Origin of the sequence: Streptomyces sp. 71268 (assembly GCF_029392895.1) — a bacterium.
Classification (GTDB): domain Bacteria; phylum Actinomycetota; class Actinomycetes; order Streptomycetales; family Streptomycetaceae; genus Streptomyces.
In genome coordinates this window covers 760,514-816,464 of the sequence record NZ_CP114200.1, presented here as the reverse complement: position 1 = coordinate 816,464, position 55,951 = coordinate 760,514, and the positions used below count along the sequence as shown (strand labels likewise).

Annotated in this window: 51 protein-coding genes and 1 pseudogene (1 of these 52 only partly in view); 23 read left to right on the top strand and 29 right to left on the bottom strand. The window is 72.6% G+C overall.

Annotation, left to right across the window (positions count from 1 at the left end):
* Window positions 1–329 precede the first annotated feature (329 nt).
* Genes OYE22_RS02865 through OYE22_RS02855 form a run of 3 tightly spaced genes read right to left on the bottom strand, consistent with a single transcriptional unit; the run spans window position 330 to window position 3,197 of the window.
* Window positions 330–1,925: an MFS transporter gene (locus OYE22_RS02865; RefSeq protein WP_277318919.1), complete on the bottom strand. Its 1,596-nt coding sequence runs from the start codon at window positions 1,923–1,925 to the stop codon at window positions 330–332.
* 27 nt (window positions 1,926–1,952) lie between these two features.
* On the bottom strand, window positions 1,953–2,387 hold the full coding sequence (locus tag OYE22_RS02860; RefSeq protein WP_277318918.1) for an SRPBCC domain-containing protein: 435 nt from the start codon (window positions 2,385–2,387) through the stop codon (window positions 1,953–1,955).
* A gap of 36 nt (window positions 2,388–2,423) precedes the next feature.
* On the bottom strand, window positions 2,424–3,197 hold the full coding sequence (locus tag OYE22_RS02855) for an SDR family oxidoreductase (RefSeq protein WP_277318917.1): 774 nt from the start codon (window positions 3,195–3,197) through the stop codon (window positions 2,424–2,426).
* A gap of 234 nt (window positions 3,198–3,431) precedes the next feature.
* On the opposite strand from OYE22_RS02855, the gene OYE22_RS02850 reads away from it, so the two are divergent.
* From OYE22_RS02850 to OYE22_RS02830, 5 genes are all read left to right on the top strand, one after another.
* The gene (locus tag OYE22_RS02850) at window positions 3,432–4,340 is read left to right on the top strand and encodes a helix-turn-helix transcriptional regulator (protein ID WP_277318916.1); all 909 of its coding nucleotides are present in this window, start codon (window positions 3,432–3,434) and stop codon (window positions 4,338–4,340) included.
* A 903-nt stretch (window positions 4,341–5,243) separates the two neighbouring features.
* Window positions 5,244–5,576 (top strand): MerR family transcriptional regulator, encoded by a 333-nt coding sequence (locus OYE22_RS02845; protein ID WP_277318915.1) that lies wholly within the window; start codon window positions 5,244–5,246, stop codon window positions 5,574–5,576.
* A 57-nt stretch (window positions 5,577–5,633) separates the two neighbouring features.
* Window positions 5,634–6,416: a hemolysin III family protein gene (locus OYE22_RS02840; RefSeq protein ID WP_277318914.1), complete on the top strand. Its 783-nt coding sequence runs from the start codon at window positions 5,634–5,636 to the stop codon at window positions 6,414–6,416.
* Between the two features lie 331 nt (window positions 6,417–6,747).
* Window positions 6,748–6,951, top strand: coding sequence for a cold-shock protein (locus OYE22_RS02835; protein WP_277318913.1), 204 nt, complete (start codon window positions 6,748–6,750; stop codon window positions 6,949–6,951).
* 340 nt (window positions 6,952–7,291) lie between these two features.
* Entirely contained in the window at window positions 7,292–8,797 is a 1,506-nt protein-coding gene (locus OYE22_RS02830; protein ID WP_277318912.1) for a DEAD/DEAH box helicase, read from the top strand.
* A gap of 322 nt (window positions 8,798–9,119) precedes the next feature.
* Here the strand turns inward: OYE22_RS02830 and OYE22_RS02825 are convergent, their stop codons facing one another.
* The 5 genes from OYE22_RS02825 to OYE22_RS02805 all read right to left on the bottom strand — a co-directional run bounded on the left by OYE22_RS02825 (window position 9,120) and on the right by OYE22_RS02805 (window position 14,634).
* Window positions 9,120–9,479 (bottom strand): hypothetical protein, encoded by a 360-nt coding sequence (locus OYE22_RS02825; RefSeq protein WP_277318911.1) that lies wholly within the window; start codon window positions 9,477–9,479, stop codon window positions 9,120–9,122.
* A 74-nt stretch (window positions 9,480–9,553) separates the two neighbouring features.
* Complete coding sequence (locus OYE22_RS02820) at window positions 9,554–9,922, bottom strand: YciI family protein (protein ID WP_277318910.1); 369 nt, start codon at window positions 9,920–9,922, stop codon at window positions 9,554–9,556.
* Between the two features lie 128 nt (window positions 9,923–10,050).
* Window positions 10,051–12,777 carry a helix-turn-helix transcriptional regulator gene (locus OYE22_RS02815; protein WP_277318909.1) on the bottom strand — a complete coding sequence of 909 codons (2,727 nt, stop codon included), beginning with the start codon at window positions 12,775–12,777 and terminating at the stop codon, window positions 10,051–10,053.
* 197 nt (window positions 12,778–12,974) lie between these two features.
* A complete protein-coding gene (locus tag OYE22_RS02810; RefSeq protein ID WP_277318908.1) occupies window positions 12,975–13,526 on the bottom strand; it encodes a DUF2199 domain-containing protein in 552 nt (183 codons plus the stop codon).
* A 247-nt stretch (window positions 13,527–13,773) separates the two neighbouring features.
* On the bottom strand, window positions 13,774–14,634 hold the full coding sequence (locus tag OYE22_RS02805) for an aminoglycoside phosphotransferase family protein (protein ID WP_277323958.1): 861 nt from the start codon (window positions 14,632–14,634) through the stop codon (window positions 13,774–13,776).
* Between the two features lie 266 nt (window positions 14,635–14,900).
* On the opposite strand from OYE22_RS02805, the gene OYE22_RS02800 reads away from it, so the two are divergent.
* The gene (locus tag OYE22_RS02800) at window positions 14,901–15,440 is read left to right on the top strand and encodes a hypothetical protein (protein WP_277318907.1); all 540 of its coding nucleotides are present in this window, start codon (window positions 14,901–14,903) and stop codon (window positions 15,438–15,440) included.
* A 79-nt stretch (window positions 15,441–15,519) separates the two neighbouring features.
* Here the strand turns inward: OYE22_RS02800 and OYE22_RS02795 are convergent, their stop codons facing one another.
* The 4 genes from OYE22_RS02795 to OYE22_RS02780 form a co-directional block, all read right to left on the bottom strand.
* A complete protein-coding gene (locus OYE22_RS02795; protein ID WP_277318906.1) occupies window positions 15,520–16,287 on the bottom strand; it encodes a maleate cis-trans isomerase in 768 nt (255 codons plus the stop codon).
* Between the two features lie 36 nt (window positions 16,288–16,323).
* A complete protein-coding gene (locus OYE22_RS02790) occupies window positions 16,324–17,190 on the bottom strand; it encodes an amidohydrolase family protein (protein ID WP_277318905.1) in 867 nt (288 codons plus the stop codon).
* A complete protein-coding gene (locus tag OYE22_RS02785) occupies window positions 17,187–18,146 on the bottom strand; it encodes a hypothetical protein (RefSeq protein WP_277318904.1) in 960 nt (319 codons plus the stop codon). The genes OYE22_RS02790 and OYE22_RS02785 overlap by 4 nt, the downstream gene beginning before the upstream one ends.
* Window positions 18,147–18,624: 478 nt before the next feature.
* Complete coding sequence (locus OYE22_RS02780; protein WP_277318903.1) at window positions 18,625–20,241, bottom strand: MFS transporter; 1,617 nt, start codon at window positions 20,239–20,241, stop codon at window positions 18,625–18,627.
* A 129-nt stretch (window positions 20,242–20,370) separates the two neighbouring features.
* On the opposite strand from OYE22_RS02780, the pseudogene OYE22_RS02775 reads away from it, so the two are divergent.
* A pseudogene (locus OYE22_RS02775) lies at window positions 20,371–20,522 on the top strand (IS5/IS1182 family transposase); the annotation flags it as partial.
* Here the strand turns inward: OYE22_RS02775 and OYE22_RS02770 are convergent.
* The 7 genes from OYE22_RS02770 to OYE22_RS02740 form a co-directional block, all read right to left on the bottom strand.
* Window positions 20,523–21,263, bottom strand: coding sequence for a 3-keto-5-aminohexanoate cleavage protein (locus tag OYE22_RS02770; protein ID WP_277318902.1), 741 nt, complete (start codon window positions 21,261–21,263; stop codon window positions 20,523–20,525).
* A gap of 251 nt (window positions 21,264–21,514) precedes the next feature.
* Window positions 21,515–22,483 (bottom strand): pirin family protein, encoded by a 969-nt coding sequence (locus OYE22_RS02765; protein WP_277318901.1) that lies wholly within the window; start codon window positions 22,481–22,483, stop codon window positions 21,515–21,517.
* Between the two features lie 32 nt (window positions 22,484–22,515).
* Entirely contained in the window at window positions 22,516–23,256 is a 741-nt protein-coding gene (locus OYE22_RS02760) for a phosphatase PAP2 family protein (RefSeq protein ID WP_277318900.1), read from the bottom strand.
* Window positions 23,257–23,456: 200 nt separating this feature from the next.
* A complete protein-coding gene (locus tag OYE22_RS02755) occupies window positions 23,457–24,389 on the bottom strand; it encodes a M56 family metallopeptidase (RefSeq protein ID WP_277318899.1) in 933 nt (310 codons plus the stop codon).
* Window positions 24,390–24,558: 169 nt separating this feature from the next.
* Window positions 24,559–24,732 carry a DUF6191 domain-containing protein gene (locus tag OYE22_RS02750; protein WP_277318898.1) on the bottom strand — a complete coding sequence of 58 codons (174 nt, stop codon included), beginning with the start codon at window positions 24,730–24,732 and terminating at the stop codon, window positions 24,559–24,561.
* Window positions 24,733–24,897: 165 nt separating this feature from the next.
* A complete protein-coding gene (locus OYE22_RS02745; RefSeq protein WP_277318897.1) occupies window positions 24,898–25,290 on the bottom strand; it encodes a VOC family protein in 393 nt (130 codons plus the stop codon).
* Between the two features lie 188 nt (window positions 25,291–25,478).
* Window positions 25,479–26,162: a glycerophosphodiester phosphodiesterase family protein gene (locus OYE22_RS02740; RefSeq protein ID WP_277318896.1), complete on the bottom strand. Its 684-nt coding sequence runs from the start codon at window positions 26,160–26,162 to the stop codon at window positions 25,479–25,481.
* A gap of 388 nt (window positions 26,163–26,550) precedes the next feature.
* Here OYE22_RS02740 and OYE22_RS02735 point away from each other — a divergent pair, with 388 nt between their 5' ends.
* From OYE22_RS02735 to OYE22_RS02725, 3 genes are read left to right on the top strand one after another with little or no spacing between them, the layout of a single operon-like run.
* Complete coding sequence (locus tag OYE22_RS02735) at window positions 26,551–27,948, top strand: DUF6421 family protein (RefSeq protein ID WP_277318895.1); 1,398 nt, start codon at window positions 26,551–26,553, stop codon at window positions 27,946–27,948.
* Window positions 27,949–27,983: 35 nt separating this feature from the next.
* The gene (locus OYE22_RS02730) at window positions 27,984–28,763 is read left to right on the top strand and encodes an SDR family NAD(P)-dependent oxidoreductase (protein WP_277323957.1); all 780 of its coding nucleotides are present in this window, start codon (window positions 27,984–27,986) and stop codon (window positions 28,761–28,763) included.
* Complete coding sequence (locus tag OYE22_RS02725) at window positions 28,742–29,830, top strand: low specificity L-threonine aldolase (RefSeq protein ID WP_277318894.1); 1,089 nt, start codon at window positions 28,742–28,744, stop codon at window positions 29,828–29,830. The genes OYE22_RS02730 and OYE22_RS02725 overlap by 22 nt, the downstream gene beginning before the upstream one ends.
* 88 nt (window positions 29,831–29,918) lie before the next feature.
* On the opposite strand, the gene OYE22_RS02720 is transcribed toward OYE22_RS02725, so the two are convergent.
* Window positions 29,919–30,638 carry a lysophospholipid acyltransferase family protein gene (locus tag OYE22_RS02720; protein WP_277318893.1) on the bottom strand — a complete coding sequence of 240 codons (720 nt, stop codon included), beginning with the start codon at window positions 30,636–30,638 and terminating at the stop codon, window positions 29,919–29,921.
* A 225-nt stretch (window positions 30,639–30,863) separates the two neighbouring features.
* Between OYE22_RS02720 and OYE22_RS02715 the strand changes: the two genes are divergently transcribed.
* The 6 genes from OYE22_RS02715 (at window position 30,864) to OYE22_RS02690 (ending at window position 37,240) form a co-directional block, all read left to right on the top strand.
* Window positions 30,864–31,178 (top strand): thioredoxin family protein, encoded by a 315-nt coding sequence (locus OYE22_RS02715; protein WP_277318892.1) that lies wholly within the window; start codon window positions 30,864–30,866, stop codon window positions 31,176–31,178.
* A gap of 242 nt (window positions 31,179–31,420) precedes the next feature.
* Window positions 31,421–31,927, top strand: coding sequence for a flavin reductase family protein (locus OYE22_RS02710; RefSeq protein WP_277318891.1), 507 nt, complete (start codon window positions 31,421–31,423; stop codon window positions 31,925–31,927).
* A 186-nt stretch (window positions 31,928–32,113) separates the two neighbouring features.
* Window positions 32,114–32,899, top strand: coding sequence for an electron transfer flavoprotein subunit beta/FixA family protein (locus tag OYE22_RS02705; protein WP_187062663.1), 786 nt, complete (start codon window positions 32,114–32,116; stop codon window positions 32,897–32,899).
* A gap of 156 nt (window positions 32,900–33,055) precedes the next feature.
* Entirely contained in the window at window positions 33,056–34,018 is a 963-nt protein-coding gene (locus OYE22_RS02700) for an electron transfer flavoprotein subunit alpha/FixB family protein (protein WP_277318890.1), read from the top strand.
* A gap of 210 nt (window positions 34,019–34,228) precedes the next feature.
* Complete coding sequence (locus OYE22_RS02695) at window positions 34,229–35,605, top strand: aldolase/citrate lyase family protein (RefSeq protein WP_277318889.1); 1,377 nt, start codon at window positions 34,229–34,231, stop codon at window positions 35,603–35,605.
* A 177-nt stretch (window positions 35,606–35,782) separates the two neighbouring features.
* Window positions 35,783–37,240: an ATP-binding protein gene (locus OYE22_RS02690; RefSeq protein ID WP_277318888.1), complete on the top strand. Its 1,458-nt coding sequence runs from the start codon at window positions 35,783–35,785 to the stop codon at window positions 37,238–37,240.
* 105 nt (window positions 37,241–37,345) lie between these two features.
* Here the strand turns inward: OYE22_RS02690 and OYE22_RS02685 are convergent, their stop codons facing one another.
* From OYE22_RS02685 to OYE22_RS02670, 4 genes are all read right to left on the bottom strand, one after another.
* On the bottom strand, window positions 37,346–38,929 hold the full coding sequence (locus tag OYE22_RS02685) for an MFS transporter (RefSeq protein ID WP_277318887.1): 1,584 nt from the start codon (window positions 38,927–38,929) through the stop codon (window positions 37,346–37,348).
* A gap of 164 nt (window positions 38,930–39,093) precedes the next feature.
* Window positions 39,094–39,564 (bottom strand): MarR family transcriptional regulator, encoded by a 471-nt coding sequence (locus OYE22_RS02680; protein WP_277318886.1) that lies wholly within the window; start codon window positions 39,562–39,564, stop codon window positions 39,094–39,096.
* 432 nt (window positions 39,565–39,996) lie between these two features.
* The gene (locus OYE22_RS02675; protein ID WP_277318885.1) at window positions 39,997–40,644 is read right to left on the bottom strand and encodes a maleylpyruvate isomerase N-terminal domain-containing protein; all 648 of its coding nucleotides are present in this window, start codon (window positions 40,642–40,644) and stop codon (window positions 39,997–39,999) included.
* Between the two features lie 82 nt (window positions 40,645–40,726).
* Entirely contained in the window at window positions 40,727–41,725 is a 999-nt protein-coding gene (locus tag OYE22_RS02670) for a LacI family DNA-binding transcriptional regulator (protein ID WP_277323956.1), read from the bottom strand.
* A gap of 288 nt (window positions 41,726–42,013) precedes the next feature.
* On the opposite strand from OYE22_RS02670, the gene OYE22_RS02665 reads away from it, so the two are divergent.
* The 3 genes from OYE22_RS02665 to OYE22_RS02655 all read left to right on the top strand — a co-directional run bounded on the left by OYE22_RS02665 (window position 42,014) and on the right by OYE22_RS02655 (window position 47,090).
* A complete protein-coding gene (locus tag OYE22_RS02665; protein WP_277318884.1) occupies window positions 42,014–42,997 on the top strand; it encodes an ROK family protein in 984 nt (327 codons plus the stop codon).
* A 128-nt stretch (window positions 42,998–43,125) separates the two neighbouring features.
* The gene (locus OYE22_RS02660; protein WP_277318883.1) at window positions 43,126–45,309 is read left to right on the top strand and encodes a protein kinase; all 2,184 of its coding nucleotides are present in this window, start codon (window positions 43,126–43,128) and stop codon (window positions 45,307–45,309) included.
* Window positions 45,310–46,055: 746 nt separating this feature from the next.
* Entirely contained in the window at window positions 46,056–47,090 is a 1,035-nt protein-coding gene (locus tag OYE22_RS02655; protein ID WP_277318882.1) for an NUDIX domain-containing protein, read from the top strand.
* 356 nt (window positions 47,091–47,446) lie between these two features.
* Here the strand turns inward: OYE22_RS02655 and OYE22_RS02650 are convergent, their stop codons facing one another.
* Entirely contained in the window at window positions 47,447–48,835 is a 1,389-nt protein-coding gene (locus tag OYE22_RS02650; protein ID WP_277318881.1) for a dipeptidase, read from the bottom strand.
* Between the two features lie 169 nt (window positions 48,836–49,004).
* On the opposite strand from OYE22_RS02650, the gene OYE22_RS02645 reads away from it, so the two are divergent.
* Window positions 49,005–50,219, top strand: a complete 1,215-nt coding sequence (locus OYE22_RS02645) for a geranylgeranyl reductase family protein (protein WP_277323955.1) — start codon at window positions 49,005–49,007, stop codon at window positions 50,217–50,219.
* Between the two features lie 371 nt (window positions 50,220–50,590).
* Here the strand turns inward: OYE22_RS02645 and OYE22_RS02640 are convergent, their stop codons facing one another.
* Window positions 50,591–51,175: a nitroreductase/quinone reductase family protein gene (locus OYE22_RS02640; RefSeq protein WP_348652177.1), complete on the bottom strand. Its 585-nt coding sequence runs from the start codon at window positions 51,173–51,175 to the stop codon at window positions 50,591–50,593.
* Between the two features lie 164 nt (window positions 51,176–51,339).
* On the opposite strand from OYE22_RS02640, the gene OYE22_RS02635 reads away from it, so the two are divergent.
* The 3 genes from OYE22_RS02635 to OYE22_RS02625 are packed head-to-tail and all read left to right on the top strand — an operon-like array spanning window position 51,340 to window position 54,014.
* A complete protein-coding gene (locus OYE22_RS02635; protein WP_277318880.1) occupies window positions 51,340–52,044 on the top strand; it encodes a TetR/AcrR family transcriptional regulator in 705 nt (234 codons plus the stop codon).
* A 57-nt stretch (window positions 52,045–52,101) separates the two neighbouring features.
* A complete protein-coding gene (locus OYE22_RS02630) occupies window positions 52,102–53,355 on the top strand; it encodes a sensor histidine kinase (RefSeq protein ID WP_277318879.1) in 1,254 nt (417 codons plus the stop codon).
* Window positions 53,352–54,014, top strand: coding sequence for a response regulator transcription factor (locus OYE22_RS02625; protein WP_277318878.1), 663 nt, complete (start codon window positions 53,352–53,354; stop codon window positions 54,012–54,014). Before OYE22_RS02630 ends, OYE22_RS02625 begins: the two co-directional genes overlap by 4 nt.
* 132 nt (window positions 54,015–54,146) lie before the next feature.
* On the opposite strand, the gene OYE22_RS02620 is transcribed toward OYE22_RS02625, so the two are convergent.
* The 3 genes from OYE22_RS02620 to OYE22_RS02610 all read right to left on the bottom strand — a co-directional run.
* The gene (locus tag OYE22_RS02620; RefSeq protein ID WP_277318877.1) at window positions 54,147–55,088 is read right to left on the bottom strand and encodes a DUF2797 domain-containing protein; all 942 of its coding nucleotides are present in this window, start codon (window positions 55,086–55,088) and stop codon (window positions 54,147–54,149) included.
* Window positions 55,078–55,323, bottom strand: a complete 246-nt coding sequence (locus tag OYE22_RS02615; RefSeq protein ID WP_277318876.1) for a hypothetical protein — start codon at window positions 55,321–55,323, stop codon at window positions 55,078–55,080. Before OYE22_RS02615 ends, OYE22_RS02620 begins: the two co-directional genes overlap by 11 nt.
* Window positions 55,324–55,410: 87 nt before the next feature.
* A protein-coding gene (locus OYE22_RS02610) for a GNAT family N-acetyltransferase (protein WP_277318875.1) crosses the window boundary here: on the bottom strand, window positions 55,411–55,951 show its 3' portion. 95 nt of this gene lie beyond the right edge of the window; 541 of the gene's 636 nt are visible here — the last part of the coding sequence; its start codon lies beyond the right edge, outside the window; it ends in the stop codon at window positions 55,411–55,413.

Below are 55,951 nucleotides of genomic sequence, written 5' to 3'. Positions count from 1 at the left end.
CTCAAAACGCTACTGTCGGAGGGGAGAGAGCGCGGTGCCAGTCAGAAATGCGTGGCGCGCTACCACGCTGCTCAAGACGGAACCCATCACCTGTTATGAGAAAGACCGTCTTGATCGAAAAGGTGGAGCCTTGCTGACTTCGCTACGGCCGGACGACGCATCCCTGGCTCCCATAGGCGGAGGTCGGGGCGTCCACGCACGCCTCAGGTGAGTTCGACCGCCGTCTCGCGAGGAACGCGAGCCGCTTGGCCGCCCGGACGGCATGCCAAACGGGGCGGGCGCCCAGTCAAGGGCACCCGCCCCGCCGTGTGTGCGCGACCAGTGTCGGGCTACGGCACGCTTTCCGCTGTGGCCGCGCCCTTGGTCGGCGTCGCTGCCCCCGCGCTGGCGGCGGGTCGCTCCTTCGGCTCGCCGAGCATGGCGTAGATCGCCACGGACAGCAGCGCGCAGATCACGGCGCTGACCCACAGCACCGCGTGCCAGGCGTCGGTGAACCCGTCGGCGACGAAGTCGAAGAGCCCGGACCGCGCGTCGGCCGGCAGCTCGGACAGCGCGTCGTCGAGGTCGCCCGCGTTCGCGTCGTTGGCCAGATCCTCCGGTTCGCCCCGATAGGTGGGGAAGCGGTCCAGTCCGTCCCGGAGCGAATTCTGCAACAGGTTGACGAGCGCCGAGCCGGCAGCGGCGATGACGACGGCCTCGCTGCCCAACCGGAGGGTGTTGAGGAAACCCGCGGCGGCGCCCGTCGCCTGGGACGGGACGACAGTGAGGACGGCACCGTCGACCAGCCCGAAGTTGAGCCCGAGCCCGATACCGAGTGTGATCAGGGGGCCCGCCAGAGCGCCGGCGCCTACCCCCGGCTCCAGGACCAGGGCGAGCCACGCCACCCCGAACGTCAGACACGCCAGGCTGGCGGTGAACACCGAGCGCGCTGACCAACCCCACTTGATGAGCTTCCCGGCCAGGATCGGCCCGACCAGGATTGGCACTGTCATGAGCAGCATCATGGCGCCAGCTGACTTGCTGCTCGACTCGTTGACCACCACCAGGTAGTTCGGCAACAGCGGCAGCAGGATCACGAAGGCGAACGTGACCACCACGGGGATCAGGCACAGTGCCATGAACCGACCGTTGCGCAACAGCGACAGGTCGAACATCGGGTGCTCCTGGCGCCGCTCCACCAGCACGAAGACCACCATCAGGACCACCGACCCGATCAACAGCGCGAGGACACCGGCACTGCCCCAGCCCCACTGAGGCCCCTCGACCATGCCGAGCATGAGGAGGAACAGGCTGCCGACGAAGGTCACCGTCCCCGTCCAGTCCACCCTGGCCGCCGACTCGTTCCGCGACTCCGGCATGAACGGCACGACCAACAGGACCAGAGCCATCAACAACGCGTGCGAACCGTAGAACGCGCGCCACCCCAGAGTGTCGGACAGCACACCCGCGATCATGGCTCCCAGGGCGAGACCGGCGCCGGTGGCGATGCCTACGGCGGCGAACGCCCTGGTCCGGGCGGCACCGTCGAACGTGGTGGCCAGGATGGAGCTGCCACTGGTCAGCAACGCGGCCGCGCCCACGCCCGCCAGCCCGCGCACGACGTCGAGCAGGATGATGTTGCTCGCCACCGCGCTGACCAGCGAGGCCCCGGTGAACAGCGCGGCGCCCACCGCGAACATGCGCCGACGCCCCACGAGATCGGCCAGCGAACCGCAGGCCAGCATGAAGCTCGCGAAGGTCAGGTTGTAACCGTGCACCACCCATTGCAACGCGTCCAAGGAGGCGTGCGTGTCATGGTCGATGTGCGGTAGCGCGACCCCCGACCCCGTCACGGAGGTCGGCAGGATCAACAGTGTCAACAGCACCGCGCCCAGCGTGAGCTGGGGGCTCGATCGGCGCTTGCCACCCGCCAAGAGGGCATTCACTTCGCGTGCTCCTTCATCACAAGCGCGTCAGCGCTGGGATTCGGCTCGTACTTTCAAGGCGGCGTTCATGAGCAGGAACCCCTCTTCGATGCGCCAGACCATCCCGCCGGCGAAAGGCATGGTCAGGCCGCCGAAGTCCTCCCGCTGGCGCAGCCGCACGCCTGTTTCGATTTCCTCCAGAAGGAATTCGTGGCGGGCGCGGAACACCGTCGCGTGACGAATGATCCCCGACCACTGGAGGTGGCGATTTCGCTCCACGACCGTAACCGTGGGGGAGTGGGTCTCCTGCTGTGACTTCTTGGGGCGCTGCATGCGCAGCCACAGTTCCTGGCCGACTTCGGCCTTTCCGCGGGCTTCCAGGATGAACGGGTTCCACTCCCCGTACCGGTCGAAGTCCACGATGACGTCCCAGACCACGTCCAGGGGCGCCGCTATGTTGACGTACGTTTCGATGGTGCGCATTTCCGGTCTCCTCTTCACGCGGTGGCCGACGACTGATCAGGCGGGGATCGCGTTCACGACGCCCCCGTCGACCAGGAGGTCGACGCCGTTGACGAACGCGGCGGCGTCGGAGGCCAGGAACGCGACCGTTCGGGCCACCTCTTCCGGTGTACCGACCCGCTGTTGCACCGACTGCCGGGCGCTGGCCTCCCGCTCCTCGGGGGTGGGGACCGACTCCTGGAACATGTCCGTGTCGATGTAGCCGGGGCTGATCGAGTTGACCCGGATGCGCCGGTCGGCCAGGTCGCTCGCCAGGGTCTTGGCGAGGTTGGCTGCGGCTGCCTTGGTCGCGGCGTACAGGGAGCCGATGGCCAGGCCTCGATGGTGGGTCCAGGAGGCGTTGATGACGATCGAGGCGCCGTCTCGCAGCAGCGGCAGCGCGCGCTGCACGGTGTAGAAGACGCCCTTGAAATTCGCGTCGACCACGAGGTCGACGTCCTCCGCGGTGAAGTCCTGAACACGCTTGAAAACGCCGACACCGGCGTTCGCGAAGACCACGTCGAGCTGCCCGAAGCGCTCACTCACCGCGCCCAGCAGACGGTCCAGGTCGGCCGGCCGGGAGACGTCAGCGGGTGCCGCGAACAGTTGGTCGCCACCATCCAGGCGCTCGGCCGCTGCCTTCAGGCGGTCCTCGCCGCGCCCGGTGATGACGACCTTCGCGCCTTCGGCGAGAAAGAGTTCGGCGGCGGAGAATCCCATGCCGGTGGCACCACCGGTGATCAGGACGACCCGGCCGTCGAATCGAGAGGGGGTCGGATTGTTCTGCGTCATGACATACCCAGTCAGTTAAGTAATCGGAAGAGGTGGCCGGATCGCCATCGCATTCGGCCGTGGTGACGCGTCAGTAAAGGTGCCGACGAGCGCCGGAACCTCCGTTTCCGCCCATGCCTGCCGGTGAGCGCGCAGGAAGAGACAGGGCCCATCGGGGTGGGCCCGGCATTCGTCACGTCGAGCATCTTCTGCGACATTGCCCGGACGTGAGTAGAGCCTGCTTATGGTGGTGTCATGACCACCACTCACACCTCAGCAGCCGACGGAGCGGACCAGTCCCGACCACGTAGAGAGGAACTCCGCGCCTTTCTGCGCTCGCGTCGTGCCCGGGTCAGGCCGGAGGACGTCGGGCTTCCCGGCCGGGGGCTGCGTCGGACACCCGGCCTGCGCCGCGAGGAGGTCGCGACGCTCGCCGGCATCGGGGTCTCCTGGTACACATGGCTGGAGCAGGGACGCGTCATCAACGTCTCGGACTCCGTCGTGGAGTCGATCAGCCGGGTGCTCACTCTCAACCGTGCCGAGCGGGCGTACCTGTACCAGTTGGTGGGTCTGCAGCCGCCAGAGGACAAGGTTGTCGAGGACGCAGCTCCCATGCCCGAGCTGCGGCGGTTGGTGGACGTGTGGTCGCCCTACCCGGCCTACGTACTGGACCGGTGGTGGAACTTCATCATCATCAACCGGTCGGCACAGGCGGTGTTCGGGCTCCGTGGCCACGGCCAGAACTGCTTGGTCTCCTTTTTCACTGACGAGAAGTACCGCTCCTTTTTCGCCAACTGGGACACCCTGGCCCCGCAGGTGGTCGCCGACTTCCGGGGAGCCGCCGCGGCCTACTCCGACGATCAGCGGTTCGCCGTGATCGCGTGCCGGCTCCGCCAGGAGAGCCCGGACTTCGCACGTCTCTGGGACCAGCACGACGTACGCAAGGAGTCCAACGGAACCAAGTCCGTACTGCACCCCGTCATGGGCGAGATGACCTTCGATCACCTGGTCCTGCACCCGTCGAGCCGCCACGATCTGCGTGTCACTGTTCACCTGCCCCGCGAGGGGTTCACCGCACGGCGCAGGCTGGAGCGGCTGCTGGAGAGCCATCCCGCCGTCGGCGACCCGGGGTCGGAGGCCACCGGAGGCGCCCTTACGGGCTAGCTGTACGACCCTGTGAGGTCGGGGACGCGGCTGGTGGGTGGCTGCCGTTTCAGGGAGGGCGGTGTCTCAGCGCTGGTGATCGTAGGGCGGCGACGGGTAAGCACATCCGGTCGCGGGCCTCGGCCGGAGCGAGACCGTCGCGCACTCACCCCGTGGCCAACGCCGACTATCCCCGCCCCCGAGCCGCGAAAATCTATGCCGGCCAGAGTAGACATTGGGCAGTGGCGTGGTTATGGTTTTTCTCGTAGCCAGAGAGACAAGCAGGGCCCGGCAGAGACGAACTGCCGGGCAGTAGTACCCGCAGTAGCAGCTCGCAAGACGGTGCGGCGGTGGAGTTTCGAAGCCGGAGTGATCGCAGGATGGCGACGGGACTGACGGCCGGACCGGGTGGCCCGCGGTGATCAGGGGCCGCCGTGAGCAGTACCGCAGTTCACGCGGGAGCAGTACCCAGCAGCGAAGGTGAGCAGCACCTCGGTGAAGGCGTCGGCTGCGGACGCGCGCACCGGGAGGTTCGGCAGTGGGGTTCCAAGCCAGAGCAGAGGCAGGACGGGCGACGGGGCTGGCTGCCGAAGAGTGGCGCTGGCACAGGCCACTGAGCAACACGCAGGACAGCAGTACCGGATGTAGGCAAGAGATCGATCCCAGAGGGAAGAACGGAGGGACCAGGCGCCATCAGGATCGCCCGGGCGTGAAGTCTGAGCCCGGGTACCGCAGGACATCGATAGTGAGGTGGTCTCCGGTCAAGCAACCGCGATCCCCGCGCCCCCGGCAGAGTTCAGGTCGGGTCAGCGGAAACAGAAGGCCGGCGTAGTACCAGGGCCGGCAGATGGTGTAGTTGTTCCTTCGGGGCCCGGGTGCCATGTGGCACTCGGGCCCCTCCACGCGTTCCGCAAAGAGGTGTATATGACAGCAAATGACTCGTTCGACCGTCTCGACGACGACGACTACCCCGCCTACACGATAGGCCGGGCCGCCGAACTGCTCGGCACCACGCAGGGCTTCCTTCGCGCCGTCGGAGAAGCCCGCCTCATCACCCCGCTCCGTTCCGAGGGCGGCCACCGGCGTTACTCCCGCTACCAACTGCGCATCGCCGCCCGGGCCCGGGAACTCGTCGACCAGGGCACGCCCGTCGAGGCCGCCTGCCGCATCGTCATCCTCGAAGACCAGCTCGAAGAGGCCCGACGTATCAACGCCGAGTACCGCCGCTCCGCGTCCCAGTCCGCGGCCGGCGACTGATCCGCGGTCGCGGTAACGCTCACGGTACCTTCCGCCCACTGATTTCCGGATGAGTACATGACTGCTGAAAACGCCCATCCGGTGGCGCGCAGCCGCCAACCCGAACACCCTGCCCGCGTCGGCCGCGTTCCAGCGGTCGACGCGCCGCCCGACCCGCCCGCCCAGCGGGCAGGTGCCGCCGCCCCGGAAGAGGCCCTGCGGCGCGCGGCGGCTGTGCTGAAGCCGAGGATGCGGGGCTGGCTGCACGCCGGGGTGTTCCCCCTCGCGCTGGCCGGCGGCATCGTCCTGATCGCCCTGGCCCGCTCGACGGCGGCGGTCGCCGCCTGCTCGGTGTACGCGCTGTCGGCCTGCCTGCTGTTCGGTACCAGTGGGCTCTACCACCGCGGGACCTGGGGCCCGCGTGGGGAGGCCGTCCTGCGGCGGCTGGACCACGCGAACATCTTCCTGATCATCGCCGGCACGTACACGCCCCTGGCGGTCTCGCTGCTGCCCGGGGATCAACAGCGGGTTCTGCTGTCCCTGGTCTGGGGCGGAGCCACGGCCGGCATCACCTTCCGCGTCTTCTGGATCAACGCCCCGCGATGGCTCTACACCCTGTGCTACATCGCCCTGGGCTGGGCCGCCGTCTTCTACCTCCCCGACTTCGCGCGTGCCGGCGGCGCCGCGGTGGTCGCGCTCATCATCGCCGGCGGCCTCCTCTACACCGCGGGCGCGGCCGTGTACGGCCTCAAGCGGCCCGACCCCTCACCGAACTGGTTCGGCTTTCACGAGGTCTTCCACACGCTCACCATCGCCGCGTTTTCCGCGCACTACACGGCCATCTTCCTGGGGGCTACCTGACCAGCGAGGGTCAAGCCCGCCGTGCGCCGTAAAAGAAGTTCACCGGCGCTCGTCTATCTGTTGCGGCCGAATGAGGTTTTGGCGGGCGGCGCGCGGAGTGTTTCTCTCGGTGCAGGCGAAGTGCGGTCAGCAATCAGACGAGCGCCTTTCCCGCGTGCTACTGTCGGTCTCAGTTGCAGTTGTGGTTCCCAAGACTTCGACGCTGGCCTCGGTTATTCGGCCGTGGGTAGCGTCTTGTATTTCCGGTTGTTCTCCGGGCGGGGCATCATCGCGGCGACCCGGTGTCCGTGAATCGCGGATTCCGGCGTACTGCCCCACAAGGAGATATGACATGGCGTCTGGCACTGTGAAGTGGTTCAACGCGGCCAAGGGTTTCGGCTTCATCGAGCAGGACGGTGGCGGTCCCGACGTGTTCGCCCACTTCTCGAACATCGCCGCCCAGGGCTTCCGTGAGCTGGTCGAGGGGCAGAAGGTCACCTTCGACATCGCTGCGGGCCAGAAGGGCCCGACGGCCGAGAACATCGTTCCCGCCTGACGCTGACGCGCACTTCGTAGCTGGGGCCCGCATCCCTCGGGGTGCGGGCCCCAGCTACGAGCATTTTCCTCGGTGCCGCCGCCCGAGGGGCAGCCCCTCCAGATCCTCTCCAGCGGCGCCCGCCTTTTCCGGGCCGCGCCCGTCGGCGTCCGTGATCTCGCGCCCCTGTGGCGTCCCTCTTTTGTCGCCCGCACCGCGCATCGAATTCCCCGCGCTGCGGTTGCGCTTTCGCTTTCGCTTTCATTCTCGCATTCCATTTCGGCCCGTTCTCGTGATTCCCGGCGCTGTGGTTCCGCTGCGGGAATGCCTTGATACGTGCCGTATCGAGGAAGGTTCTCCCATGAACCCCACACGTACGAGCCGCACCTCCCGGCCCCGTCGCTCCGGCGGCCCCGCTTTCGACGCCGGTTCGGGTCGGGGCGGTCGCTTCGGCTCACCCGCCCCGAGGCGCTCAGGCGGCCCGAGCCGGTCGGGCGGCCCCGGTCGGCGGTCCGCCGTGCCCACCGGCGAGTTCGCCCCGCCGAAGACGATCACTCCCGCACTGCCCGCGGTCGAGGCGTTCGCCGACCTCGACATGCCCGCCCCACTGCTGGCCGCGCTGACCGCGCAGGGCATGAGCGCCCCGTTTCCGATCCAGGGTGCGACCCTGCCCAACACCCTCGCGGGCCGCGACGCCCTGGGACGTGGGCGCACCGGCTCCGGAAAGACCCTCGCCTTCGGTCTGGCGCTGCTGGCCCGCACCGCCGGCCGGCGCGCCGAGTCCCGCCAGCCGCTGGCCCTGGTCCTCGTTCCGACGCGCGAGCTGGCCCAGCAGGTGACCGACGCGCTCACCCCCTACGCCCGCTCCGTGAAGCTGCGCCTGGCCACCGTCGTCGGCGGAATGCCGATCGGCCGGCAGGTCAACGCGCTGCGGGGCGGCGCCGAGGTCGTCGTCGCCACGCCGGGCCGGCTCAAGGACCTCGTCGACCGCGGTGACTGCCGGCTGAACCAGGTCGCGATCACCGTCCTGGACGAGGCCGACCAGATGGCCGACATGGGTTTCATGCCCCAGGTCACCGAACTCCTGAACCAGGTACGCCCCGAGGGTCAGCGGATGCTGTTCTCCGCCACCCTCGACCGCAACGTCGACCTCCTGGTGCGCCGGTATCTCACCGACCCGGTCGTCCACTCCGTCGACCCGTCCGCCGGTGCGGTCACCACCATGGAGCACCACGTGCTGCACGTGCACGGCGCGGACAAGAACCGTACGACCACCGAGATCGCGGCCCGCGACGGCCGGGTGATCATGTTCCTGGACACCAAGCGCGCCGTGGACAAGCTCACCGACCACCTGCTGGCCAATGGTGTACGGGCCGCCGCCCTGCACGGTGGGAAGGCGCAGTCGCAGCGCACCCGGACGCTGGCCCAGTTCAAGACCGGGCACGTCACCGTGCTCGTCGCCACGAACGTCGCCGCCCGCGGCATCCACGTCGACAACCTCGACCTCGTCGTCAACATCGACCCGCCGACCGACCACAAGGACTACCTCCACCGCGGCGGCCGTACCGCGCGGGCCGGCGCGTCGGGCAAGGTCGTCACCCTGGTCACCCCCGCTCAGCGTCGCGGCATGAGCCGCCTCATGGCCGCCGCCGGGATCGTGCCCCAGACCACCCAGGTCCGCCCCGGTGACGAGGCGCTGAGCCAGCTCACCGGTGCCCAGGCGCCCTCCGGCGTCCCCGTGACGATCACCGCGCCGGTGGCCGAGCGACGCAAGCGGAGCGCGGCCTCACGCGGGCGGCGCAGCCCCGCCTCGGCTGCCCTGCGCAGGACCACGCGGCAGACCTCCCACGACGCCGCAGCGGCCTAGAGACCTCGTGACCGGGAAACTGACCCACCACTGCTCACCCTGGGCCAGCTCACCGCGGTCCGTGACAGTCCCACGTACACGGACCGGGTCCAACTGCGCGACATCCTCGACGGCGGTAAGCCGCCCAGTCCCTCCGCCGTGTCCACGAGCGCCGAAGCCGAGCACGCGGTGCCGGGCCGCCGGCTGGCCGCACAGCCGGTCGTCGATGGCCAGGGCACCGCGCGGGACGCCCTCGCCCCGGCCCAACGGCGAGGGTCCGACCGGCGGATGCCGGTCGGACCCTCGTCCCGTTGCCGCGTGGTGCGTCAGCGCGGCGTTGTGTTCACTGGTCGGAGTAGCTGAAGTCGCCCACGGTCCAAGCGCTGACGTCTTCGATCGCCACGCGGTACATCCCACCCGTCTCCGGGATGCCCACCGTGCCCTGCAGAATCCGTGCCACATGGAAATGCAGGTGCGTGGGCGTCTTCTTCTCACCACCCGTAGCGGTGAAGGCGGTGGAGAACTCACTGAGCTGGGCCGAGTCCGCCAGGACCTCGGACACCCGCTGCCTCCAGACAGCTTCGGGAGCCAGTCGACCCGTGATGACAGCACCACCGGTGACCACGGTCAGAGTCATCTGGTTGCTGCGCTCGGACTCCACCAAGGCCGCGACATCGACAAGCAGTTCGTCAGGCTTCGACATGGGAAGCGATTCTAATCAACGCCGCTCGGTCCGCCTAAGCGCCGGGGCAGGTGGGTCACGCAGGTCGCGGAGGCTCAGGCGCCGGGTTCCTCCTGGAGGGCCCGCACCTCGACCCTGCTGCGCAGCGCCCGCGAGGCCTGCTTGGCCCATTCGATCGCGACATCGTCGTTCTCGGCCTCGATGATCCAGAAGCCACCGAGGTACTCATCGGCCTCGACGAACGGACCCGGTGTGAGGACGGGGCTGTCTCCGGAATAGTCCACCGTGGTCGCGCTCGACGGCGGCTGCAGCCCCCCGGCGGTCACGAACGCGCCCGCCTCCTCGATGGCGGTGTTGAACGCACCGACCGCGGCCATGATCTCCTGCAGCTCCGCCGGGTCCATGGACTCCATCGTCGGCTCCTCGGCGGAGTCGTGCGGGAGGCTCAGGAAGTACTTCGTCATGCTCGTCTCCTCGTCGTAGGGCCCACGGCCGACGGCCGCCGCCTTGATGACCGCAACGCTAGGCGGGGCGTACCGCTGACGTATCAGTCATCGTGACTGGTGTCCGGGGAACCGACGACCGGCGTCGGTCACCGGACGAGGTGGGCCAGCTCGGCACGCCCGGTGACGCCGAGCTTCGGGTACGCCTTGTAGAGGTGGTGGCCGACGGTTCGTGGGCTGAGGAAGAGCTGGGCGGCGATCTCCTTGTTGGTGTGACCGCTGGCGGCCAGCCGTACGACCTGCAGCTCCTGCGGGGTCAACAGCGTGAGCGGGCCGCCACCCCGAGGCTCCTCGCTCCGCTCGCCGAAGGCGGCCAGCTCGCCGCGCGCACGCTCGGCCCAGAGCCGCGCGCCGAGGCGCTCGAACGCGGAGACCGCCGCCGCGAGATGGCCGCGGGCCTCGGCACGACGGCGACGGCGCCGCAGCCACTCGCCGTAGACGAGCTGGGTACGGGCGTGCTCGTACGGGCCGCCGTGCCGCTCGTGGAGCCGCAGCGCCCCGGCGTACAGTGCCTCGGCGTCGCCGTCGTCGGCCAGCAGGGCCCGGCACCGCAGGACGAGCCCGGTGGCGACCGGACGGTCGACGTGCTCGGCCCAGTACCGGAAAGCCGCCAGCGGCCCGTGGGCGCGATCCGGCACGCCCCCGCGTACGGCCGCCTCCACCAGGTCCGGCACCGCCCGTACCAGGAGATCGCGGCTCGCCGGCCCCCGGCACACGAGGTCAAGCCTGTCGAACGCGTCCCCGAACCGCCGGGCGGAAAGGTCGAGCATCCCCAGGCCCCAGTCCCCGACCTCGGCGTTGACCCGGTGCCGGGCCCGGGCCCGGGGGAGCACCTCGTCGGCGAGAGCCCGGCAGCCCGCCTCGTCACCCGACACGGCGCGCAACCACACCTCCACCGACCGGTGGGCCAGGCGCTCGGTCGTGTTCCCGAGTTCGTCGCTCACGGCGACACCTTCGGCCACACACGCGCGGGCGTCCGCGAACTCGCCGCGCAGCAGCCGTGCCACGGCGAGCACGTTCAGGGTGTACGGGACCCACCCCAACGCCCCGGAAGCCCGCACCACGGCCAGCATGTCCTCGGTCTCGGCGACGACGTTGTCATCGTCGGCGATCATGAGCCCGCCGAAGCCGGCGGTGATACGACGCATCAGGTCGTGCCCGCCACCGGGTGTGGCGGTGTGGAGATCGCGCATCGGGCCGACGGCCAGCTCCGGACGGCCGGCGAAAAGCTCCGCCCACCCCTGGAGGGCGGCGACCACGGGTGCCCAGTGCTCGGGCGGGGTGAACCCGCGCATCAGGTCCGCCGCGCGCCGCACGAGGTCGTGCGCCGCCCCGTGCCGGGCGGCGTGCGCGGCCTCGTAGAGCGTGAGCGCGGCGCGCTCCGGATCGCTGTCACGTACCAGTGCGGCGGCCTCAAGCGTCAGCTCCGCGTCGGCCCGTGGCGAGGTGCGCTCGTACTCCACGGCGCCACGGGTGTAGATGGCATCGGTCCGGACGCCGGTGTCGGTGGTGAGCGCGAGCGCTTCGGCCGCCAGCCGGGCGGCGCGGTCGGCCTTGCCCGCGTCGAACGCTGCCTGGCTGGCCCGGGCGATACGCCGGGCCTTCAGCTCCCGGTCGGCACTGAGCCGACCGGCGCGTTCGTAGGCGGCGCACACCGCCATCGCGCCGCCCCGGTGCCAGGCCCGCTCCGCCACGCCCTGGAGTTCGGCGGCCACCGCCTCGTCGGGCCGGGTGGTGGCGGCGGCGAGGTGCCAGGCCCGACGGTCGGCATCGGCGTCCGCGCGCAGCGCCTCGGCGTACGCGCGATGGACCTCCATCCGCCGGTGCAGCGGCGCGTCCTGGTAGGCGGCAGCGCGTACCAGGGGGTGACGGAAGGTTATCCGGCTGTCGATCCGGACCAGCCGGTCATGTTCGGCGGGCGCCAGGTCGTCGGCGGCGCCACCGAGGGATTCGATCACGTGCAGGATCGTCGCCAGCGGCGCCGCCGTGTCGGCCGCCGCCACCAGGAGGGCGCGTTGGGTGGGGCCGGGGAGTTCCACGATCTGGTGGCGGAACGCCTCCTGTACGCGGCGGGTCACCGGCAATGGGCCGACCTGCTCGGCCGGGTCCAACTCGTCCACGTCGGGGGCCGCGAGCCGCGACGACCCGAGTTCGATGATCGCCAGGGGATTGCCGCCGGACTCCGCGAGAACCCTGCTCCGCACCCGTTCGGCGAGCTCCGGCGCGTGGCCGTCCAGCAGCCGGGCGGCCTCGGGCGCGGCGAGGCCGGACAGGTCCACGACCTCGACCCCCGCGACCACGGCCGGCACCGCCGTGTCGCGCACCGCGAACAGCACCGCGATCGGGTCGGCCACGAAGCGCCGGGCCGCGAACAACAGTGCCTCCACGGACCCCTGGTCGAGCCACTGCAGGTCGTCGACCACGCACAGCAGCGGGGAGTCCTCGGCCAGATCGGCGAGCAACGACAGGGTGCCGGCGGAGATCAGGAACCGGCTGGCGTCGTCTCCCTCAGCCAGGCCGAACGCGCGACGCAGCGCCGTCGCCTGGGGAGCGGGCAGGGCGTCCAACCGATCCAGGTGGGGAAACAGGAGTTGGTGCAGGCCGCCGTAGGCCAGCTCGTGATCGGACTCGACCCCGGCCCCGCGCACCACGCGCATGCCCTCGGCCTCGGCGATCGACACGGCGTGGTCGAGCAGAACCGACTTCCCGATCCCCGGCGCGCCCCGCAACCCCAGCGCCCCGCTACGCCCGTCACGCGCCTCCGCCAGCAGGCGCTGAACCCGCGCCTGCTCGACGTCCCTTCCCACCAGCAACATGCGGGCACCCTAGTCTGCGGTCGTGAACGCGGTCGCGGCTGGTGGTTCGGGCCAAGGCAGACGCTGGCGCCTCGGGCCGCAGTAGGTACGCATACTTGTTCGTCACGGGTCAGCCCCGTGGAGACTCCGTCTCGATGAACCGCTGGGCCCCGCGGCTCAGGCCGGCGGGTGCGACCAGGGCGGGCGATGCGGACTGGTCAGCCACTACTGCCGCCGGCCGTCAGCGGCGTGGGCACGGTTTCTCCGGTGTGGAGCACGGCCGAGGCGATCTCCCGCACACGCTCCAGGCTGATTCCTGCGCGCTGCTCTACGGCGAGGGGATGCTCGGTGGGCTCCAGCTCGACGAAGGGGCGTTCGCCGACCGGACGGGTATGGACGTGCGTCTTCAGGTTGAGCGTCGTCGTCGGGTAGACCGGAAGATCGGTGGTGAGCCAGCCGAAGTACGGCTTCTCGGCCTCTCGGCCGGGCCTGTCCCACAGCTCCGACACCCGGGAGAAGCTCTCCTGACTGAGGGAGACCCAGACGCCCCAGGAGAACACCTCGTCGCTGCCGATGATCGGTATCTCGATCAACCCCTTGACGAAGTAGTGCTCACCACGGATCACGCACTGATCCGTGGTGAGCAAGCAGTCGTCGGCGTCGGCGAAGGCTGGGTCCCACGCGCCGGGGGCCTCGGACGTGTAGTTCGTCGGCAGCTCAGGGTGGTGGGCCCCGCAGCACGCGCAGGTGAACCCGGGATCACTGGTCATGGTGCCGGAGCCTAGCGACGAACTCCTGCGGTGCCTCGGTCGGTGTGCCGACCCACGGCAGTCGTGGCGCCCGCCGGGTTGCGTGACTCGTCCTGGGCCGTCCAGCGGCCTGGCCGTGCTGGTTGGCACGGCCTGGTCAAGTCCCCTAAGAGTGCCACGAGTTGTCACGGCTGTTGGCGCCGGTTCCATGACGCGGGGTGGCGGTGGGGCGGGCGCCCATGGGGTGCGACGGTGTCAGCGGCGCCTCCTACAGACCACCCAGCCGCCTGGTCACCGTGTCGAGTGTCGGCCACGGAGGCCCCTCGCGCAGCACGCGCAGGCATGCCTCTCCGAATCGCCTCCCCTGCGGAAACTGGTCGCCAAGCTCCCAGCGCCACGCGGCGACCATCGCGATCACGAGCTGCCGGCACTCGTCCAGCAGCCCTTGGTCAACGCCTGGGTAGTGTGCGCAGACCGCCTCGGGAACATGGGCGAGGTCGAACTCGACGGGTCCTCGACAGCACGTCTCCAGGTCGATGAACAACGGGCCGTTCTCCGTGCTGAGCACATTGCCCGGGTGCGGCTCGCCGTGGAGTAGTTGTTCCACGGCGTTGCGTTCGTCGACCGCTCGTCGCAGGCTCGCCAGCCTGCCGCTGAGGAACGTACGGTCCACGTCGGTGAGTTCCGGCGAGCGTTCCCGGCTGGCGACCACCTCTGTGGCCTCCGCGATCCGGTCCGTGAACCTCGGGCTCGGCACGTCGACCCCGCGCATGCCGGCGTGTAACTGCTCCAGGGCCTTGGCGTAGTCGACTGGTGGGGTGTGGGGTGTCACGGGTTCGTAGTAGGTCCACAGGGTCACCGCGAAACCATCACGTGTGTAGACCCGCGCGCCCGCGCGCGGTTCCATGGGACACACCGGGCTCCCGACCTCGGTAAGCCGCTGGGCGAGATCGACTTCGAACTGTGCGACCTCTTGTCCCACCGGAGCGACCCGGGCAAGGACGTCGCATGGCGTCAGCCGCAGTGCCAGCTTGTTCGAGTTCTGGAGGACGACCGCGTCGTGGGCTGGCAGGTCGAGCGATACGGCGACCGACATCGCAGCCGTGATCGCGCGCGTGACGTCGGTCATCTCCACCCTTGAATCCTGGCACAGACGTCGGCACGAAGGCGGTGAGTATCAGGGTGCCTTGCCGGGTCGGCAACCGCCTCTGACAGGGTGGGTCCATGGTCGAGAGCGCAACCCCCGCCCCGGACGACGACTGACCGCTGCGCGCCCGCGAGGCGTTCCTCGACGCGCTGTGGGGCCTGGTCGTAGCCGAGGAGGGGCCTCCGGGTGGCGGCCCTCCGCCCTGGCTCGCGGAGGTGTGGCGTGGTGGGTCGCCCGCGGCGGGCTCCATGGCCGGCGACGGGCCATCGGCAAAGGTTCCCTCGCCGGGTGGCCCACCACGATCCGCGCACTCCGCCAACGACGCGGCGGAGACGACCGCCCTGCAGCGGGTGCTGGCCTGTGGCGTGGACCCCGACGACCTGACGGACGTGGTGCGCGAGATGCAGCACGAGGTCCTCTACAACCTGTGTCAACTCTTCGACGATCCCGGCCTGTTGGGGATTGGCCTGGACGGCGAGAACTCCCAGCCTCCGGAGTTCCGCTGGCACCTCGCGGCAACCCGCGCCATGGCCCCGGAGGTTCCCGCCCCCCTGCTCTCCCTGCACACCGCCCTGGACGCCCACGATCCCAGTGGCCGTGAAGGCGACCCCCGCGGCCGGCCCCTCCCCGCCCGCCTGCCGGGCCACCCCGGGTACGTACGCCACGCGGTGGCCCAGGCCCGGGCGGGCGACCGCATGCGGGCGATCAGGACCTGGCGCCAGGCAACGGGCCTACCGGCCCGGGAGGCGAAGGCGGTACTTGACCGAGTTCTCGCCGAGACGGAGTGAGGCACGGCGGGTGCGCCCGGGTGGCCGGCCCTGACTCGGGACTGTCTGGGCGGCGGGGTGCTGTCAGTCGTCTGTGCTGTCAGTCGTCTGTGGTGAACAGGCGGCCGTAGCCGGTGACGGTGGATTCGGCAGTGTCGGCGGAGCGCAGGGCCGCCCACAGCAGGACCTGGTTGGCCGTCAGTACCGGGCGGTGCAGCGTGGTTTCCAGTTGCTCGATGGTGCCGACCGCGCGGCGGAAGCCGTTGCCGTCGATGAGGACGGCGTCGGCGGCGTCGGGGGTGTGGGCGAGGGCCCAGCGGTGGATCTCCTCACGGGAGACCGTGGCCCATTCGTGCGCGGTGTGCAGGACGGAGGAGCCGGACACCTGGAATCCGGCGTCGCGGTAGTAGGTCTGGGCCATGCGGTCCATCTCGCTGTCGAACCACGGCGGGTGGATCAGGCAGGGGCGTTGTGCGCCCAGGGCGCGCAGGGCCTGGACGGCGGCGGTGACGGTCGCCACGACCGGCACTCCGTGGGCCCGCTCCCGCAGTCGTCGCAGCATCGCCTCGTCACCCTGTGCCCCCAGGAGGTAGGTGGTGCTGGTGAAGGCGAAGGCGATCGTGTCCAGCGGCGCCGCGGCGAGCTGCTCGACGGCCTCGTCAACGTGGGGCGGGGCGGCGAAGGCGCGCACCGCGGACAGCGGCATGGTCACGGTGGGGTGCGCCTCAACGGCGAAGCGGGCGCGGGCCGCGTGTAGGCCGATGTCGGCCGGGGCCATGGCTCGGATTTCCGATTCGGGGTTCAGGTCGACGTCGGGGGTGAGGATGCCGAGCCTGCGCTTGGTGTTCCAGCCGTCAGGTCGCCACATGCGGCCTCCTTCGGGTCAGTGGCTTCAGGGCAGTGGTCAACGGGCGGGCGACGGGGGCGGGGCCAGCCGTCGGTAGGCGTTCACCGCGGCCACCAGGTCGGGGCCCCGGGCGAAGGGGTGGTCGGTGCCCAGGTCGATGCGGTCGGCGCCGTAGGCGTCGGCGGCGTAGCGCAGGGCCGCGTGGTTGCCCTGCGTGTGGCTGTCGAATCTGACCGGTGTCGGCAGCGGCTGGGGCAGGAGCGAGGGCGGCAGCAGGCAGACCGCTCCGCCTGCTCGGGCGATGACCGCGGTGAGACGGGGGAAGCGGCGCGGGCGCTCGGTGACCAGCCAGCGCAGGAGACCGAAGGTCTGCTCGGCGAGCGCGCCCGCCGTCCACCGCAGACTTTCCGGTGTGCCGGGGGGCGCGGGCAGGGTGCCGCCGGGGTGGAGCAGGACGGTGGTGCCCTGGTCGGCGAGGTGGGCGAAGAGCGGGTCGAAGCGGTGCTCGGTGATCTGGCGGTCGCCCGTCTGCCAGGTCAGCGCCACGCCGTGCGCGCCGAGGACGTCCAGCGCGTGTCGTGCCTCGGCGATCGCCTCGTCGAGGTGCGGCAGGGGGAGTACGGCCAGGAAGCCCAGCCGGTCGGGGTGGCGTGCGACGGCCTGGGCGCACCGGTCGTTGGCCAGCCTGGCGGCATGGGCGGCGGCCGTGGCCTGGGGGAGGTCGGGCATCTGTGCGGCGGCGCTGACGAGTTGGCGGTCGATGCCGGCCGTGTCCAACTCGGCGATCCGGGTGGCCAGGTGGCTGGGTCGGTCGGTGGCGTTCATCGCACGTGTCTGGGACACCGGCCGGTGGTGTTCCTCCAGCAGGGTGAGGTAGTCCTCCGGCCACAGATGGGCGTGGACGTCGGTGAGCGGGCCGGTCATTCGGCGTCTTCGCGCAGAGGGTCGACGCGCAGGCGCGCGAAGTGTTCCGCACGTTGGACGCCGGTCTCCGAACTGCCTGGCTCCTCCACGTCCATCCGCAGACTGGGCGCCGTGTCGCCGCCGAAGCGGGAGCAGACGTGCACGTGCGCGCGGTAGACGCCCGCCAGGGCATCCAGCAGTTCGGTGTAGGCGGCGCTCCGGCGGGCGGCCCGGTCCACATGCTGGGGCAGTGTGTGCAACAGGCGTACGAGGCGGTCGTGGTCGCGGGTCTGAGCGCCACTGAACCCGGGCCTGACCCGGGGCGGTGTCATGGCTGGCCGTACCGACAACGCGTACAGCCCCTCGTCGAAGTCGGCGGCGAAGCGCATCGCCGCGGCGGTGGCGCTGCTGAGCCGGGCGGCGCGTGCCAGGTGTGCCTGTTGGGTGGCGCCGGTGGTACACGTCGCACAGCTCACGCTCACTGTGATCGATTGCAGCAGGGTGAAGAACAGGCGGTGTCCGGTTCGCCAGCGGTCGACGCACGCCGCGGGCGTCATCGCGCTCGAACCGGGCGGTGTCGCCCCGGCTGTGGCCGAACCGCCGAGGAAGAGGCGGTCCGCGGTGAGCAGCCGCGCCTGCTCGTCCTGGGAGAGGCTGGTGCCGTGGGTACGCAGGTCCTGCCAGGCGTCGTCCTCGGCGAGCAGCAACGACCGTAGGAAGAGGTCGGGCCCGCCGTGACCTCGGGTGACGCCGAAGAATCTGTCGTGCTCGGTGAACTCCTCCTCCGGCGCGCTCGCCGCCGGCGCGGGCGCGCCGCCCGGCGCCATGCCCTCGCCCAGCGCCGCCCGCACGCGGCTGCGCGGTCCCGGGAGGGCGAGTTCGGGGACGGCTTCCAGCAGCACGCGCTGGGCGTCCTCCAACTCCACTGGCGTCTTGGGAAGATCATCGGGGAAAGGCAGAAGAAGAACTGCGTCCATACCGAACCTCCGCACCGCTCGCACGGGCCCGCCCCGGCTGTCGACGTGGGCAGCGGGTTGTCAGCCAGAAGCGCCGTGCGCGGCGCACATAGTTCGTGGTATACGTCACTTATCGTGACATTGGCCCTGAGGGGGTGCAAATTGTCCGTTTCGGCGGGCGGTGCGCTTCTGTGGCCCAGCGCCGGGGGCGGTCGCTCCGCAGGGATGGCCAAGTGGCGGAGTCGCCCGTGGGGTCATCGGCGACGGACGGGTCCCCTCGGGCGGGGCGGCGCATCGGCTTGGCGACGAGGGCCCGGTCGAGCGCGTGGTCGGGTGTGACGCGCATCAGGCGCAGAACCAGGGCGGCCTCCCGGCCGGCGGCGTAGCGGGGCGGCGGAACGCTCTCGCGCGCCGGGGTCCATGACGACGGGCCCGACCGCCGGATGACAGCCGGGCCCGCGTGCGCGGATGTCAGTTCGTGGCGGTCACGCCGGTGGCGTCACCCGCCGCCCTCTCCGCTCTGGGCTCGCGCGGCCTCCTGGACTGTGGTCTCCGCTCCCGCCTCGGTCCCGTGCGCTTCCTCCGCGGCGGGGGAGTCCTGGGTGGCGGGCATTCCGCGGAGGAACAGGACCGACAACGACGCGGCCAGGGCCAGGCCCACCGCGCTCAGCGCGGCGGCGAGTTGCAGCCCACCGGCGAACGCGTGCCGCGCGGCCTCCCGCAGTGCCGTACCGAGTTCGTCCGGCAACCGGTCGACCACGTCCAGGGCGCCCCCCACCGTTTCGTGGGCCTCGTCGCGCGCGCTGGCGCTGAGTCGGTCGGGCATGTCCTCGGAGAGGCGGTCCTGGTAGACCACCATGGCCACGGTGCCGAAGAACGCCATCCCGCCGGCCAGGCCCAGTTCGGCGCCGCTCTGCGAGATTCCGGAGGCGAGACCCGCGCGTTCGGCGGGCGCCGATCCGACGATCGCTTCGGTGGTCAGTGCCAGCGTCGGGGTCACCCCCGTGTACAGAACCGTGAAGCTGATCACCGTCCAGGCCAGGCTCTCCCGGGTCACGGTCGAGGCGATCAGTGCCGCCCCCACCGCGGCCATGCCCAGGCCCGCGCTGATCACCAGGGCCGGGCGGACGCGGCGTACCAGGCGCGGGGCCAGGAGGGTCGCGCCGATCCCGCACAGCACCGAGGGGACGGTCCACAGCCCGGCAGCCAACGGTGACAGCCCGAGGACCGCTTGGAGGTACTGCAGTACCAGGAGTTGCGAGCCCGCCATCGCGGCGACGGCCAGGGTCTGGGTGGCCAGGCCCGCGCTGAACGCCCGATGGCGAAACAGTCCGACGTCCATCAACGGCTCTTCCACTCGGCGCTGTTGCCGTAGAAACACCACTCCTACCGCGAGTCCGCCGGCGATCCAGGCCGTCGCCGTAAGGCTCGGCCCCGAGACCGCCATCCGCTTCGCGCCGTAGACCACGGACAACACGGCCGCCAGCGAGAGCAGGGCGCCGACCAGGTCGAAGCGCCCGGTGGCCGGCTCCCGCTGTTCGGGCAGCAACAGCGGGCCGGTGACCAACAGGAGCATCATCACCGGTACGCCGATCAGGAACACCGATCCCCACCAGAAGTGCTGGAGCAGAGCGCCGCCCACCAGCGGGCCGATGGCCTCGCCCGCGGTGAAGCACGTCATCCAGAAGGCGAAGGCGAAGGTGCGCTGAGCCGGGTCGCGGAACATGCCGGACAGCAGGGCCAGGGTCGAGGGCATCACCGTGGAACCGGCGATGCCCAGCAACGCGCGTGCCAGGATGAGCAGTTCGGCGGTGGGAGCGCACGCCGCCACCGCGGAGGCGACGGCGAACGCTGCCGCACCGAAGAGCAGCAGCCTGCGCCGGCCGATCCGGTCGCCCAACGTGCCCATGGTCATGAGGAAGCCCGCGACGAGGAATCCGTAGACGTCCAGAATCCACAGCAACTGAGCCCCGCTAGGGGCGAGATCGGCGCTCAGGCTGGGCGCCGCCAAGTGCAGCACGGACAGGTCCATCGACAACACCATGGTCGGCAGGGCCAGCACCCCCAGCCCGATCCACTCGCGCCGTCCGGCCCGGGCCGGAGCTTCTCTGGACACGCGCGTTCCTCCCTGGACAGTCCGGATGCGAGGGAGCGCGGGTACGCCCGCGCGGCGGGGATCACCGCACCGTCGCCTCGTGTGACGAGGCAGCACGCTAAACGTTCACATCATGTGAGAGTCAAGCCGAAGGCAAGGAACACCGTCGAGCGCCTGATCAACAAGCTGAAAGCCTGGCGCGGCATTGCCAGCCGCTATGACAAGACCGCCGAGAGTCACCGGGCCGGCCTCACCTTCGCGCCTCCATGATCTGTGCCAAGGAGCTCACGCGGAGCGCGTGATCACGGCTGGCGAAGGACATCCCTGCGTGAGTGCGGGATGGTCTGGCGGGCCATGCGGACGAGGGCGGTGTTGTCCGGGGCGATACGGCCGTCGGGAAGGTGGAGGACGTCTTCCAGTCCGATTCGGGTGTCCAGGCCACGGGCGACCGCGAGGCGGAGGACGGGCCAGGCGGCTTCGTCTTCGCCGTGCAGGAGGACCGGCGAGGCGGCTGGTGCGAGTTCGTTCAGCAGGTCGGCAGCGGCATGGATCGCATCCTGCGGGGTGGTCGCGGTGATCTCGGCCAGGATGCGCAGGGTTCGGTGGGATTCGGACCAGCCCAGGAACCGCCGCGCCGCGGGAGTACCGGAGTAGATACCGGCTTCGATACCGACCTCCCGGTCCAGCAACGCCGCGGCCACGTCGTCGGCGCCGTCCTCATGCCAGTTGACGGAGGCGTGATCGGGGAGCACGGTCCAGGCCCGGACCTGCGCGGCGCGGGCCTGAGGGTCCTCCGTGGCCCACGCACCAGTGGTGACCCCGACGGGGACGCCCGGGACCGCCGCCCGGACCGCGTTGACGGCGGCGGCGACGGCGTCGGCATCCAGCGTGTCCCGGCCCTCGCGGTCCTTGGGATGCAGATGGATGTCCTCGGCGCCGGCGGCGACAGCCTCACGGGCCGCCGTCGCCAGTTCGTCGGGGGTCACCGGGAGATGAGGACACTCGGCGCGGCTTCGAGCACCGTTGAGACAGACCTGCAGCATGGCGTCATCCTGGCAGGTCGCGACCGGGAGGCCTTCAGCCAGGTGACTGAACTCAAACCGTGATCGACTCCGAACTCGGCTACGAGCCACGTGTGCCCTTCGACGAGGGCATTGCCCGAAGGGTGCGCCGGTACCAAGCCAACCTCGACTGGTGGCAGCCCCTACGGCGCTCCCGTAGAGCGCTCGGCCGCGTCCCCCATTTCTCACGTCAGCACTGGCCGCCCCTCCGCCCACCGAACCCAAACACCACCTCAGCGCGTACGCCCCCGCGCCTTCAGCGGTACCGGCGGCAGCTCGGGGGCCGGTAGGGGCGCGCCCTCGTACGAGCTGACCTCGCCGAAGCGGGTGCCGGATGCCCAGTCCTCGCGGGCCTGGGCGATGTCCTCGTGGGTGCGGCCGACGAAGTTCCACCACATGACGATGCGCTCCTCGAACGGCTCGCCGCCCAGCAGCATGAACGCGCTGTCCACCGTGGCCCGCAGGGGCAGTTCCCGGCGGCCGCAGCCGAGGTAGAGCAGGGAGCCGGGGGCCAGGCGTACGCCGTCCACCTCGGCCTCGCCGGACATCGTCAGGGCCGCGTACTCGAAGTCGGGTTGGAGCGGCAGGCGGGTGTCGGTGCCGGCGGCCAGGGTGATGTCGGCGCCCATCAGCGGGGTGAAGGTGGTACCGGGGGAGCGGGCGCCGTCCAGGTCGCCGAGGATCACCGTGGCGCTGAGGCCGCCGCCACCGCTCACCTGGGGCAGCTCCGCGTGGTGTTCCCACGACGGGTCGGTGTGCCGGTGGGTGTCGGGCAGCGCGACCCAGAGCTGGGCGCCGTGCAGCAGCTTCGCGTGCTCGCGCGGGGACTGTTCGGCGTGCGCGATGGCCCGGCCCGACGTCATCAGGCCCAGCTCCCTCGGCCGCAGGACCTGTTCGCTGCCCAGGCTGTCCCGGTGCAGCACCTCACCGGCGTGCAGCCAACTCACCGTCTGCAGGCCGATGTGCGGGTGCGGCGGCACCTGCATGCCGGGCTCGCGCTCGATGTCGTCGGGCCCGTAGTGGTCGACGAAGCACCACGCGCCCACCATCCGTCGCCCCATGCTGGGCAGCAGCCGGCGGACCTCGGTGCTCTCGCCGAGCATGACCGGCTTGGCCGCGAGGAGGTCACGTACGGGTTGCGCGGTGACGTCGGCGCGCCCGCCGCAGACGGTCGTGGCGGGCCGCGGATCCAGGTTGCTCATGGGGAGCACTCTGCCACGCCACCGCCCCGTGCCTACGTCCCGTACGGCCGGTCCGCGCGCGGACTCGGGCCCTCCGTAGCGCCGCCCGGCGCCGGCGTGTCCGTCTCCGGCTCGCTCGCCTTCGGCGTGCCACCGGGTGCCGCGTCGGCCGCGTACGGGTACAGCAGGACGGCCACCGCCGTGAGGGCCAGGCCGATCAGCCAGCCGGCCAGTACGTCGGTCGCCCAGTGCACGCCCAGGTAGACCCGGGTGAAGCCGACCCCGAGCACGGAGACCGCCGCCGTCGCGGCGGCCAGCCCCCGCCACAGGCGGCGGACCGAGTGCACCGCGAGCAGCCACAGGAGCAGTCCGCAGGCCAGGGTCGCGGTGAGCGCGTGGCCGGAGGGGAAGGCGGCGTAGTGCGCGGAGTCCACCGGGTCAGGCCACCGAGGTCGCTCCCGGCCGACCGCGGCCTTGAGGCCCTGTTGGAGCACCGTGCCGATAGTGGCGGTCGCCGCCAACCACAGGGCGACCGGCCAGCGGCCCCGCCACAGCAGCCAGCCGGTCACGACGGCGAGCAGCGCGCGCATGGTCCACGGGTCCCAGACCCAGTCGGAGAAGACGCGGTTGGTCCGCGTCCAGTCGTCGTGCACCACGGCGGAGCGGTGCAGGCCGGTGGCGATGTCGCGGTCCACGGACAGCAGCGGCCCCCACTCGGCGGCCACCAGCGTGAGCAGCACCGCGAGCAGCCCACCGCACACCGCCGCGACCACGGCCCAGCCGCGTCGTGGCACGGGCGGCCTGGGTGTGGGACGGGCGGGACGGCGGGCGGTGGTTCGGGGCGGCGGTCGCATGGGGGGAATGATCGCCGATCGGAGCGGTGAGCGGCAGTCGGTCATACGGGCAGGGAGTCACCCGCGTGCCGCGCGACCCCCTCGCCCGCGTCGCGTACGCCGTTGCGCGGCGCCGGCTGACCCAGCGCGCGCGGCGCCGGCTAACCCAGTGCGCGCAGTGCCGGTACGAGGGTGACGAGCACCGGGACCACCGGCACCAGGGCGGCCGCGGCCGTCATCCGCCAGCGGCGGGCCGTCGTGAAGCGCTGCCCGGGGGCCAGCAGGCGGTTGACCCGGCGGGGTACCTCGGCGACCCCGGGGCAGGGGCCGAAGACGCCGCGCTCCTCGTTGAGTTCGACCAGCGCGAGGGCGATGGCCAGCCGGCCGAAGCGGCGTGACGCCACGTCGTCCGCGGCCAGCTCCACCAGCCGGTGCACCTGGTCCCGGAAGGCGGCGAACACCGGCACCTGCGGGAAGCCGCCGGCCAGCGCGGACGAGGCGTTCAACAGCCAGTGGTGGCGGGCGTGGGCGTGGCCTTCCTCGTGCGCCAGCACGGCGTCGAGTTGCCGTCCGTTCAACCGGCGTAGCGCGGCCGTCGTGATGACCAACTGTGGTGCCGCGCCGGGCAGCCACCACGCGTCGGGGCGGTCACCCTCCAGGACGACCAGCCGGTTGCCGCTGGACTCCTCGCCGGGCAGTTGGGGGGAGCGCACGAGCAGGTCGGCGCGGCGCTGCTTGCGCTGCGCCCGCGAGCCGCGCACCTCCCGGGTCAGCATGACGACGGTCCACACGGCGCCACAGGCCAAAACGACGGCCACCGGCGCGGCCCACGGCCCGTAGGCGGTGAGCGCGTACGCCTCCATGACACCGTTCGGCGCGGGCGCGAAGACGTTGCCCCGTACCGCCTCCCAGGCCGCCGCCGCGCTCAGCGACATGGCCAGCGCGCAGCACATGATGACGCCGACCACCACGCACTGCCACACCCACAGGGCGAGCACCGGTTCGCGGTCGGGCCAGTCGGAGCGGGTCAGCATGCGCGGCGCCAGGGCCGCGGCCACTGCTCCCAGCGCCAGCAGCGCCAGCGGGACCATCATGTCGCTCAGCCTATGAGGGGCTGGACGGGCGCCGGTACGGTCACAGCACCGAAGTGACGCACGACACGTGGGGTGAAGGGTTGCGGAGTGTGCCCCTCCGCGCGGTGGCGGCTTCGGGGTGAGCGCCGGAGTACGGTCGCGGCGCGGTGCGCGCGTCGGGTGGGCCGCGCTAGCGGGTCGGGTCCGGCGCGCGGCGTATCGTCACCCGGCCGGAGGCGAGGTCGATGGGCCCACGTCCTGGGTCGCCGTCGCCGATGTCGTCCACGCACAGCTCAAGCCGCTCGCGTTCGTCCTGGGTGTGTTTGCGGCCGGGCGCGAACAACTCGTCGACCAGGTTGAACACCGTGACCTCCCCTGTGCCCGCGGCGGCCGAGCCGTCCCGGCACGAGGTGTCGGCGCGGTGACCCTCTCGCGAGCGTACCCGGGGGAGTCCCGTAAGCGGTGTGGGCGTGACGGGGGTGACGGGGCGCCGGGTTGGACGCGGGCCGGGGTGAGGGGCGGCTGGGAGTCAGAGGCCGGGGCGGTAGCGCAGCGGGTGGTCGACGGGCACCTCGATCAGGGCGATCCTCACGTCGTCGGGGTCGGCGATCCACATCTCCACCAACCCCCACGGCTCCCGCAGCGGCGGGCGCAGCACTCGCACGCCCTGCGCCGACAGCTCCTTGTGCGCCGCCGCCACGTCCGGGACCTGGAGCCAGAGCTGAAGGCCGGGCGCGGGCGGGGTGTCCGAGCGTCCGGAGACCTCAAGGAAGCCGCCGCCCAGAAAGTAGACGGTGCCCCGCTCGGGCCCGGTGCCGAATTCGCGGGCGACCTCAAGGCCGAGGGCGCGCCCGTAGAAGCGGCGCGAACGCTCGGGGTCGATGGGCCGCAGGAGGACGCGGCTGCTCAGCACATGCACCATGGTCGTGACCCTACGCATCCGACGGCGCGAATGCGGGCGAATCCGTCAGTCGGCGTAGTACGGCCGGAAACGCCCCCCTGTCGACCTCCGCCCCGTGCGCCGCTCCCGCGCCCCTGCGCCCGGCGCACGCCCCTCGGCGGTGGGCGGTCATGGGGCGCGGAGCGCTCTGGTGGGTGGGACGGGTCAGGTCAGGCCGGGTGGCGCGGTGTGGTCCCCAGCTCCGGGTAGTCGGTGGTGACGCCGTCCAGGTCCATGCCGTGCGCGACCTTGAGGTGTTCGGGCGTGTTCACGGTCCAGGCGGTCACGCGCAGGCCCGCCGCGTGCGCGCGGTCCACCAGCTCCAGGGTGAGTCGGCGGATGTTGAGGGCGAGCAGGCCGGCCTCCGCGGCCAGGGCGCGGTCGATGACGTCGAGGCCGTAGCGGCTGGCCACCAGACCGGTACGTACCCCGGGGAGCAGGGTGGCCATCTCGGCGACGGCCTCGTCGTGGAAGGAGATGACCTCGACGCGGTCGGTCAGGCCGCGCTCGGTGAGCACGTCGGCCAGCGCGCGGGCGGCCGCCGCGTCCTTGATCTCGGCCTGAATGGGGGCCTTGACGGCGTCGACGACCTCCTCGAAGACGGGGACGCGCTCGCCCTGGCCGGCGTCCAGCTCGCGCAGCTCGGCCAGCGTGAGGTCGCGGATACGGCCGGAGCCGTCGGTGGTGCGGTCGACCTCGGCATCGTGCATGACGACCAGCGCCCCGTCCTTGCTCAGGTGCAGGTCGAGTTCGATGACGTCAAGCCCCTCGCGATCGGCGCGGACGAACGAGCGCAGGGTGTTCTCGGGCTCGACGCCCATGACGCCGCGGTGTCCGATGGTGAGGAAGGTCAACGCTGGCTCCTGGGGTCGGCGGCTGCCCGCGCAGGGCGAAGGCGCGGTGGGTGCGGGACCTGGTCGTGGGCCCGGTTCGGGGCGCACGCCGCGCTCCTCGCGTGCGGCGGCGGTCAGCCTAACGGTCCCTTTCGTACGGACGGTGTACGGCGCAAAACCATCGGGGAACCGTGCCGGGGCGTCCGCCCCGACCCGTCGGCGCGGACGGGCGGGTGTTACGCGGGAGAGGCTCAGAGGGGCCATCTTGATCATCAAACTCGCCCATGACAGGAAAATCGGCGGTCTAAACCGGGTGTGAGCAGGATAATTTTTCGAGGCCCCACTTGAGGCGGTGATCGCTCCGTGGATACGGTGGCCCCACGCGAGGTTCTTCCGTGGAGGAGTGATCATGACGAAAATTCTCGCGCCGGAGACGGCGATCGATGGCGTTCTGTCCGCGGAGCGCGTGGTGGAGCACCCGGCATGGGCCGTGCTGAAGGAGGCCGTCGAGACCATCCGGCCGTGGCAGTCCAAGGACGGCTCGGTCGATCTCACGGCGGAGGGCGCGCCCACGGCCGACGCCCTGCGGCAACAGGTCGACCGGTGCGTCGCGGCCATCGGCGAGCTGGCCCCCCTGCTCCCGCACAACGCGGCGTACCACGAGGCGGTCGCCGCCGACCTGCGCCGCTGGGCCGACACCGGCTACGGCGTCCCGGACTTCCTCGACTCCCTGCTGGCCTTCCAGCCCGCGCGACAGCGCGTCGACGGCCTCCAGCACCTCGTGGTCTTCCCCATGTACACCCAGAACGGGAACCCCGACCGCAACTTCGAGGCCGTCGTGCTGCGCGTGGTGTGGCCGCAGTGGCTCGCGGAGCTGGAGCGCACGCGCTACGACAACCCGCTCTTCCTCGGCATCACCTTCGAGGACTTCACCTCCGGCTACGACACCAACTCGGCCGTCCTCTTCCCGGAGACCATCGCCGTGCGCGAGGCGCCCGAGCGGTTCACCTGGGGCGGCATCTTCTGCGACCGGGAGGCCGCGCGCTTCCGTCGGGTCAGCGAGGCGGCGGTGGAGACGCTGGGCATCGACCTGCCGGCCGAGGCCCGCGCCCTGCTGGCCGACCAGCACCGCTGCCAGCAGGCGTTCGTCCTGTGGGACATGGTCCACGACCGCACGCACAGCCACGGCGACCTGCCGTTCGACCCGTTCATGATCAAGCAGCGGCAGCCGTTCTGGATGTACGGGCTCGAGGAGCTGCGCTGCGACCTGACCGCCTTCAAGGAGGCCGTGAAGCTGGAGGCCGAGGGCTACCAGCAGGCGCGGGACGTGCAGTACGCGGTGATCTTCGACCGGATGTTCCGCTTCCCGGTCACCGGCGGCCGGACGCGCAACTACGACGGCCTCGGCGGCCAGCTCCTCTTCGCTTACCTCCACCGGCACGACGTCGTACGCTGGACCGACAACACCCTGCACATCGACTGGGACCGTGCGCCGCAGGTCACCAACCAGCTCTGCGGTGAGATCGAGAAGCTCTACCGCGACGGCATCGACCGGCCCAAGCTCGTGCACTGGTTCAAGGCGTACGAACTGGTCGCCTCGTACCTCGCCCCGCACCCCGGCTCCACGTGGGCCAAGGGGCCCGACGCGCTCGATCTGTCGCTGCCGCCCCGCAAGCTGGTGGACGACGTGCTCCCGGACGAGTTCCCGCTGAGCATGTTCTACGAGGCCCTCGCGAAGAAGCTCAAGACCGTGATCGCCTCGACCAAGGGCATCACGGCCGAGAACGCGGACCGGGTGGCCGCGTGACCCCGTCCGAGCAGTCCGACCAGGAGGCGACGATCATGACCGACAACACGGTGGCCGGTGCGGCGGCACGGGGCGGGGGAGCGCTGGAGGGAGCGGTCGTCGCGGTGGCCGGGGCCGCGGGCCCCGCGGGCCGTGCCACGCTGCTGCGGCTCGCGGAGGGCGGGGCCACCGTCGTCGCCGCCGACGCGGACGCGGCCCGGCTGGCCGAGGCCGTGGACGCCGCGCGGTACGCGCACGGCGGCGCCACCGTCACGGGCGACACGGTGGACCTGCTCGACCCGCTCGCCGCCCGCGAGTGGGCGACGCGCACCGAGAAGGAGTTCGGCCGCGTCGACGGCCTGGTGCACTTGGTCGGCGGCTGGCGCGGCTCGGCGACCTTCGCCGAGACCGACCTCGACGACTGGACCCTGCTGCACGACCTCCTCGTGCGCACCGTCCAGCACACCTCGCTCGCCTTCCACGACGGGCTGCGCCGCAGCGACAACGGCCGGTACCTGCTGATCAGCGCCGCCGGGGCGAGCAAGCCCACCGCGGGCAACGCCGCCTACTCCGCGGCCAAAGCCGCCGCCGAGGCGTGGACGCTGGCGCTGGCCGACGCCTTCCGCAAGGAGGGGGGCGAGGCCGGGCCGACGTCCGCGGCTGCCATCCTGGTGGTCAAGGCGCTGGTGCACGACGCCATGCGAGCCGAGCGCCCCAACGCGAAGTTCGCGGGCTTCACCGACGTCAAGGAGCTGGCCGACGCCATCGCCGGAGTCTGGGAGCAGCCCGCCCGAGAGGTGAACGGAAACCGCCTGTGGCTGACCGCGAAGCCGTAACGCCCCGCAAGACCGACGCCCGTCGCCGACACGACCCGCGGGTACGCGGCTTCGCCAGCGACAACTACGCCGGCGCCCCGCCGGAGATCATGGCCGCCCTCGCCCTGGCCAACGAGGGGCACCAGGTGGCCTACGGCGAGGACGACTACACCTCCCACCTGCAGGACGTCATGCGCAGCCACTTCGGCCCGCTGGCGGTGACCTACCCGGTCTTCAACGGCACCGGCGCCAACGTCGTCGCCCTGCAGGCGCTGACCGATCGCTGGGGCGCGGTCATCGCCGCCGACTCGGCCCACATCAACGTCGACGAGTGCGGGGCCCCGGAGCGGGTCGGCGGCCTGAAGCTGCTCACCGTGCCCACCCCGGACGGCAAGCTCACCCCCGAGCTCATCGACCGGGAGGCGTACGGCTGGGAGGACGAGCACCGGGCGATGCCGCAGGTCGTCTCGATCACCCAGAGCACCGAACTGGGCACCCTCTACACGCCCGACGAGGTGCGCGCCATCTGCGACCACGCCCACGAGCGCGGCATGAAGGTGCACCTGGACGGCGCCCGGATAGCCAACGCCGCGGCCTCGCTCGACGTGCCGATGCGGGCGTTCACCTACGCCGCGGGTGTGGACGTGCTCTCCTACGGCGGGACCAAGAACGGCATGCTCTTCGGCGAGGCCGTGGTCGTGCTGAACCCGGACGCCGTGCGCGCGATGAAGCACCTGCGCAAGCTCTCCATGCAGCTCGCGTCCAAGATGCGGTTCGTCTCCGTGCAGTTGGAGGCGCTGCTGGCCAAGGACCTGTGGCTGCGCCAGGCGCGGCACGCCAACACCATGGCCCAGCGGCTCGCCGACGGGGTGCGCGGCGTGGACGGCGTGGAGATCCTCCACCCGGTCCAGGCCAACGCGGTCTTCGCCCGCCTGCCCCGCGAGGTGAGCGAGCGGTTGCAGAAGCGCTACCGCTTCTACTTCTGGGACGAGGCCGCCGGCGACGTGCGCTGGATGTGCTCCTTCGACACCACCGAGGAGGACGTGGACGGCTTCGTCACCGCGCTCAAGGAGGAGTTGGGCAGGTAGCCCCCGGGTGTTCGCCCGAACCACGGCGGCCGACCGGACGCGGAACGTCCGGTCGGCCGCCGTGGTTCGCGGCCACCGGCCGCGGTCGTCAGTGGCCCGCGGGCTGGACGGGCGCCGGCGCGGTGCCGCCCAGGTGCGCGGGCACCCACCACGTGTCCTCGGGGTCCTTGGGGCGTACGGGATAGGCCCGCTGCGCCGCCTCCAGGAGTTCCTGCACCCGGGCGCGCAGCCGCTCGGTGAGGGAGTCGGCCGACTCGCCCGGCTCGGCGGTCATCGGCTCGCCGACCCGCATGGTGATCGGGAAGTGGTTGCGGCCCAGGTCGCGTTTGTGGCCCTTGGTCCACAGCCGCTGCGTGCCCCACAGCGCCATCGGCAGCAGCGGCACGCCGGCCTCCTGCGCCATGCGCGCCGCGCCCGACTTGAACGTCTTGAGCGTGAACGACTGGGAGATCGTCGCCTCCGGGAAGACGCCGATGATCTCGCCGGAGCGCAGCGACTTCACCGCGTGCCGGTAGGCGTCCATGCCCTGCTTGCGGTCGACCGGAATGTGCTTCATCGCCCGCATCAGCGGCCCGGAGACCTTGTGGCGGAAGACCGACTCCTTGGCCATGAAGCGCACCAGGCGCTTGGCGGGGCGCGCGGTCAGTCCGGCGAAGACGAAGTCGAGGTACCCGATGTGGTTGCTCACCAGGACCGCACCGCCACGGCGTGGGATGTTCTCCGTGCCCTGGATGTCAAAGCGCAGGTCGAGCGCTTTGAACATGGTGCGGGCCATGCCGATCACCGGTGGGTAGACGAGCTCTGCCATCAAGGGACCCTTCTGCCATTCCTGCGGGAGGTTCTCCCGGCGGAAGTTACGCGGCCGTAGGTACGGGCTTTCCGCTGATCGTGCCTGATGTCGGGCGCCGCGGCCAGCCTCTGGAGGGCCCGGGAGAGAGATCCTCATCACGGGAGGCAACCAAAAACGCCGTCGCGCGGTCGGCCTTTCGCTGTTACGACCTCTGCCCCGCCTCGCGTGCCGCATGCTTGGTGTATGACGCAACGACTGACGGCCGTCGAACTGGAGACCGCCCGGCTCGGCGAGCGCGCCACGCTGGTCCAGTTCTCCAGCGCGTTCTGCCAGCCGTGCCGGGCCACCCGGCGGGTGCTCGCCCACGTCGCCACGCTGGTCGAGGGCGTCGCGCACGTCGAGATCGACGCCGAGGCCAAGCTGTCCCTGGTGCGGCGCCTCGGCGTGCGGCGCACCCCGACCGTCCTGGTGCTCGACGCCAGCGGCCGGGTGGTCTCCACGGCCGAGGGGCAGCCCCGCACGGCGGACGTCATCGCCGCCGTCGGCCGGGCCGTCTGACGGTCCGTGATGGATCTCGCACCGACCGGCACGGTCTTGACCGCGGCGTCCGCGCCTGGTCACCCTGACGTGATGCGGCCTGGACTCCTTCCGTACGCACGCGCCCACGCGGACCTCGTCCACCGTGCGAGCGCGTACTGTTCGCCTCCCTGAGCGCCGACGGCAGGACACCCCGGTGGGCCCGGTCCGCAAGTGAGGGCACCGGTGGACGACAGCACTCCCCGTAGCGCAAGGAACCCTTCATGACCGCCTCGCCCGAACTCGACGCGTCCCAGCTCGCCGCCACGGACGTCTTCCGCTCGTTCTTCCGCCGCCAGGCCGCCACCGTCGCCGTGATCACCGCCCGGGGGACACGCCCGGTGGGCCTGACCGCCACCTCGCTGACATCGGTCTCGGCCGAGCCGCCGCTGCTCTCCTTCGGCGTGGGCACCGGGTCGTCGAGCTGGCCGGTCCTGTCCACGGCCCGCCACGTCGGCGTCCACCTGCTGGGCGAGCACCAGCGGGGACTGGCCACCACGTTCGCGACGAGCGGCGTCGACCGGTTCGCCCCGCCCACCCGCTGGCGCCTGGGCCCGGAGGACGTCCCGATCCTCGAAGGCGTGCTGGCGTGGGCGGTGTGCGAGGTGAGCGCGCGCGTGCCCGCGGGCGACCACCGCGTCTTCATCGCGCGGGTGCTGACCGGCGACCCGGCCGGGGCGGGCCGCCCGCTCCTCTACCACCAGGGGCGCTTCAACGCGCTGCGGGACTGAGCGCCGGTGCTGCCGTTGGCAAGGTCACAGTTCAACGGCCTTGCGAACGGGGAAAACCGTGGATGTACTGACGAGTAATATTTCGTTCGAGGGTGCGAACCGCCCCGGACGGGATCTGCCCCTGAAGGCGCCTATGCTGCCAGCACACGGCAGTTTGCGAAGAGACGATGCAGTAGGAGAGCCGGCGTGAGCTTGAGGATCGTTGTCTGTGTGAAGTACGTGCCCGACGCCACCGGCGACCGGCACTTCGCCGAGGACCTGACCACCGACCGCGACGCGGTGGACGGCCTGCTGTCCGAGCTGGACGAGTACGCCGTCGAACAGGCTCTCCAGATCTCCGAGGACGCGGACGACGCGGAGATCACCGTACTGACCGTCGGCCCCGAGGACGCGAAGGACGCGCTGCGCAAGGCGCTGTCCATGGGCGCCGACAAGGCCGTCCACGTGGAGGACGACGACCTGCACGGCACGGACGCGCTGGGCACCTCGCTCGTCCTCGCCAAGGCCATCGAGAAGGCCGGCTACGACCTGGTGGTGTGCGGCATGGCCTCCACCGACGGCGTGATGGGCGTACTGCCCGCGCTGCTGGCCGAGCGCCTGGGCGTGCCGCAGGTGACGCTGCTGTCCGAGGTCTCCGTCGCCGACGGCAAGGTCACCGGCCGCCGCGACGGCGACTCCGCCAGCGAGCAGCTCGAGGCGGCCCTGCCGGCGGTCGTGTCGGTCACCGACCAGTCGGGCGAGGCCCGCTACCCCTCGTTCAAGGGCATCATGGCGGCGAAGAAGAAGCCGGTGGAGTCCTGGGACCTGGAGGACCTGGAGCTGGAGGCCGACGACCTCGGTCTCGCGGGCGCCTGGACCGCCGTCGACGCCGTGGCCGAGCGCCCGGCGCGCACCGCGGGCACCATCGTCAAGGACGAGGGCGAGGGCGGCAAGCAGCTCGCCGAGTTCCTCGCGGGCCAGAAGTTCATCTAGGTCGCGCACCCGCCCGCCGGGCGGCGCGCGGTCCGTGGCGGGCCCGGGCCCCGCGGACCGGCGTCCGCCGGCGCGGCCCGCGACAGCGGCCCCTGGCGGGGCGCACAGCCCACGCCCCCTCACCGTCTCGCACTTTCTTCGCAGGAGAGCAGATCCATGGCTGAAGTACTCGTCTATGTCGACCACGTGGACGGCGCCGTCCGCAAGCCCACCCTCGAACTGCTGACGCTGGCCCGCCGCATCGGCGAGCCGGTCGCCGTGCACCTGGGCCCCGGCGCGGACACCGCCGCCGCGGTGCTGGCCGAGCACGGCGCCGTCAAGGTGCTGGCCGCCGACGCGCCGGAATTCGCCGACTACCTGGTCGCCCCGAAGGTGGACGCGTTGCAGGCCGCGTACGACGCCGTCGCGCCGGCCGCCGTGCTCGTCCCGTCCTCCGCCGAGGGCAAGGAGATCGCCGCCCGCCTCGCGGTGCGCGTCGGCTCCGGCATCATCACCGACGCCGTCGACGTGGAGGCCGGCGACGAGGGCCCGGTGGCCACGCAGTCCGTGTTCGCCGCGGCCTTCACCACCAAGTCCCGCGTCACCAAGGGCACCCCGATCATCACCGTCAAGCCGAACTCGGCCCCCGTCGAGGCCGCCCCGGCCGCCGGCACGGTGGAGCAGCTCGCCGTCACCGTCGCCGACAGCTCGAAGGGCACCAAGGTCGTCTCGCGTACCCCGCGCGAGTCGAGCGGGCGTCCGGAGCTGACCGAGGCCGCGATCGTGGTCTCCGGCGGCCGTGGCGTGGGTGGCGCCGAGAACTTCCCGATCGTCGAGGGCCTGGCCGACTCGCTCGGCGCGGCCGTCGGCGCCTCGCGCGCCGCGGTCGACGCGGGCTGGTACCCGCACACCAACCAGGTCGGGCAGACCGGCAAGTCGGTCTCCCCGCAGCTCTACATCGCCGCGGGCATCTCGGGTGCCATCCAGCACCGGGCCGGCATGCAGACCTCGAAGACCATCGTGGCCATCAACAAGGACGCCGAGGCGCCCATCTTCGAGCTGGTCGACTACGGCGTGGTCGGCGACCTCTTCGAGGTCGTCCCGCAGCTCACCGAGGAGGTCAAGTCCCGCAAGGGCTGACCCCGTCGACCGGTCCCCGCGACCGGTGACCGCTCCACGGCACCAGGCCCCGCGCACGCCCGCGCGGGGCCTGGCGCGTTTCCCGCCCCGGGGGCCGGCGGGGAGGGGGGTGTTGACCCGGGTGGAGGGCGCGGATAGCTTCGCTGGGCGGATGTTGCATTTCGTCCTACGGAAGAACTGGTATTGCGGAAGTAGGGGAGGGGTGCGGGCATGGAGCAGCACGAGGCGGTGGCCACCACTCTGGCGCGTTCCGTACGCGAGGAGATCGGGGCCGCGCTCGCCGACGTGGACGCGGAGTTGGCCCGCCGCTACCCCGGCGACCCGGGCACCAGACAACCCGTGCACACCGTCTACGTCCCCGGCGACGCCTTCGCCGCCGACACCGTGCGCTCCTGGGGCGACCAGGCCCTGCGCGCCCTGGACGAACACGCCCCGGACCCGGCCTCCCTCGCCGCCGTGCTCGGACTGCCGGACGACCTCGCCGAGCCGGTGTACGCGCGGGTGCGCGCGAAGCTGGAGCGCGAGCCCGTCGAGGATCTGCGCGTCGACTTCGAGGACGGCTACGGGACGCGGCCCAACGCCGAGGAGGACGCCGCCGCCGCCCGCGCCGCGCGCCTGGTGGCCGCCGCCAGCGCCAGCACCGGGCCCCGCGAGGCCGCCCCGTACGTCGGCATCCGCATGAAATGCCTGGAGGCGGCCGTACGCGAGCGGGCCGTACGCACCCTGGACGTCTTCCTGACCGCGCTCGTGGACGCGGGCGGGCTGCCCGCCGGGCTCGTGCTCACGCTGCCCAAGGTGAGCCACCCCGAACAGGTGCGCGCCATGGTCCGGTTGTGCGAGGAGTTCGAGCGGGCGCGCGGGCTCGCGGCGGGTCGCATCGGGTTCGAGATCCAGATCGAGACCACCCAGGCCATCGTCGGCCCCGACGGCCGCGCCACCGTCGCCCGCCTCATCGACGCCGCCGCCGGTCGCGCCACCGCCCTGCACTACGGCACCTTCGACTACAGCGCCTCCTGCGGCGTCAGCGCCGCCCACCAGTCGCTCGACCATCCGGCCGCCGACCACGCCAAGGCCGTCATGCAGGCCGCCGCGGCCGGCACCGGCGTGCGCCTCTCGGACGGTTCCACCAACGTGCTGCCCGTCGGCCCCACCGCACGGGTGCACGACGCCTGGCGCCTCCACTACACCCTGGTACGCCGCTCGTTGGCCCGGGCGTACTACCAGGGTTGGGACATGCACCCCGGCCACCTCCCCACGCGGTACGCCGCCGTCTACGCCTACTACCGGGAGGGGCTCGAAGAGGCGGCCGGCCGGCTCGCGGCGTACGTACGGCGCGCGGGCGGCGCCGTGTTGGACGAGCCCGCCACCGCCCGGGCGCTCAGCGGTCACCTGCTGCGCGGCCTGGACTGCGGGGCGCTGGACGGCGCCGAGGTGAGCCGCCTGACCGGCCTGGACCGGGCCGACCTGGACCGGCTCGCGGGCCGGCCCACCCCGACCGCCGACGCGGCCCCGGGCGCGGGGGCCGCCCCGCACGCCGCTGGCCAGCCCGGCTGCTCAGACGCTGGCCAGCCCGTACGGCGCCGATAGGCCGTACAGCGTCGATAGGCCCGTACAGCGCGATAAAAGGAGCGGCCCGGCCGGCCGATCGGCCCGTACGATGCGCGAGGTGGTGCCCGCTGGGGCGGGTGTCGCCGGGTCGGCGGCGCGCGGCCCCGGGACAGGCCGGGGGGACCACGGGCGCCGCGGAGGGGGAGTGGCGCAGGCATGGACAACACCGAGATCGCCGAGTTCGGCAAGCTCTTCAGGCAGTTCCTCGACCAGGTGGTCCACCGCGAGCACGTGGCCCCGGAGCGCTCACTCGACCTTCGACTGCGCGACCACCTCGGCCGGCCGCCGGAGGAGGCGCCCATCGTCAAGGCCAGCTACCCGGCGTACGACCACGCCAACGTGCACCTGGCCGTCGAGCGCTGGTTCACCGAGCCCGGCCGCGCCCACGAACTCATCGGCGTCGCCTCCGAGAGCTACCGAGGCGACTCCCTCACGGAGATCATCGAGGCGACCCAGCGCTACGGCCGACACGCCGTCGGCGCCGTCGACTACGCGTACCTGCCCGTCTCCACCGACGAGGAGTTGGCCTGCGTCGCCTTCGGCATCTACCTCGGCACCGACGACGGCGAACCGTACGTCGTGCTGCTGCGCGGCCCCGACGAGGAGTACGGGCGGAACAAGGTCGAACTCGACGTGCTCACGGCCGACCGGGACGCGGCCAAGCGGCTGCTGGCGGGCGTGGACCGGCTGATCCGCGAACACAACGTCTTCCGCGGCAAGGTGCTCTCCTTCCAGAGCAGCCACTTCGGGGACGGCATCGGCCCCTTCCGGTTCCACCCCAGGCCCGCGCTCGCCGCCTCCGACATCGTGCTGCCCGACGGGCTGCTGGCGCGCGTGGAGCGGCAGGTCGTGGGCGTGGCCAGGCGCCGCGAGCGCCTGCGCGCGCACGGCCAGCACCTGCGCCGCGGGCTGCTCCTGTACGGGCCGCCCGGCACCGGCAAGACGCACAGCGTGCGGTACCTGCTGTCGCAGTTGCCCGAGTTCACGGTGGTCGTGCTGTCGGGCACGAGCATCCAACACGTCGCCGACGCCTGCTCGCTGGCCCGCCACCTCCAACCCGCGTTGGTCGTCCTGGAGGACTGCGACCTCATCGCGGAGTCCCGCGACTTCGTGGACGACGGACAGCCGCTGCTGTTCCAGGTCCTCAACGAGATGGACGGGCTCGGAGACGACGTGGACGTGGCCTTCCTGCTCACCACCAACCGGGCCGACGTCCTGGAACCCGCGCTGGCCCAGCGCCCGGGCCGGGTGGACATGGCCGTGGAGATCCCGCTACCGGACGCTGAGGGCCGGCGCCGGCTGCTCGACCTGTACGGGGCCGGGCTCGGACTGCCCGAGGCGGCGCTGGCGGACGCGGTGGCACGCACCGCCGGCACCACCGCGTCCTTCGCCAAGGAACTGATGCGCAGGACCACGCTGTTCGCCGCCGAGCGCGAGGCGGCGGTGGAGCCCGCCGACCTGGACGCCGCCCTGCGCGAACTCCTCTCCGACCAGGACGCCCTGACCAGGCGCCTGCTCGGCGTGCCCGACCCGGACGCCGCGCCCGACGGCGGCGCCGGGGCGTTCGCGGACGGGGAGGCGGACGAACTGGACGACGACCCGTTCCTGGACTAGGACCGTCTGACAACTGGTCTCCGCGCCCTCGACCCGGTTCAGGCCGCCACCGTGGCCACCGCGCCCTCGACCATCTACCGAGGAACACGGCCGACCGGACGCGTCCTAGTGATCGACGCGGTTGGCGGTTCGCCGGACGCCCACGGCTGCCAGGACGGCGCCGGCCACGCAGAGGATGCCTGCGGTCAGGACGGCGGTGTGGACGCCGTTCATGAAGGCGGCATGGCTGCCCTGGGCGATCGCGGAGCTGAGGGGTGCGGGTGTTCCGGTGGTGGGCGCGATGCCCATGGCGACCGCGTCCTTCGCCTCCAGCAGCGCGGTGGCCGCGGGGGCGGGGACGCCCGCCGAGATGAGTTCGCCGGTGAGGGTGGTGCCCACACGGCCCGAGATGAGGGAGACGAGGACGGAGGTGCCCAGCGCGCCTCCGACCTGGAGGGCGGTGGCCTGCAGGCCACCGGCGACGCCGGCGTCCCTGACGGGGGCGTTGCCGACGATGGCGTCGGAGGAGGAGGCCATCACCATGCCGACGCCGAGGCCGAGGGCGATGAACGGCGGCCACATGAGGCCGTAGGCGCTGTGAGCGTCCCAGGCGAGCATGGTGAAGCACGCGACGGCCTGGAGTGCCATGCCGAGGGGCATGGTGAGGCGCGGTCCGAACCTGTCCGTGAGCGCGGCACCGAGCGGTGAGGCGACGACGGAGGCGAGGCTGAGGGGAAGAGTGCGGACCCCTGCCTCGACGGGGGTGAAGCCGCGCACGTTCTGCAGGTAGATCATGACGAAGAAGATCACCCCGAGCAGGACGAAGAAGTTCAGCGCCGTGATGATCGTGCCGATGGTTAGGGCCGGGTTGCGGAACAGGCGCATGGGCAGCAACGGGAAGGCGACCCGGGTCTGCCACCAGCCGAAGATCGCCAGGACCACGAGGCCGGCCCCGATGGAGCCGAGGGTGCCGCCGGAGGCCCAGCCCCAGGTCTCCCCCTTGACCACGCCGAAGACGAGGGCGAGGAGCCCCGCGGCGAGCAGGAGGACGCCGAGGACGTCGAACCTCTCCCGCGCGGCGTGCTCGTTCCGGCTCCGCGGCAGGACGGCAGCGCTGAAGGCCAGGGCGATGACGCCGATGGGGGCGTTGATGTAGAAGACGGACTCCCAGTTGACGTGCTGGACGAGGAAGCCGCCGACGATGGGGCCGAGGGCTGTGGAGACCGAGGAGACCATGGCCCAGATGCCGACGGCCATGCCGAACTTCTTCGGCGGGAAGACGGCGCGGAGCAGGCCGAGGGTGTTGGGCATCAGCAGGGCGCCGAAGAAGCCCTGGAGGGCTCGGAAGGCGATGACGCCCTCGACGGAGCCGGCCAGGCCGATGGCGACAGAGGCGAGGGTGAAGCCCGCGACGCCTACGAGGTAGAAGGTGCGGCGGCCGAAGCGGTCGCCGAGCTTGCCGCCGAGGATGAGGGCGGCGGCGAGAGCGAGCAGGTAGGAGTTGGTGACCCACTGCAGGTCGGACGTGGACGCGTGGAGGTCCCGGCCGATCTCGGGGTTGGCGATCGCGACGACGGAACCGTCGAGCCCGACCATGAACAGGCCGAAGGCGACGGCGATCAGGGTCAGCCACGGGTTGGATCGAGGCCCGCGCGTTGCTTTGGCGGACGGGGAGTGGGACGGTTCGGCCAGGGTGCCGACGGAGGACATGGGTGTGTGTTCTTTCGTCGTGAAGAAACGCCGAGCCGGCGCACGGCGCCACGAGGGGCAGCCGGCCGTGACTGGCGGAAAGAGGAAAAGGGCGGGAAGTCCCCGACGCGCTCGCCGGGACATACCGGGGCGTGCCTAGGCGAGCGCCCGCGCGCTGACGCGGTTCAGCGCGCGGTGTGCAGGTGCTCGCTGAGCGACTGGAGGGACCCCAGGGCTGAGCCGAGGGCGTCGAGCTCCCCGTCGGTCATCGTCCGCAGCGCCTGCGCGGCGCGCTCTCCCATGAGCTGCGTGACCTCGCCGAGCTGCTGCCGCGCGGTCGGGGTGAGGAAGAGATGTGCGACGCGCTTGTCGGCACCGCCTTGGCGGCGTTCGAGGAGCCCCTGCTCGGTGAGCTGGGTCACCAGCGCGCTGACGTTGTTCGGCTTCATCCGCACCGCTTCGGCGGCCTCACGAACCGTGGTGCCGCCATGGGCCTCGACATACCGCAGCAGCGTGAGCTGGGCGTCAGACGGCTTGGGGTGCGGGTAGTGCTGGTCGACGTGCCGCTCGAAGGCCCGGGTCAGCGCGGGCACACATGCCACGAGGCCCAGGGCCAAGCGGTCGATGTCCTGGTGGGACGCGCTGAACGGGGGCATAGCCTGAATGTAGCTATGCGGGTATACGTATGTCAAAGGAGCTATCTCCCCCGTCGGGAACCGGCCCGCGACGATCGCCATGGTGTGTGCCGCCACGCCGTGTCGTGATGAGGGCTCGAACGCTCTCTGGGGGAGAGCCGGAAGGGACCGCCGTCCGGCGCTGAGCGCGGCAACGGACTGCGACCGAGTCGAGCTTCCCGGGCGGCAACCCCACTCTCGCCAGCCAGCGGTCCGGCCGCCGCCCGCGGGGGTGACCGGGACGTACCGGGGACCTCGGCGACGGCGAAGGAGGCGCCGCGCACGGTCCTCCAGCGGTCGACGGGAGGGTCGGTCTCGGCGGGCCGGGCTCCCGACGCCCCGTGCGTCACGTGAGGCGAGGCGTGGGCCGCCGGGCGGTGACGGCGGTCCCGCGTGGGCCGTCGTCGTGGAGGGTCAGCGTGGCGCGCCGTACCAGCGCCACTTGGCCAGTCGTGGGTGGTCGGGCAGCTCGGCGCGGCCGGTGGACCAGAGCAGGGTGGGCCAGGGGTCCGTGGTGCGCGGGGCGTCGGGGAAGAGGCGCGCCAGGACCCGTGCGCACACGTCGGCGGACGGGGACCAGTCGAGGCCGAGACCCTCGGCCAGGTCGTGGGTGTGCACCAGGGTCTCCACGAGTCCCATCGCGGCGAAGCCCTCCGGGTCGGAGGCCCCGAAGACGTGGTGGGCGCGCACCTGGGGTGGCTTCGTACGGACCATGGCGACCAGCAGCGCGCCGCTGGCCTCCAGCACCTGCAACAGGCCGTCGGGACCGGCCGCGCGGTCGGCGTGGATGGCGTTGGCGGGGCCGCCGGGCCTGCGGCTCTCCCAGACGAACGGGACGTCACCGGTCAGTGGCGGTATGGCGGGGCCCAGTTGGGCGGCGTAGGCGAAGAGGTCGTCGCTGAGGTGCTCGACGGTCTCCCAACAGTCCCACTCCAGCGTGCCGGCCTTGCTCTCCCACGCGGCGGCGGGCGCCTGCCGGAGCGTGGCGACGGCATGGCGTACGGCTCGTTCGAGGTCGTCCGCGGTGACCGGGGAGCGCGGCGCTTCGGTTGGTAGACGCATGTCGGAACCTTAGCGAGGGGCCCGGAAGGGCCTCCTCCGTAGGGCCCGCCGGAGCCGGCCGCGCCGGTGCCGCGTGCGGTCGTTACGAGGCCACGCGGTGTGCGGGCGGGATCTCGCCCGAGCCACGGGCGATCAACCGGGTGGGCAGCACGACCTGTCGGGGCTCCTCCTCGGCACCCTCCAGGCGACGGAAGAGCATGTTCGCCGCGGTGCGGCCGAGTTGGGCCGCGTCCTGCGCGACGACGGTGACTCCGGGGGAGAGCAGGTCGGCGAGTTCGAAGTCGTCGAAGCCGACCAGCGCGGCCCGGCCGGGTCGCGCCGCCAGCACGCGTACGGCCGTGACCGTGACCCGGTTGTTCCCCGCGAACAGCGCGGTCACCGGCTCCGGTCCGGACAGCATCGCCTCGGTCGCGGCCAGCACCCGGCTCGGGTCGGTGGCTCCCAGCGACATCCACGCCTCGTTCACGGGCAGGCCGGCGGCGGACATCGCCGCCCGGTAGCCGCGCAGCCGCTCGATGGCGGTGTGGATGCGGGGTTGGTCGCCGATGAAGCCGATGCGCCGGTGCCCGTGCGCGATCAGGTGGGCCACCGCGTCCCGGGCGCCGCCGAAGCTGTCGGAGAGCACCGCGTCGCAGTTGATCCGGCCGGCCGGGCGGTCCACGAAGACGGTGGCGACGCCGGCCGAGATCTCCGGCTCCAGGTAGCGGTGGTCGTCGCCGGCCGGGATGACCACCAGGCCGTCCACCCGGCGCGCGCACAGCGCGAGGACCAACTCCTGTTCGCGGGCCGGGTCTTCGGCGCTCGAACCGTTGATGAGCAGCGCCCCGTGGTCCCGGGCGACCTCCTCGACGGCGCGGCTGAGCGGCCCGTAGAAGGGGTCGGCCAGGTCTTCGAGGACCAGGCCGACGCTCGCGGTGCGGCCCTTGCGAAGGATGCGGGCGCTGTCGTTGCGGCGGAAGCCGAGGGCGGTGATCGCTTCCTGTACGCGGCGTTCGGTGTCGGGCGTCACCCCGGGCTCGCTGTTCACCACGCGGGAGACCGTCTTCAGGCCGACCCCCGCGCGGGCCGCGACGTCCTTCATGGTGGGCCTGTTGCCGTAGCGAGGAGAGGTGGTGCCGTTGCGTTGTGTGGTGCCCCGGGCCGGGTCAGTCACGGTGCGCTCGTCCTGTCGCTGGATTGTCTGTTGGCGGCGTCGGGTCGAGCATAGCCTCTAGACAACGTTGTCAAATTCGGCGGAGACTATGACCGGAACCGGGGTGCGCGCGCCCACGCCCCGCCGCCGGGCCGCGTACATTCGGCTCCCGCCCGCCCCACGGGACCGTTCCGGGCACGCCAACCGGCCCCTCACCGCCTGTCAGGAGACCGCCCCATGTCAGATGAGCTCGTCGCCGCGCTGGACATCGGCGGCACCAAAATCGCGGGCGCGCTCGTACGGGGGACCGGCGCGCTGACCGTACGGGCACGACGGGCCACGCCGGCACGCGCATCCGGGCCCACCGTCATGGCCGAGGTGCGCGCCGTGCTCGACGAGTTGGCCGCGAGCCCCCAGTGGTCGCGGGTGGTCGCCGTCGGCATCGGCAGCGCGGGCCCCGTGGACGCCTCGGTGGGCACCGTCAGCCCGGTCAACATCCCCGGCTGGCGCGAGTACCCGCTGGTTGACCAGGTGCGCCAGGCCGTGGGCGGGCTGCCGGTCACGCTGGTGGGCGACGGCGTCGCGATGGCGGCGGCCGAGCACTGGCAGGGCGCGGCGCGCGGCCGCGCCAACGCGCTGTGCATGGTCGTGTCCACCGGCGTCGGCGGCGGCCTGATCCTCGACGGTCGACCCCACCTCGGCCCCACCGGCAACGCCGGGCACATCGGGCACATCAGCGTCGATCTCGACGGCGACCCGTGCCCCTGTGGCAGCCAGGGCTGCGTCGAGCGCATCGCCAGCGGTCCCAACATCGCCTCGAGGGCCGCCGCGGGCGGCTGGCGGGCGGGGCCCGAGGGGGCGGGAGCCGCCGCCGTGGCCGCCGCCGCCCGGGCCGGCGACGCCGTCGCCCGCGCCTCGTACGAGCGCGCCGCACAGGCGCTTGCGGCCGGCATCGCGGCCACCGCCACCCTGGTGGAGGTCGAACTCGCGGTCATCGGCGGCGGCGTCGCGGGCGCCGGCGAGGTGCTGTTCGCCCCGCTACGCCGCGCCCTGCGCGACTACGCGCGGCTGTCCTTCGTCCGGGAACTGTCCGTCGTGCCAGCTCAGATGGGCACCGACGCCGGCCTGGTCGGCGCGGCCGCGGCCGCCGCGCGGGCCAGTGACGTCGCCGGCTTCGGCACCGCGGCCGGGGCGCGCTCCGGGCAGCGCGTGGGGCCGTAAGGCCCGCGACGGGCCGGGGCCTAAGCTGAGCCCACGCGGCGCCAGCACGCCCGCGCGAGGCGCCACCGCGCGCGGGACGCGCGGCAGGGACCAGGGCGCGGCACGAGTGCGTGAGGGGAAGACGGCACGTGAGTACGGGGGACGGCGCGGACCTGACCGGCAGGGTGCTGGGCGGAAGATACCGGGTCACACGGCAACTCGGGCGCGGCGGCATGGGCGTGGTCTGCGCGGCCGTGGACGAGGTGCTCGGCCGTGAGGTCGCGGTCAAGGTGCTCCGCGCCTTCACCGACGCCGGGCCGGCCGAACTGGCGGACCTGCGGACCCGGATGCGCCGCGAGGCGCGCGCGGCGGCCCGTATCCGGCACTCCGGCGTGATCACCGTGCACGACGTCGCGGAGGAGAACGGGCTGCCCGTCATCGTGATGGAGCTGATCGACGGGCCCTCGCTGGACGACGTGTTGACGGCCGAGGGCGTGCTGGACCCGGCGCGGGCCGCGGCCATCGGGGCGCGGGTCGCCGAGGCGCTGGGCGCCGGCCACGAGGTGGGCGTGCTGCACCGCGACGTCAAGCCGGGCAACGTGCTGCTCGACCGCGCGAGTACACGGGGGGCGTACGGCACGTCGGCCCAACTCGGCGCCGGCCGGGTCGTCCTCACGGACTTCGGCATCGCCACCATGGACGCCCCCGACGACGGAGCGGCGACCAAGCTCACCCGCAGCGGCGAACTCATCGGCTCACTCGACTATCTGGCCCCCGAACGCGCCCAGGGACACGAACCGGGGCCGGGGTCCGACGTGTGGGCGCTGGGCATGACGCTGTACGCGGCCGTCGAGGGCTCCTCCCCGTTCCGTCGCACCTCGGTGTGGTCGACGCTGACCGCCATCGTGACCGAGCCGCTGCCCGAGCCGCGCCGCGCGGGGCCGCTGACCCCGGTGTTGTGGGCCCTGATGGCCAAGGATCCGGCGGCCCGCCCGACGGCGGCTCAGGCCGCCGCGATGCTCGACGCGGTGGCCGCGGGGCACGCCCCACCGCTGGCCGGGGGCCCGGGCGGCGCGTACGGGGCTAACGGCGCTTACGGGGCTCCGGGTGCTCCGGCGCACGGATCGGGCGGCGACTGGGGCCAACGGCCCGCCGGCGCCGGCCAGCAGGCGCCCGACCCCGGCGTCTTCGGCGCGCCGGCCCAGGGGAGCGGGGCGGGCGCGTACGGCGCGGGCCCGGCGCACGGTGCGGGCTCGGCGCATGGCCCGGTGGGCGCGGACGGCGTGGTGGGTGCGGGCGGTGCGGTGGGTGGGTTTGGTGGTTCGGGCGTGGCTGGGGACGCGGGTGGGCCGGGAGTCGCTGGCGTGCCGGGGGCGGTTGGGGGTTCCGGTGCGTCGGGCGCCCATGCGGGCGTGGGTGCGGTGTCGGGGGCGCCCGGGGTGGCGGGGACCGCTGGTACGGCGGGGGCTTCCGGCGCGGTCGGGGCGATGCCGCACGCACTGGGGGCCGGTGGGGCCGGTGGAGTGGCCGGGCGCGGTGGGCACGGCGAGGGCGCCGGGGAGGTGCTGGTGGCCGGCGGTGGTCGGGCCACGCGGCGGCTGCCCGCCCGCCGGCGTGCCCGACGCGGCACGCTGGCCGCAGTGACGGCGGCCACCGTGCTGGTGGGTGGCGGCCTGACGTACGTGCTGATGGACCGGGACGGCGGCGACGAGACGCGAGCGGGCGGCGGGTCCTCCGGGCACCCCACCGACGGCGCCGAGCCGGGTGCCGTCGACCCGAACGGCGGGGCGGGCGAGCCGGAACAGGGCGGCGCCAAGGGCAAGCGCGGACCGGGGGCCGGCGCGTCGCCGACGCCCACGGACTCGGGCGGGCCCACGGAGCGGGGCGACGACGAGCCCGGCAAGGGCGACGCCGACGAGAGTGGCAAGGGCGACGGGGACGGCGCGAAGGACGCGGACCGGGACGCGGCGGGGGAGGAGCGCGAGGGCCGGGACCGGCCGAGCGCGTCCGAGCCCGGGCCCGGCGCCTCGACCCAGGCCCCGGCGCCGGTGTGCCACCCGTCGGGAGCCGGCGCCGGCAAACACGACTGCACGGTCTGGAAGTCCGCCTCCTCCTACACCCGCGACGGCGCGCAGGTGGGAACCCTGAACCAGGGCACCAACTACTTCTTCTGCCAGGAGAACCTGGGCCGCCGCGAGACGTCGGGCGCCTGGACCAACGTGTGGTGGGCCAAGACCGACGACGACAGCGGCAACGCCGGTGTGTACGTCAGCGTCGTCTACGTCAAGGGCGGGGCCAACGACCAACCCGTCCCGGGACTGCCCGTCTGTTGACCGCCCCGCGCCGACCTGGCCCTGGCCCTGGACTTGGCCCGCTCTGGCTCTGATCCGCTCTGGCTCTGAACCCGGCCTGGCTCTGAACGCGGCTGGGAGCTGCTCCCGGTGCGGCTCCGGCGGCGACGGCGGCCCCGGTGTCGGCCGCCGACTCGGAGCCGAGCCGCCCGGGGTCGGTTCCGTCCCGTGGCGGTGTCTGACGGCGGGAATGCGACACGGCGAAGTGGCGCGGTGTCGGGCGCGTGGGTGCAGGCGCGGAGCGCAGGGGCGCGTACGGAGGAGCGCAGGCGCGCGGGCCTGGGCGGATGACCGCTGCCCGGGCCTGCCGGAGCCTCGGCGCGATGGCGCGCCCGCCTGCCCCGCGCCACGGCGCCGCGTGGCTCGCGCGGCGGCGCACGGCGCGCGTCGGCGGGCCGCGCTTCGGCCCGGGCGTGCCCTCGCGTGACCCGCGCGGTGGCGCCGAACGATGCCGCCACGAATCCCGCCCCGACCACCGCCGACTGCGGCGTGACCGGCGGTTTCCCGGGGGTCGGTGGGACGGCGGTGCCGCCAGGGGTTCGCGACCGGTCGGCCCGACCCGGCCGGTGCCCGAGGCGCCGGCGACGGGCCCGAAGGCCCCGTCGCCGGCCCCCGCTTCCCGCCCGGCGGCCCGCCGTGGGCCCGGGCGCGCCCCCTCCGAACCGCACACGTTTTCGTGGCACGGTGATGCGGGCAACTGTCTGGGGGCTACGGAGGAGGGGGAACCCGTGATCGTCTGGCTGAACGGCACGTTCGGTGTGGGGAAGACCAGCACGGCGCGTGAGGTGTGTGAACTGCTGCCCGACAGCACGTTCTTCGACCCCGAACTGATCGGCGGCGGCCTGCGCACGATGTTGCCGAGCAAGCGCCTCGCGGAGGTGGGCGACTACCAGGACCTGCCCTCCTGGCGGCGGCTGGTGGTGGACACGGCGGCGGCACTCCTCGCGGAGGTGGGCGGGGTGCTGGTGACGCCCATGACGCTGCTGCGGCAGGACTACCGGGACGAGATCTTCGGTGGCCTGGCGTCCCGCCGCATCCCCGTGCAGCACATCCTGCTCCACGCGGAGGAAACGATCCTTCGCGAGCGGATCGAGGATCGGGCGCTCGTCCCCGACCAGCCCGAGGCCGACGCGGCGATCCGAAAGTGGTGCCTGGACCACCTTGAGCCCTACCGCGGGGCACTGTCCTGGCTCACCGCCGACGCACACGTCATCCGCACCGACCAACTCACCGCGGGCCAGGCCGCGGAGCGGGTGGCCGACGCGATACGGGGCGGCGCGGGCGCCTGCACGGTGGTGCAGACGCCGCGCCCCACGGCGGAGACGGTGGCCTCGGGGGTACTGCTCTTCGACGAAGACGACCGTGTACTGCTCGTCGATCCCACCTACAAGCCCGGCTGGGAGTTCCCCGGCGGTGTGGTGGAGCCCGGCGAGCCCCCCACCCGCGCCGGGGTCCGCGAGGTGGCCGAGGAGTTGGGCATGCGCCTCGCCGACCCGCTGCGGCTGCTGGTCGTGGACTGGGAGGCGCCGAACCCGCCGGGATACGGCGGACTGCGCCTGCTCTTCGACGGCGGCCGGCTCAGCGAGAGTCAGGCGGGGGAGTTGCTGCTCCCCGCGGACGAACTCCGTGGCTGGCGCTTCGTCACGGAGGACGAGGCGGCCGACCTACTGCCCCCGCACCGCTGGCACCGACTGCGCTGGGCCCTCCGCGCCCGCGAGCGCGGCTGCCCCATCAACCTGGAGCAGGGCCTCCCCGTCACCTGAACCCCCGCGCGCCCCGCCGCATCCCCGTGCGCCCCGCGCGACGTCGGTCACCGCACCGCAGCACACTGGCTCCGTACCGCCCGGCATCGTGCCGCACCGTCGCCTGGCCGGGTGCCGGTGGCACCCGGCGCGGGGCGCACGAGATGGGTCCGCCGGCTCGCCCGCCCGCCCGTCCGCCGGTGCGGCGGCTCCGGTGGGTCGAGCCGTGCGACCGACCGACGGCCCCCCGGGGTGCCGTGGTTACGGGCCTCGCAAGGCGCAGTGCGCCCTGTCGCCCCCGCCCCGCCGCCGCGCTTGGCTGAGCGCTGCGGCAGAGGTGGGGGTGGGGGTGTCGTCGGTTGGGGGTGGTGGTCGTGTCAGGCCGCGTTGGCTGCCGCGTACTCGACCAGGAACAGGGCCTCCGCGAGCGAGAGCCGCTCCAGCTCCTGCGGCGACACGCTCTCGTTGACCGCGTGGATCTGGGCCTCCGGCTCGCTCAGCCCGATCAGCAGGATCTCGGCCTCCGGGTAGAGCGACGCCAGGGTGTTGCACAGCGGGATCGAGCCGCCCATGCCCGAGATCTGCATCTCCTGGCCGTCGTAGGCCAGGCGCATGGCCTTGGCCATCGACGCGTACGCCGGGCTGCTGGTGTCGGCGCGGAACGGCTGGCCCTGGCCCACCTGCTCCACGGCGATCTTCGCGCCCCACGGGGTGTTCGCCTTCAGGTGCGCGGCGAGCAGGTCGGTCGCCTCGGCGGCGTCCACGCCCGGCGGCACGCGCAGGCTCACCAGCGCGCCGGCGCTCGCCTGCACCGAGGGGGTGGCGCCGACGACCGGCGGGCAGTCGATGCCGAGCACGGTCACCGCGGGGCGGGCCCAGATCCGGTCCGCGACGGTGCCGGAGCCGATGAGCTCCACTCCGTCGAGCACCTTGGCGTCCTTGCGGAACTCCTCCTCCTCGTACTGCAGCCCCTCCCAGCTCGCGTCGGACGCCAGGCCCTGGACCGTGGTCGAACCGTCCTCGGCGCGCAGCGAGTCCAGCGCCCTGATCAGCGCTGCCAGCGCGTCCGGGGCGGCGCCGCCGAACTGGCCCGAGTGCAGGTTGCCGCCCAACGTGTCCACCTGCACGCGCATCAGCGTCATCCCGCGCAGGGTCGCCGTGGCCGTCGGCAGCCCCACCCGGAAGTTGCCCGCGTCCCCGATGACGATGGTGTCCGCCGCCAGCAGCTCCGGGTGGGCCTCGGCGTAACGCTCAAGCCCCCCGGTGCCCTGCTCCTCGGAGCCCTCGCAGATCACCTTGACGTGAACGGGTATCCCGCCGTTCTCCTTGAGGGCCCGCAGCGCCGTCAGGTGCATGATCAGGCCACCCTTGCAGTCGGCGGCCCCGCGTCCGTACCAGCGGCCGTCGCGCTCGGTCAGCTCGAAGGGCGGCGACAGCCAGGCGGCCTCGTCCAGCGGGGGCTGCACGTCGTAGTGCGCGTACAGCAGGACCGTCGGAGCGCCTTCGGGGCCGGGGAGGAAGCCGTAGACCGACTGTGTGCCGTCCGGGGTGTCGAGCAGGGCGACGTCCTGGAAGCCCTCGCCCCGCAGCGCGTCCGCCACCCAGTTCGCGGCGGCCTCGCACTCGCTCCTGGGGAACTGGGCTGGGTCGGCGACCGACTTGAACGCGACCAGTTCGGTCAGCTCCGCACGAGCCCGGGGCTGGAGTGCGGCCACGGCCTGGGCGAGCGTGGCGTGGTCGGACTGGCTGACGGAGGCTTGCTCCATGGAACGCTCCTTGTGGGCGCGGCGTTATGTCCGTACGTACGGGCGAAGGGTGCACCGATCTTCCCACAGCGGGGCCGCCGAGCGGCGCGCCGTAGGATGCGAGCGGTAGCCGAAGCGAGTGGTCGAGCGGGAGTAGAAGTACATCGTGAGCAGCGACAACAGCGGCGAGATGGGTCTGCACGGCGGCGACGACGCGGCCGACGACAGCGAGTCGGTGTGGGACGTCGTGGTCGTCGGGGCGGGCCCGGCGGGCGCCTCCGCCGCGCACGCCGCGGCCTGCGCGGGCCGCAGGGTGCTGCTCCTGGAGAAGGCGGAGCTGCCCCGCTACAAGACCTGCGGTGGCGGGATCATCGGGCCCTCGCGCGAGGCCCTGCCACCGGGCTTCGAGATGCCGCTGCGGGACCGCGTGCACGCCGTGACCTTCTCGCTCAACGGCAAGCTCTCGCGCACCCGGCGGTCCAAGCAGATGCTCTTCGGGTTGATCAACCGGCCCGAGTTCGACGCCGCGCTGGTGGAGTCGGCCACGGCCGCCGGGGCCATCCTGCGCACCGGCGTGACCGTCTCCCGGGTCGAGCAGCACGGCCCTTCCGTGCCCGACCGGCGCACCGTCGCCGTCGTGCTCAGCGACGGGGAGACCGTGCTCGCCCGGGCCGTCGTCGGGGCGGACGGCAGCGCCAGTCGGATAGCGGGACACGTGGGTGTCAAGGTCGAGCAGGTGGACCTCGGCCTGGAGGCGGAGATCCCGGTGCCGCCGACCGTCGCCGAGGACTGGGCGGGCCGGGTGCAGATCGACTGGGGACCGATTCCCGGCAGTTACGGCTGGGTCTTCCCCAAGGGCGACACCCTGACCGTGGGCGTCATCTCGGCGCGCGGCGAGGGCGCCGAGACCAAGCGCTACCTCCAGGACTTCATCGCGCGCCTGGGCCTCGCGGGGTTCGAGCCGAGCATCTCCTCCGGCCACCTGACGCGCTGCCGCTCCGATGACTCGCCGCTCTCGCGCGGTCGCGTACTCGTCTGTGGCGACGCCGCGGGGCTGCTGGAGCCGTGGACCCGGGAGGGGATCTCCTTCGCGCTGCGCTCCGGCCGGCTGGCGGGGGAGTGGGCCGTGCGCATAGCGGAGGCGCACGACGCGGTGGACGCGCGGCGGCAGGCGCTGAACTACGCCTTCGCCATCAAGTCGGGCCTCGGCGTGGAGATGGGTGTGGGGCGCCGTCTGCTGTTGGCCTACGAGCGGCGACCGGGCATGGTGCACGCGGCGATCACGGGTCTGCGTCCGGCCTGGCGGGCCTTCGCGAAGATCACGCGCGGTACCACCACGCTTGCCGAGATCGTCCGCACCCACCCCTCCGCACGTCGCCTGATGATGGTGCTCGACCGCGGCTGACGCGCCGACCCCGCTCCGTCGTCGGGAAGGCCGCGGGGCGCCGTGCCGCGTCGGCCCGATGCCCCAGGCGCGACCCGGGCGGGCTTCCGCCGCGACGGCCGGTGGCCGGCTGGCTCCGTCGCTGGGCGGCGGGCCGTGGCGGGTGCGGGTCGCGCCGCCTCGCCCGCCGGTGAGCCGGTCGCGCCAGGGCACGAGAGCGAGGCGGCGGCGCGGCCTCAGTCTCAGCGCGTGCGCGGCGGCGTGGACGAGAGCGGCGAGTGCCTGGCGGGTGCTGGGTCGGTGAGTGGCGGCGGCCCAGCGAGTTTGCTGGGTGGCCGTGGGCAGGGGCGTTCGGGAGTATGGTGCCGCGTCGCGAGTGCGTCGCCGGGCCGTCAGGGGCGTGCGGTGCTCAGCGGCTCGGGGATGGCCTGGGTGGCGTGTCCTGCAGCGTCGCTGGCGTCGGTCGGGGCGCTCGGCCCTGAACCCGCGGCGGGCTCGCGCCGGGGAGAGTGTGCTGTCCATGCCTCATCGTCCGCGTAGGTCAACGTGAAGATCGGGTGCTGCCGGGCGACCTCGGCCAGCTTCTCGTCGCTCGACGTGCCCGTGGCGCCGTCGAAGAACCTGCCCACCTCGAAGCCCCAGCGCTTGAGGTAGGCCCGGAGCACCCGGGTCTTCTCCGCGCCCTCGGGCAGCTCTATCGCGCGGAACGGCCGCACGGTGCGCCCCTTTCTGAGCTGGCCGCCACCCGCCGCCCGCATGTTGCGCACCCACTGCGTGGTGCCCCGGGCCGCCACCAGATAGTGCGCCCCGTCGAGGTGGAGCGGGTTGACCGGCACGCTGCGCCATTCACCGGTGGTCCGGCCGCGCACCGACAGCTCCGCGCTGCCGTACAGCGAGACGCCGCGCCGGGCCAGCCAGGCGATCCCGCCACCGATCACCCGGGCCTCGAACCAGCTGGGCTTCGCGTAGTGCGTCATGGTGGGCCTTTCGTAGGAGAGACGGGCTCGCGCGGCAGGGCCTCGGAGCCATTTTCGAGAGCGGTGCTCTCGCTTGGGATCAGTGTGCACGAATCGGCGACCCGAAACAAGAGCAGTGCTCTCTTTTCTGGTTGGTGCTCCGCTTCGGTGGCACACTGGCCCGCATGAGTGCGATCAAGGGGGCCAGAGAGCGGGCCCGTGACGAAGTGACCGCCGCGATCAAGGAAGAGGCGCGGCGGCAACTCGCCCGCGAGGGCGCCGCCAAACTGTCGCTCCGGGCGGTCGCCCGCGAGCTGGGCATGGTCTCCTCCGCGCTCTACCGCTACTTCCCGAGCCGGGACGACCTGCTCACCGCGCTGATCATCGACGCGTACGACGCGCTGGGCGCCGCCGCCGAGGACGCGCTCGCCGCGGCCAGCGGGGGCTCTCCGGACCGGCGGTGGACGGCCGTCTGCCGTGCCGTGCGCGAGTGGGCGCTCGCGCATCCGCACGAGTACGCGTTGATCTACGGCACGCCCGTGCCCGGCTACACCGCCCCCAGCGACACCACGGGCCCCGCCGCCCGCGTCGGCCTCGCCCTCATAGCCGTACTCCGCGACGCGCACGAGGCGGGGGAGCTGCGCCCGACGGACGCGGCGGCGGCGCCCGCGCCGGTGCAGGAGGACGCGCGGCGACTCGGTGACGAACTCGGCGTCGACCTGCCCGCACCGGCGCTGGCGGGCCTCACCGCGACCTGGGCGCAACTGTTCGGGCTGGTCAACTTCGAGGTGTTCGGGCAGTTCAACCACGTCGTCGAGGCGCGGGACGAGTTCTTCGACCAGGCCGCCGCCGGGCTGGCCCGCCAGGTCGGCCTACTCCCCGGGGAGTAGCCGCGCGCACCGCGTCGGGCTGACGCGCGGCGTCGTGGCGCGGTCTAGCGTTGCGGCATGAGCACGGAACGAGTCCACCGCGTGGGCGAGGAACGGGCGCCCGACCGGTGGACGAGCCCGGGGCCACCGTGGCGCCGTTGGGCTGCCGCGCCCTCCGGGCGCCTTCCGTGGCTGTCCTCGCTGGCCGTCGCGGTCTTCCAGTGCGTCGGCACCACCTTCGCCTCCCACCGGCAGGCTGACCGGGTCGATCTGGACCCGCTGGCCTGGTCGCTGCTGGTGCTGGGCCCCGCGCTCCTCGTGGGCCGACACCGCTACCCGCGCGTCACCGTCTTCGGCACCTGTGCCGTGGTCACGGCCTACCTGGCGGCCGGTTACCCGTACGGGCCGATCTTCCTGAGCGTGGTCCTGGCCTGTTTCTCCGCCGTCATCTCGGGCCATCGGCGGGCCGCCTGGAGCGCGGTCGGCCTGGCCTGGCTGGCGCACGCCCTGGTGACGCACTGGCTCTACCGGTGGCTCCCGCCGGGCGGCGACGCGGCGGCGGGCTGGTGGCAGGAGATGGGCATCGCCGCCTGGGTGCTGGTGATCCTCGCGCTGTCCGAACTCGCCCGGTCGCGCCGGGAACAACTGGTCCGCGAGCGCGTCGAGCGGGAGGAGGCCGAGCGGCGCCGCGCCGACGAGGAGCGGCTCCGCATCGCCCGCGAACTGCACGACGTCCTGGCGCACAGCATCTCGGTGATCAACGTTCAGGCGGGCGTCGGCCTCGCGCTGCTCGACCAGGACCCGGAACAGGCACGGACCGCGCTGACCACCATCAAGGGAGCCAGCAAGGAGGCGCTGGGCGAGGTCCGGCAGGTGCTCGACAGCTTGCGCACGCCGGGTAGCGCGCCCCGCTCGCCGGCCCCCGGACTCGACCGCGTACCCGAACTCACCGAGCAGGCGGCCGCGGCCGGCCTCCGGGTCGAGGTGCGCACCGAGGGCCACCGGGCGAACCTGCCGCCCGGCGCCGACCTCGCCGCCTTCCGCATCGTCCAGGAGGCCCTGACCAACGTCATCCGCCACTCGGAGGCGCGCGGCGCGCGCGTCCTGCTGCGCCACGACGCGAACGCCCTGCACGTGGCGATCGACGACGACGGCCCGGCCAGCTCCGCTGCCGGTGGCGGGCGCGCGGACACCCTGTCCGGCGGTAACGGGCTGGTCGGCATGCGGGAGCGGGCCGCCGCGTTCGGCGGCACCGTCCAGGCGGGGCCGCGCCCCGACGGTGGGTTCCGCGTCCTGGCCCACATCCCCCTGCCACCCGAGGAGACACCGTGATCCGCGTCGTACTCGCCGACAACCAACTGCTGGTCCGCGCCGGTTTCCGGGCGCTGCTCGCGGCCCAGCCCGACATCGAGGTGGTCGCCGAGGCCGCCGACGGCGAGCACACCGTGCGCCAGGTCCGCGAACTGCGGCCCGATGTCGTCCTCATGGACATTCGAATGCCGGTGCTCGACGGCCTCGCCGCCACGCGGCGGATCACCGAGGACCCGGCGCTCGGCGACGTCCGGGTGGTCATGCTGACCACCTTCGAGCTGGACGAGTACGTCTTCGAGGCGATCCGTTGCGGAGCCTCGGGCTTTCTCGTCAAGGACACCGAGCCGGACGAGCTGCTGCGCGCCGTGCGGGCCGTCGTGGAGGGCGACGCGCTGCTGTCGCCCGGCGTCACGCGCCGTCTGATCGCGGAGTTCGCGGCCCGCTCCAAGGAACCCGCCGCCGTCGGCCTCACGGAACTCACCGACCGCGAGCGCGAGGTGATGGCGCTGGTGGGCATCGGCCTGTCGAACGAGGAGATCGCCCGGCGCCTGGTCGTCAGCCCGCTCACGGCCAAGACGCATGTCAGCCGCGCCATGGTCAAGCTCGGCGCCCGCGACCGGGCCCAACTCGTCGTCCTCGCGTACGAGTCGGGGCTCGTGCGCCCGGGTTGGCTGGGCTGAGCGGGCTGAACGGCGTCGCTGCCCGCCGTGTGTGCCGGACCGGGCGATGTGGACCGAGCGGGACCACCAGCCCGGTGGCGGAGTGTGAGGCCCGGGGCGGATGAGTACCTGGCGGTTCGGGATCGGCGTCGCTCAGAACAGGGGCTCAGGGGTCGGCGGCGAGGGCGGGGGCTCGGTCGGGCGTACGGGCGCGGTGGTGGGGGCGGACGGGTCGGCCGTGGCGAGCGGCCACCCCGCCAGTTGACGGGTGTCGAGGATCAGGGCGCGGCCGTCCGTGTCGCGGAGCGAGACGTCGGGGCCCGCGACGGCCTCGACGGTGCCCACCACCGTGCTGTGCGGGGCGAGTTGTACGAGGCCGGCCGGCCCCGGTGGCCGGGGCCGGCCGAGCGCGAAGGCCGCGTCGTGGTGGACCGGGGCGCACGGCAGGACCTGGAGCGACTCCGGCAGCGCGTGCAGCGCGCGGGCCCGGGCGTGCAGCTCGGCCAGCTCGGCCGCTCGCTCCGGCGGAGGCGGCGCGGCGTCCCGGGCCGCCCGCTTGGCCGCGTACGGAATCCGGTCGGGTACGGCCAGGGCCGCCCCGAGTACGGCCTCGGCACGGCGGGCGGCCATCAGGGGGCCGCGCCCGAGCAGCACGTAGGAGAGCGCGGCCTGTTCGAGCAGCCGGGCCCCCTCGCGCTCGGTCGCGGTGATGCCCACCTTGATCCAGCCGGGCCCGAACCAGGCGAGGTACACGTCGTAGGGGCGCGGGTCGTCGGCGCGGGTGTCGGCCGCCACGGAGTACGACCGGTCGAGCCGCGCGCACTCGGGGCACTGGGCGGACACCCCCGCCGGGGGGATCACCGCTTCGGTCGGGCAGGCGGTGTGTCGGTCGCCCCTGCGCACCCCGACGCAGCGCCGGGCCGCGCCCGTGGTGAAGGCCACGGGTCGGCCGGGGGACAGGGCGGAGGCGCGCTCGCCGCGCACGGGGTGGCGCCAGAGCAGGGCGGGCTCAGCTGCCGGGCTCCAGCGCAGCCCCGCACACCGCCAGCCGGAGTCTCCGGATCGCGGCTCGCGCGGCACGCGGTCATCGGTCATGGCCGGGCCCCTGGTCGCCGTGGCGTGGGCGTGGGCACCGGCGAACGGTCGAGGTGCCGCTACGGTCACTGCGGTCGTGCGACGACGCGAGCCCGTCCTCTCGTACGGTGTGCGCCGCGCCGCGCGGAGCCCCGTCTCGGTTCCGCTCGGCCGGTACGTGGGCCCGGAACCGGTCTCCGGCGGCGAGCGGCGTCCCCTCGGGGGCGACGACCTCGGTCAGCTTCCCGTACTTCATGTCCGGGAGTGTGCCAGCCGCCCCTGACATCGCTCCGGCGCGACTGCCAGCCCGAGGGCGGACGAGGCGGGGGAGGCGGCTCGGGCGTCAGCTGCCCGGGCCTCGGCGGGTTCCCGAAATCTGGTCGGTGTTGAGGTCGTGGCGGTCCCCGTCCGTGGTCACGGAGAGGTCACCGGGCCTGCCCGGTGAGAGGAACACGACGACGTCCGTCTCGTTGCCCGGTAGGGGCTCGGGTTCCTGCCAACCGATGCGGCGGTAGAACGCGAGCGTCTCGTGCGCCTGATCCCAGGTCAGCAGCCACGCCCGGCCACCGGGCGCGGTGTCGACAAGGGCGGAGAGCAGCCGCCGCCCCAAACCGGTACCGCGGGCGTCTGGCCGCACCCCCAGCTCGTCGACCTCGAAGGCGCCCACCAGCAACTCGTCCACCCGCTCGGCGCCGAGTCGCGTGGTCACCTTCCCGTAGGCACGGTCAGTGCGGAACGGGGCCTGAGTGGTCCAACCCGTGACGAAGCCCTGCACCCTGCCGTCGTCCGACGTGGCCAGTACGGCCCGAAACCCCGGGCGGTGCGCGTCCGTCGCGAGCCGCTCCCGGAACTCCGCCCGGGTCGCCTGCGCGTCGCGGCTCTCC

What these genes read in the sequence shown, in the direction of transcription:
- OYE22_RS02720 (WP_277318893.1), bottom strand. Translation starts at nt 30,638, where the DNA reads ATGGCAGAGCTCGTCTACCCACCGGTGATCGGCATGGCCCGCACCATG.
- OYE22_RS02630 (WP_277318879.1), top strand. Translation starts at nt 52,102, where the DNA reads ATGAGCACGGAACGAGTCCACCGCGTGGGCGAGGAACGGGCGCCCGAC.
- OYE22_RS02825 (WP_277318911.1), bottom strand. Translation starts at nt 9,479, where the DNA reads ATGTCGAAGCCTGACGAACTGCTTGTCGATGTCGCGGCCTTGGTGGAG.
- OYE22_RS02790 (WP_277318905.1), bottom strand. Translation starts at nt 17,190, where the DNA reads ATGACCGGCCCGCTCACCGACGTCCACGCCCATCTGTGGCCGGAGGAC.
- OYE22_RS02640 (WP_348652177.1), bottom strand. Translation starts at nt 51,175, where the DNA reads ATGACGCACTACGCGAAGCCCAGCTGGTTCGAGGCCCGGGTGATCGGT.
- OYE22_RS02700 (WP_277318890.1), top strand. Translation starts at nt 33,056, where the DNA reads ATGGCTGAAGTACTCGTCTATGTCGACCACGTGGACGGCGCCGTCCGC.
- OYE22_RS02650 (WP_277318881.1), bottom strand. Translation starts at nt 48,835, where the DNA reads ATGGAGCAAGCCTCCGTCAGCCAGTCCGACCACGCCACGCTCGCCCAG.
- OYE22_RS02735 (WP_277318895.1), top strand. Translation starts at nt 26,551, where the DNA reads ATGACGAAAATTCTCGCGCCGGAGACGGCGATCGATGGCGTTCTGTCC.
- OYE22_RS02845 (WP_277318915.1), top strand. Translation starts at nt 5,244, where the DNA reads ATGACAGCAAATGACTCGTTCGACCGTCTCGACGACGACGACTACCCC.
- OYE22_RS02805 (WP_277323958.1), bottom strand. Translation starts at nt 14,634, where the DNA reads ATGACCGACGTCACGCGCGCGATCACGGCTGCGATGTCGGTCGCCGTA.
- OYE22_RS02695 (WP_277318889.1), top strand. Translation starts at nt 34,229, where the DNA reads ATGGAGCAGCACGAGGCGGTGGCCACCACTCTGGCGCGTTCCGTACGC.
- OYE22_RS02680 (WP_277318886.1), bottom strand. Translation starts at nt 39,564, where the DNA reads ATGCCCCCGTTCAGCGCGTCCCACCAGGACATCGACCGCTTGGCCCTG.
- OYE22_RS02855 (WP_277318917.1), bottom strand. Translation starts at nt 3,197, where the DNA reads ATGACGCAGAACAATCCGACCCCCTCTCGATTCGACGGCCGGGTCGTC.
- OYE22_RS02850 (WP_277318916.1), top strand. Translation starts at nt 3,432, where the DNA reads ATGACCACCACTCACACCTCAGCAGCCGACGGAGCGGACCAGTCCCGA.
- OYE22_RS02830 (WP_277318912.1), top strand. Translation starts at nt 7,292, where the DNA reads ATGAACCCCACACGTACGAGCCGCACCTCCCGGCCCCGTCGCTCCGGC.
- OYE22_RS02820 (WP_277318910.1), bottom strand. Translation starts at nt 9,922, where the DNA reads ATGACGAAGTACTTCCTGAGCCTCCCGCACGACTCCGCCGAGGAGCCG.
- OYE22_RS02710 (WP_277318891.1), top strand. Translation starts at nt 31,421, where the DNA reads ATGACCGCCTCGCCCGAACTCGACGCGTCCCAGCTCGCCGCCACGGAC.
- OYE22_RS02635 (WP_277318880.1), top strand. Translation starts at nt 51,340, where the DNA reads ATGAGTGCGATCAAGGGGGCCAGAGAGCGGGCCCGTGACGAAGTGACC.
- OYE22_RS02765 (WP_277318901.1), bottom strand. Translation starts at nt 22,483, where the DNA reads ATGAGCAACCTGGATCCGCGGCCCGCCACGACCGTCTGCGGCGGGCGC.
- OYE22_RS02860 (WP_277318918.1), bottom strand. Translation starts at nt 2,387, where the DNA reads ATGCGCACCATCGAAACGTACGTCAACATAGCGGCGCCCCTGGACGTG.
- OYE22_RS02810 (WP_277318908.1), bottom strand. Translation starts at nt 13,526, where the DNA reads ATGACCAGTGATCCCGGGTTCACCTGCGCGTGCTGCGGGGCCCACCAC.
- OYE22_RS02645 (WP_277323955.1), top strand. Translation starts at nt 49,005, where the DNA reads ATGGGTCTGCACGGCGGCGACGACGCGGCCGACGACAGCGAGTCGGTG.
- OYE22_RS02755 (WP_277318899.1), bottom strand. Translation starts at nt 24,389, where the DNA reads ATGATGGTCCCGCTGGCGCTGCTGGCGCTGGGAGCAGTGGCCGCGGCC.
- OYE22_RS02665 (WP_277318884.1), top strand. Translation starts at nt 42,014, where the DNA reads ATGTCAGATGAGCTCGTCGCCGCGCTGGACATCGGCGGCACCAAAATC.
- OYE22_RS02785 (WP_277318904.1), bottom strand. Translation starts at nt 18,146, where the DNA reads ATGGACGCAGTTCTTCTTCTGCCTTTCCCCGATGATCTTCCCAAGACG.
- OYE22_RS02770 (WP_277318902.1), bottom strand. Translation starts at nt 21,263, where the DNA reads ATGCTGCAGGTCTGTCTCAACGGTGCTCGAAGCCGCGCCGAGTGTCCT.
- OYE22_RS02730 (WP_277323957.1), top strand. Translation starts at nt 27,984, where the DNA reads ATGACCGACAACACGGTGGCCGGTGCGGCGGCACGGGGCGGGGGAGCG.
- OYE22_RS02795 (WP_277318906.1), bottom strand. Translation starts at nt 16,287, where the DNA reads ATGTGGCGACCTGACGGCTGGAACACCAAGCGCAGGCTCGGCATCCTC.
- OYE22_RS02675 (WP_277318885.1), bottom strand. Translation starts at nt 40,644, where the DNA reads ATGCGTCTACCAACCGAAGCGCCGCGCTCCCCGGTCACCGCGGACGAC.
- OYE22_RS02685 (WP_277318887.1), bottom strand. Translation starts at nt 38,929, where the DNA reads ATGTCCTCCGTCGGCACCCTGGCCGAACCGTCCCACTCCCCGTCCGCC.
- OYE22_RS02690 (WP_277318888.1), top strand. Translation starts at nt 35,783, where the DNA reads ATGGACAACACCGAGATCGCCGAGTTCGGCAAGCTCTTCAGGCAGTTC.
- OYE22_RS02745 (WP_277318897.1), bottom strand. Translation starts at nt 25,290, where the DNA reads ATGGTGCATGTGCTGAGCAGCCGCGTCCTCCTGCGGCCCATCGACCCC.
- OYE22_RS02815 (WP_277318909.1), bottom strand. Translation starts at nt 12,777, where the DNA reads ATGTTGCTGGTGGGAAGGGACGTCGAGCAGGCGCGGGTTCAGCGCCTG.
- OYE22_RS02715 (WP_277318892.1), top strand. Translation starts at nt 30,864, where the DNA reads ATGACGCAACGACTGACGGCCGTCGAACTGGAGACCGCCCGGCTCGGC.
- OYE22_RS02620 (WP_277318877.1), bottom strand. Translation starts at nt 55,088, where the DNA reads ATGACCGATGACCGCGTGCCGCGCGAGCCGCGATCCGGAGACTCCGGC.
- OYE22_RS02800 (WP_277318907.1), top strand. Translation starts at nt 14,901, where the DNA reads ATGGCCGGCGACGGGCCATCGGCAAAGGTTCCCTCGCCGGGTGGCCCA.
- OYE22_RS02835 (WP_277318913.1), top strand. Translation starts at nt 6,748, where the DNA reads ATGGCGTCTGGCACTGTGAAGTGGTTCAACGCGGCCAAGGGTTTCGGC.
- OYE22_RS02615 (WP_277318876.1), bottom strand. Translation starts at nt 55,323, where the DNA reads ATGAAGTACGGGAAGCTGACCGAGGTCGTCGCCCCCGAGGGGACGCCG.
- OYE22_RS02840 (WP_277318914.1), top strand. Translation starts at nt 5,634, where the DNA reads ATGACTGCTGAAAACGCCCATCCGGTGGCGCGCAGCCGCCAACCCGAA.
- OYE22_RS02670 (WP_277323956.1), bottom strand. Translation starts at nt 41,725, where the DNA reads ATGAAGGACGTCGCGGCCCGCGCGGGGGTCGGCCTGAAGACGGTCTCC.